The sequence below is a fragment of the Stutzerimonas sp. genome, from assembly GCF_982611455.1.
Genome location: NZ_CEXBBO010000007.1, coordinates 56263 through 113933, shown reverse-complemented (window position 1 = coordinate 113933; position 57671 = coordinate 56263). Strand labels below are relative to the sequence as shown.

The window sequence follows — 57671 nt, the reverse complement described above, 5'->3', positions numbered from 1 at the left end:
GCCCCAGGCGATCAGCTTGCCGAGCATCGGATCGTAGAAGGGTGAAACCGTATCGCCTTCGGCCACACCGCTGTCGACACGACGGCCCGGGCCGGGGGCGGATTCGCGGTACAGATCAAGGGTGCCGGTGGCGGGCAGGAAGTCATTATCCGGGTCTTCGGCATACAGCCGCACCTCGATGGCGTGGCCGTTGAGCGGAACCTGATCCTGAGTGATCGGCAGCGGTTCGCCACGGGCGACACGGATCTGCCAGGCCACCAGATCGAGGCCGGTGATGGCCTCGGTCACCGGATGCTCGACCTGCAACCGCGTGTTCATCTCCATAAAGAAGAACTCGCCACGCGCATCGAGCAGGAATTCGACCGTGCCTGCACCGACGTAACCGATAGCCTGCGCGGCCTTGACCGCCGCTTCGCCCATCGCCCGGCGCAGCTCGGGCGACAGTCCCGGTGCGGGCGCCTCCTCGACGACCTTCTGATGGCGGCGCTGGATCGAGCAATCGCGTTCATTGAGATACAGGCAGTTGCCGTGCTGGTCGGCGAATACCTGGATCTCCACATGGCGCGGCTTGAGCACGTACTTCTCGACCAGCATCCGCGAGTCGCCGAACGAGGATTGCGCCTCGCGCTGGGCCGATTGCAGCGCTTCGGCCAGATCCGCCTCGCGCTCGACCACCTTCATGCCTTTACCGCCGCCGCCGGCAGTGGCTTTGAGCAGCACCGGAAAACCGATCTTTTCCGCGGCCGTGCGGAAGGTCTCTACGTCCTGCGCCTCGCCGTGATAGCCGGGCACCAGCGGCACGCCGGCTCTTTCCATCAACGCCTTGGCGGCGGACTTGCTGCCCATGGCGTCAATGGCCGAGGCGGGTGGGCCAAGGAAAATCAGCCCGGCCTCTTCGATGGCGCGGGCGAAGCCAGCGTTTTCGGAGAGAAAGCCGTAACCGGGGTGAATCGCCTGGGCGCCGCTGGCCTTGGCGGCAGCGATCAGTTTGTCGATCAGCAGGTAGCTTTCGGCCGGCTTGGCGCCGCCGAGGTCGATGCGGATGTCGGCCTCGCGGGTATGCCGTGCGTCACGGTCGATGGCGCTGTGCACGGCCACGGTAGTCAGGCCCATAGCCTTGGCGGTGCGCATCACACGGCAGGCGATTTCGCCGCGGTTGGCGACCAGGAGGGTAGTGATATGTTGTTTGCTCATGAATGCTGTTCCTGCCAGGCCGGCTGGCGTTTTTCGAGGAAAGCGCGCAGGCCTTCTTGGCCTTCCGGGCTGGTTCGCACGCTAGCGATGACACCTTCGGTATAGGTACGCAACGAGGGTTTGAGCGCGCCGCTGCCGACCTGATGAAGCAGGCCCTTGGTGGCCCGCATGGCCTGCGGACTGTTAAGCAGCAAATTGCCAAGCAGCTTCTCTACCTTTTCATCGAGCTGCTCGCTCGAACAGCTTTCTGCAAAGAGCCCCAGCTCGCGGGCACATTCACCGCTGAAGCGCTCGGCAGTGAGGGCGTAGCGTCGGGTGGCGCGTTCGCCAATCGCCTGGACGACGAAGGGGCTGATCACGGCTGGTGCCAGGCCAATGCGCACCTCGGACAGCGACAGCTGGGCATCAGCCGTTCCGATGGCCATGTCGCAGCAGGCAATGAGACCAACCGCGCCACCAAAAGCCGCACCCTGAACAACGGCCAGCGTGGGTATTTTCAGGTGGTAGAGCTTGTGCATCAGCTCGCCCAACTCATGGGCGTCGCGCACGTTGGCGTTGTAATCGAGGCGAGCGGAATCTTGCATCCACGCCAGATCCGCACCCGCCGAGAAATGCTTGCCGCGACCGCGCAGCAGCAGGAAACGCAGCGACTTATCGCTCTGCACTTCATTGAGCACCAAGATCAGTTCACGAATCATCTCGGCATTGAAGGCGTTGTTCTTTTCCGGACGGTTGAGCCATAGCGTGGCGAAACCCTTGGCGGAATACTCAAGTTCGATAGTTTGAAAGTTGGACGTGCTCATAAATTGTTCCTGCAAACGAAGGCCTACGGCCCTTGGCTTAAGGCTGAAAGCTGGACGTCGAGCCTCCAGCCTCCAGCGCCGTTGTCGGCTTTTCTTTACATCCGGAACACGCCAAAGCGGGTCGGCTCGATGGGCGCATTGAGGGATGCCGATAGCGCCAGGCCTAACACATCACGGGTTTGCGCGGGATCAATCACGCCGTCATCCCACAGCCGCGCGCTGGAATAATACGGATGGCCCTGATGCTCGTACTGCTCAAGAATCGGTTGTTTGAGCTGGGCTTCCTCTTCGGCCGAAAACGTCTGCCCGCTACGCTCAGCCTGTTCGCGCTTGACCTGAGCCAGCACGCCGGCGGCCTGTTGCGCTCCCATCACGCCAATCCGCGCGTTGGGCCACATCCACAAGAAACGCGGGTCATAGGCGCGGCCGCACATGCCGTAGTTGCCCGCACCAAAGCTGCCCCCGATGATCACCGTAAACTTGGGCACCTTGGCGCAGGCCACCGCGGTCACCAGCTTGGCGCCATGCTTGGCGATGCCGCCGGCCTCGTATTTCTGCCCGACCATGAAGCCTGTGATGTTCTGCAGGAACAGCAGCGGGATGCCGCGCTGACAGGCCAGCTCGATGAAGTGCGCGCCCTTCTGCGCGGACTCAGCGAACAGGATGCCGTTGTTGGCCAGAATCGCGATGGGATAGCCCTGTATATGCGCGAAGCCGCAGACCAGCGTGCTGCCGTACAGCGCCTTGAATTCGTCGAGCACCGAACCGTCGACGAGGCGAGCAATTACCTCGCGTACGTCGAACGGCTGCTTGGCATCGGCGGGGATGACGCCATACAACTCCTCGCCATCGAACAACGGCGCAATCGGTGCGCGACTGTTCACTTCACCACGCTTGCGCCAGTTGAGGTTGGCGATGCTGCGGCGAGCCAGCGAAAGGGCGTGCTCATCATTTTCGGCGTAGTGGTCGGCCACGCCGGAGGTCTTGCAATGCACATCGGCACCGCCCAGGTCTTCGGCCGTCACCACTTCACCGGTGGCGGCTTTGACCAATGGAGGGCCGGCGAGAAAAATGGTCGCTTGATTGCGCACCATGATGGCTTCGTCCGCCATCGCCGGCACGTAGGCGCCGCCCGCGGTGCAGGAACCCATCACCACGGCAATCTGCGGAATGCCCATGGCGCTCATGTTGGCCTGGTTGAAGAAAATGCGGCCGAAGTGCTCGCGGTCGGGGAATACCTCGTCCTGACGCGGCAGGTTGGCGCCGCCGGAATCCACCAGATAGATGCATGGCAGGCGATTCTGCTGCGCGATGGTCTGCGCGCGCAGATGCTTTTTCACGGTGAGCGGATAGTAGCTGCCGCCTTTTACCGTCGCGTCGTTGGCGATGATCATGCACTCGACGCCTTCGACCCGGCCGATGCCGGCGACCAACCCGGCCGCTGGGACCTCTTCGCCGTAAACCTCATGGGCAGCCAGTTGGCTGACCTCGAGAAACGGCGAGCCAGCATCGAGCAAGCGGTTGATGCGTTCGCGCGGCAGGAGCTTGCCGCGCGAGGTGTGGCGCAGCTGCGCCTTCTCGCCACCGCCTTCATGGACACGACCGAGCAGGGCGCGAAGGTCCTCGACTTGGGCGAGCATTGCTCCACGGTTCGCGGCGAACTCAGGCGAGCGGGTGTTGATTTGGGTATGCAGGATAGCCATAAAAACCTCGAAAAAGCGCTATAGGCTGGAGGCTGGACGAGGAACGAGGCGGCTTCTCATCGTAGGGTGGACCCGCTTTAGCCCTACCACACTGCATTCCGCGGGCGGTGGGCTGAAGCCCACCCTACAGACTGGACGGCAAACGAGTCCGCTTCGTCCAGCCTTCGGCCTCAAGCCTCCAGCCGCTTTTTTATTTCGTTTCGTTGAACAGCTCGCGGCCAATCAGCATCCGACGAATCTCGCTGGTACCGGCGCCGATCTCGTAGAGCTTGGCGTCGCGCCACAGGCGCCCGACTGGGAATTCGTTGATGTAGCCGTTGCCGCCCAGGATCTGGATCGCTTCACCGGCAAGCCAGGTCGCCTTTTCAGCCGCGTAAAGGATGACGCCGGCACAGTCCTTGCGAACCTGGCGAACATGACCGCTGCCCTGCGCATCGAGGTGCTTGCCCACGGCGTACAGATAGGCGCGGCATGCCTGTTGAGTGGTGTACATGTCCGCAACCTTGCCCTGGATCAGCTGGAACTCGCCGATGCTTTGGCCGAACTGCTTGCGGTCGTGGATGTAGGGGATGACCACATCCATTGCCGCCTGCATCAGGCCCAGCGGTCCGCCGCTGAGTACTGCGCGCTCGTAGTCGAGGCCGCTCATCAGCACCTTGACGCCTTCGCCGACACCGCCCAGTACGTTCTCTTCCGGCACCTCAACATCCTGAAACACCAGTTCGCCAGTGTGCGAGCCGCGCATGCCGAGCTTGTCGAGCTTCTGCGCAACCGAGAAACCGGGGGCGCCTTTCTCGAGGATGAAAGCGGTCATGCCCTTGGGGCCGGCAGCCAGATCGGTTTTGGCGTAGACCACCAGCACATCGCAATCGGGGCCGTTGGTGATCCACATCTTGGTGCCGTTGAGCACGTAGCGGTCGCCTTTCTTATCGGCGCGCAGCTTCATCGAAACCACATCGGAACCGGCGTTGGGTTCGCTCATGGCCAATGCGCCGATGTGCTCCCCTGAAATCAGCTTGGGTAAAAACTTGCGCTTTTGCGCCTCGCTGCCGTTGCGGTTGATCTGATTGACACAGAGGTTGGAGTGGGCGCCGTAGGACAAGCCGATGCCGCCAGCGGCGCGGGATATTTCTTCCATGGCGATCATGTGCGCCAGGTAACCCATGCCGGAGCCGCCGTATTCTTCTGAAACGGTCAGGCCAAGCAGACCCATGTCGCCAAACTTGCGCCAAAGGTCCATCGGAAATTGATCGGTACGGTCCGCTTCCTCGGCACGCGGGGCAATTTCCTTTGCAGCGAAACCGGCAACGGAATCGCGCAACATGTCGATTTCCTCACCGAGGAAAAAATTCAATCCGGGCAAGCCACTCATGGTCCAGCTCTCCTGTTGTCATTGTTGGTTTCTTTGGAAACGCCGCTGGCTCGCTCCAGTGCCAACCGGCAGCGTTGTTCCGCAAGGTCTAGTTCCGCCTGCATCTTTTGAATGTCCAGCACCTGCCGATCGAGCTGCTGACGCCTGTTTGAAATCGTTTCCAGCAAACGGCTCAGCTGCATGCTGTTGCCGCCGGCTGGGTCGTACATGCTGATCAATTCCTTGCATTCGGCCAGCGACAGTCCGATGCGCTTGCCACGCATGATCAGCTCGAGCGTTACCCGATCGCGTTGCGAGTAGAGGCGCTTCTGACCGCGTCGCTCGGGCAGCAGCAAGCCCTGTTCCTCGTAGAAGCGAATGGCACGCGTGGTCACCTTCATCTCGCGAGCAAGTTCGGAAATGCTGTAGATGTTGGGCATGTCCACTCGTGACACCTCTCCTTCACGTTAACGTCCGACTGGGCCCGTCGAAAAAAGCTTTTTCAGGCCCGTCAGGTTTGTGTCACTAGCTGTTGTATCACCCGGCCTTCATTGAAGGCCGGGCACTGCATCAGAGTTGAACGGCGTCGATGCGTTTCGATGTTCCGGTCTGGCTCGCGTCGTAGAAACTGGAGCCCGAGCGCAGCTGCTCTAGTAGCTGCGCTTTTTTGCTCTCGGCATGCGAGAGATAGCGTTCCTTCACCGGGCCGTAACCGCGTACCGCATCTGGCAGCTCGGCCAGTTTCACAGCCAGACCGAGGTTGTCCGCCGTTACCGCAGTCAGGAGTTCGTCAAGCAGCTCTTCGTAACTTTGCAGCCAGTGCCGCTCGACCTTGCGCTCCTGGGTGTAGCCGAAAGGATCGAGCCAGGTGTTGCGCATGAATTTCAGCTTGGCCAGCAGCTTGAAACCCTTGAGCATCCAGGGGCCGAAGCTCTTCTTGGTCGGCTCAGCGCCGGGCTCGGCCTTGTTGAGCACAGGCGGTGCGAGGTGAAAGCGTAGGCTGTAATCGCCTTCGAACGTCGCCTCGATCTTTTTCAGGAAGTCGCCATTTGTGAACAGTCGCGCCACTTCATACTCGTCCTTGATCGCCAGGACCTTGAAGTAGTAGTGGGCCACCGCTGCTGTCAGCGCGCCAGGCTGGCCGACGAGCGCCGTTTCCTTGGTGCTGAATTGCTCGACGCGATCCAGATAACGCTTGGCCAGTGCCGCGTTCTGGTAGTCGGTGAGATAGCTGCTACGCCGTTCAATGGTCTCGTCCAGCGTCTGCGATAGTTGCCGATCACGGCTCTGGACCTTGCCCGACTCCAGCTTTTGTTGCACGCGGACCAGGTCGACCGCTGCACGACGGCCCCAGACAAAGGCGTTGCGGTTGAATTCCACGGCTGTGCCGTTCAGCTCGATTGCCTGCATAAGGGCCGCTTCGCCGACCGGCAGCCAGCCTTTCTGGTAGGCGTAACCCAGCATGAACGTGTTGGTCGCGATCGAGTCGCCCATCAGCGCAGTGGCGAGCTTGCTGGCGTCTACGAATGTCGCCTGGCCGTCGCCTACGGCTTCGCGAATTTGTGCTGCCATATCGCCGGTCTGGAAGCGCGGGTCCGGGTGCGCTTCGAGGTCGCCGCTTTCCGCCTGCAAGGCAAAGGTGCGGACAAAGGCGCTGGTGATGCTTTCTTCACTGTTAACCACCGCGTGGGTCACGCCCTGGCGCATCTTCGACAGCGTTTCGGTATTGGCGCTGACCACCAGATCGCAACCTAGCAGCAAGCTGGCTTCGCCTTCGGCAATGCGCGGGGCGAAGAGCTGATCCTGCTGGGCGGCAATGCGGATATGCGACCACACCGCGCCACCTTTCTGAGCCATGCCGGCCATGTCGAGGTTTAGCGCACCCTTGCCTTCGATGAACGCCGCCATGCCGAGCAGGGCGCCGATAGTGACGACGCCTGTTCCACCGACGCCAGTGACCAGGATGCTGTAGGGCTCATCCAGCGTCAGCGGGGCGGGCTGTGGCAGTTCCCAGCGGTCCTCAGGTTTTTCCGCCAGAGCCTTGGGCTTGCGCAACTTGCCGCCTTCGATCGTGACGAAGCTCGGGCAGAAGCCAGAAAGGCAGGTGAAGTCCTTGTTGCAGGATGACTGGTCGATTTCACGCTTGCGCCCGAATTCGGTTTCCACTGCGACGACGGACATGCAGTTGGATTTGCTGCTGCAGTCGCCGCAGCCTTCGCAGACCGCCTCGTTGATCATCACACGGCGTGCCGGGTCCGGGAACGTGCCGCGCTTGCGACGCCGCCGTTTTTCGGCAGCGCAGGTCTGGTCGTAAATGATGGCCGAGACGCCGTTGAATTCGCGCATCTCGTTCTGCACGTCGTCCATGCGGTCTCGGCGATACACCGGAACGCCAGCGGCGAGGTCTTTTACATGCTCGTATTTGTCCGTGTCGTCGCTGACCACCACAATTTTGGTCACGCCTTCTGCGGCCAACTGACGCGAAATCTGCGACACGCTGAGCGTACCGTCGACAGGCTGCCCACCGGTCATCGCTACCGCGTCGTTGTAAAGAATCTTATAGGTGATCGATACCTTGGCAGCCACAGCCGCGCGGATCGCCAGCAACCCGGAGTGGAAGTAGGTGCCGTCGCCGAGATTGGCGAACACATGCTTGGTCGCGGTGAAAGGCGCCTGGCCGACCCAGGCTACGCCTTCGCCACCCATCTGGCTGAATGTCTGGGTTTGCGGGTAAATCCAGGCCGCCATGTAGTGGCAGCCGATCCCCGCCAGCGCTCGGCTGCCTTCGGGAACCTTGGTCGAGGTGTTGTGCGGGCAGCCGGAGCAGTAATGCGGCACGCGATCCATCAGGTTGACCAGATGACCCTTGCTGCACAGTTGCGCTTCCAGAACAGCCAGGCGGACCTGCAATTCACCGCCCTGATAGACCCGCAGAATCCGCCGCGCCAGCGCACGGGCGATTTGTGCGGGCGTCAGCTCTCCGATGGCCGGCAGCAACCAGTCAGTATGCGGCCTGGCCCATTCGCCCTTGTCGTCGAACTTGCCGACGATGGCGGGGCGCACATCCTCACGCCAGTTGTAGAGTTCTTCCTTGAGCTGGTACTCGATCATGTGGCGCTTTTCTTCGACCACCACGATTTCTTCCAAACCCTCGGCGAACTGCCGCACGCCTTCGGCCTCGAGCGGCCAGATCATTCCTACCTTGTAGACGCGCAGCCCAATTTGCTGAGCGAGCGCGTCGTCGATGCCGAGAATCTTCAGTGCCTGGCATACGTCGAGATAAGATTTGCCAGAAGTGATGATGCCCAGACGCGCCTTGGGCGAATCGACAACGATACGGTCGATGCGATTGGCGCGGGCGTAGGCCAGCGCGGCGTAAACCTTATGCTCGAACAGCCGCTTTTCCTGATCCAGCGGCGGGTCCGGCCAGCGGATGTTCATGCCGCCTTCCGGCATAGGCACGTCGGGGATGATCGGCTGCACGCGATGAGCGTCGACGTCGACGATGGCGGCGCTTTCTACGGTGTCGGCCACCGCCTTGAGCGCAACCCAGCAACCGGAAAAGCGCGACATGGCCCAGCCATGCATGCCGTAGTCCAGGTATTCCTGCACGCCAGAAGGTGCCAGCACCGGCATCATGACGGCTTTGAAGATGTGTTCGGTCTGGTGCGGCAGGGATGAAGACTTGGCTCCGTGGTCGTCACCGGCAATCGCCAGCACACCGCCAAAACGTGAGGTGCCTGCGGCATTGGCGTGGCGGAACACATCGCCACAGCGGTCCACACCCGGACCCTTGCCGTACCACATGCCGAACACGCCGTCGTACTTGGCGCCCTCGAAGATGTTGACCTGTTGGGTGCCCCATAACGAGGTGGCCGCTAGGTCTTCGTTGACGCCTGGCTGGAAGTGAACGTGATATTCCTTCAGGTGGTCACGAGCCTTCCATAGCGCCTGGTCGAACCCGCCGAGGGGCGAGCCGCGATAGCCAGAGATGAAGCCTGCAGTATCGAGCCCATTCTCGAGGTCGCGCTGGCGCTGCATCAACGGCAGACGCACAAGCGCCTGGATACCCGTCATCAGTACTTTGCCGGTCTGTTGGACGTACTTGTCGTCCAACGATGGGGTTTTGCTCATGGCCAACCTCCGATTGTTCTTGTCTGCGCGGCACATGGCGGCGAAGAATATTTGAACAAATTATCGGTTTACGTGTAAATATCGTAAAACGATAAAATCGGCTACCAGGTATCAGATAAACAGATACCTAGTGGGTAGAGAATGACGAAATCACCCGGGGTGCAGCGTTTTGCTCGGCGGACCCGCTTGGAGAACAAATGACCGCCATTGGCGATCACTCGATTCGCTACTACTTCGCCAGTTCGGCTTCTAGCGTCTGTTGCAGACGCGGGTCATCCGGGCCGACATCCGGCGCGAAACGCGCCACCACTTGGCCGTTGCGGCCGACGACGAACTTTTCAAAGTTCCAGAGCACCTCCGGGGCTGCGTTGGTCTCGATGCCATAACCGGCGAGACGCTCGCGCATGGGGCCTTCACCCGTAGCGTCTGGCTGGGCGCCGGTCAGTTCCGCATAAAGTGGATGACGATCCTCGCCAGTAACTGAAATCTTGGCGAAAAGCGGGAACTGCACGTTATAGGTCAGGGTGCAGAATTCCTTGATGTCCTGATCGGTGCCCGGCTCCTGTTCCTTGAAGTTGTTGGCTGGGAATGCCAACACCTCCAAGCCTTGTTCGCGCTTGTCTTCGTAGAGCTTTTCCAGTCCTTCGTACTGCGGCGTCAGCCCGCATTTGGACGCCACATTGACAACCAGCAATACCTTACCTTTATAGCGCTCCAGCGTAAGCGATTGGCCATCATTGGACTGCACCGGGATATCGAAGATTGAAGCCATGGATGTCCTCCTTCTGCTATGAAATGTCCAGCCTAGACGAAATTTACCGAAGTGAAGCAGCTTAACGATACAAATATGTGAAAAGTGATCATTTTATACAGCTGGCATTGTTTTACCCTCTGTTTGCCGGTTAGCCATCGAATTGCGCGCAGCCACAGGCAAAGGGTTTCGCTATGGATTATCTCTGGACAAAATACGTGAAAATGTTCAACTAATGGCCGGTTTCACCCCGACAACAAGACAGACAAGAAGGAGATTCGCATGCGTGCAGCCATCATTTCCGAGCGTAATGCCCTACCGATAGTCGGTGAGTTTCGCGAGCCCGAGCCGCAGCAGGGCGCCGTCATGATCGACGTCGACACCGCCGGCCTGGGCGGCTGGGACGTGCTCGGCGCTTATCGGCTCGGTGTCGAGTACCCCTGTGTGATTCGTGGCGAAGGTGTCGGTCGTGCCGAAGATGGCCGTCGAGTGTATTTCGGTGAGCGTTCGGTTCTGCCGTTCGGTGCCTGGGCCGAGCGCACACTGGTACCTGCCGCGGAAGTCTGGAACGTTCCTGACGATGTCGATGACAAGACCGCGATCAGCATGGGTATCGCTGGCACTGGCGCCCTCGTGCCGCTGGAAACGGCGCACATCCAGAAAGGCGAAAAAGTGCTCGTGCTCGGCGCTACCGGAACGCTTGGCCAAATCGCGCTGCAATTGGCCCGTGGGATGGGTGCCGGAAAGGTGGTGGGCGCGGCGCGTTCTGCCGAAGCACTGACGCGCTTGAAGTCGCGCGGCATCGCCGATGACGTGGTCACGCTGGGCAGTGCCGATGATGTAGCCGCGCTGAAGGAAGCAGCCGATGGCGGTTTCGATGTGGTGCTGGATCTGGTGTGCGGTCAACCCATGCTGAACGCCTTGAAGGCGACCAACTGGGGTGCACGGATCGTGACGGTGGGAACCGGGGCGGGACGCAAGCTTGATCTCGATATCGCCGATCTACTGTTCCGCTCGCTGTCGTGCATCGGCACGGGCCAGCGTCCGCCTGCCGACCGCGAGCAAATCTGGCTGCGTCTGCTGAAAATCGCGAAAGAGCAGCAGCTTCAGATCGACTACGCGGACTACACACTTGATCAGGCCGCCGAGGCCTGGGCTGCGCAGGTGTCTGGCCCTCACGCGAAAATCACGGCGAGCGTTCGCCGCTGAGCCAATGTACAGGCCGGCGCGCCTCGCGCTAGCCGGCCGAGCATCGTGGTTTGTGGATCGGCTTGATGGGTACGGCTATGACGGGGCGCCCAGCTCCACGGACTATGGCGGCGGCACTTGTGTACCAATCCGGCCCAATCCTGACCAGGCGGGCGCTGCCTGGCGGTCAGCTCGAAGCGGTGGAAAACTTAGGGAGCGACAATGGATATCCGCAGGATGAATAGAGCGGCAATACTCATGTTGTTTTTGATTATTGCCGTGCCGGCTCAAGCCGGGCGCATACAAGAAGAGCTGCAGACGACCCAGGAACTACGATCCCTGGCCTTTCTGACCTGCGCAAATGCGTTGGTGTATTTCAATCAGAACGGAAGCCCCTACGAGTTGCGTAACAAACAGGGCTATCAGCAACGGATGCTTCGCTTGCGAAGCCTGGCCAAAAGTCTGGGCGTTGCGGACGTTATAGATGAAGTGCAGCGCCTGCAAACACGCCTCGATGATACTGACGAGTTACCCCAAACCAGCGCGGCGCTACGCTCTACCGAACCCTCTTATTCACGTAGGCTGTTGCCTGTTATCGAGTCGCACGCACATCTGCAAGCCTTCCTGAATGCCCATTACGCCCAGCTGCAGGGTGACGAGCCTCTGGGTGAGCTTGGAAAACTACACGCCATCAGCCGCGCTATGGGCGAATTGCTGGTGAACTATCAGATCGCGTCGTTCAATCGTCTTGGCGCCGAAACATGGATACTGAGAGACGAGAAAACCGATCAACTCGATCACGAAGTGGTCGGTGCGTTCGAGCGTTTGTCGGCCGGCCATCCGGCATTTGCCGAGGCGCTTGAGCATGCGGCACGCGAGTACTCGTTCGTCCGCGGCGTGATCCTCAAACAGGACGGCAATTGGGCGCCCAACGGGGCTGAACGCTATATGCGGTCGACGATTACCGAAGTCGACCAAATCGCCAGAGGATTGCTCCAGTAACATTGCCTGCCGCTTCTGGTGTGTGATGCCCGGCGGCAAGCGGTTTCGCGTCTTTGTGCTTTTTGTCCGGCGTGGCGATCATCACTGCGGGGCATCGCGTGATTGCGAGCTGCGATGCCTTGGCCCGGCAGGTCAGTCGGCGGCAGGCCAGGTGCCGTTGTTCATCAGGCTATCGAATGCTTCTGTCATTTCGTTGGCCGAACTAGGGTAGTCATGACGCACCCACCAAAGCCATGTGCCAATCAGCGCGCCCACGAAGCTGCGCACCGCCACCTCTCCGCGCAATCCGCTGCACTCGTAGATGCCATGTTTGCGGTAGTGCTCGCGCACCAGAATCAGTAGCAAATTTTCCAGGTGAGCAAGAACGATCGCTTGTGAAGGACTGTTGAAGAATGAGGTGGTCAGGGCTGCATGCCGCTCGGTGGCGTTGAACAGCCATGCTGAAACATCGAGCACGATCCGTTTTTCCCCGGCGACATCGCAAACGCGGGTTTGCGGCAGGCCGATGGACTCATAACCGGCCACCAGCAAGTCTTCCTTGTCACGAAAGTGTGCATAAAACGTCGAGCGTGCTACCCCGGTATGGCTGAGCAGTTCCTGCACCGAGATGTCCCGAAAATCCTTTTCCAACGCCAATCGATACATCCCGTCCAGAAGCAGCTCTCGGGTTCGCTGTGTGCGTAACGCGTGGCGCTTGCTGGCCATGTCGGGCTTGGTCGGTCGTTCCGGCACAGCAGAGATGTGCTGCTTCATCCTTTACCTCTGCGAAGTGTGTTTGTCGGTCGTGGCGCCAGTACCTGTAAGCGTAGCTGGCATAAGCATGGAGACTGGCACGTGCGCTTCACCGCGGACAAGGCTTGTTCGATTGAGCGAGCGCAACAGTCGTCCCTGTGCGGCGAAATCGAACAGATCGGGAATTCTGTCCGTTGTGGATTCTTCAGTCGAAACCTACCTTTCTCTCATCCCCAAGCACCGGGGACTTGCAGATGGGCGTCGATCAAGCCGCTTCGGTTAGTTGTTGAGCGTTACCTGTTGAGCGGCTGAGGGCAGGGGTGCGGCCGGCTAATCGGCCAGCGAAGTGCTTGCATCGGCAACGCCCCAATCCGTGAAATAGAACGCATCAAGCAGATCGCGACATGCAATCCATTCAAACGACAGAAGAATAACAATGAGCCAATCCTACGATTACATCATTGTCGGTGCCGGTTCTGCCGGCTGCGTGATGGCCAACCGGCTATCCGCCGACCCGAGCGTTTCGGTACTGCTCATCGAAAGCGGCCCCGACCATACCAGTCCCTTGATCGCCATGCCGCGCGGGATCGGCAAATTGCTGATGGCCGGCAACCCGCATGTATGGGATTACCAGGCCTCGCGCGGTGAAGGCATGGCCACTGAATTGTGGCTCAAGGGTAAAGCCATCGGCGGCTCCAGTTCGGTCAACGGCATGGTCTACGTGCGCGGCGCGCCGGCAGATTACGATGGCTGGGAAGCGCAAGGTTGCTACGGCTGGGGTTGGGCGGACATTGGCCGACAGTTCGTCGCGCTGGAGGACCATCAGCTTGGCGCATCCCAGTGGCGTGGCGCTGGCGGGCCGCTCAAGGTCACCGTGCATCCATCGGGCGATCCGCTATGCGAGGCCATCATTAACGCCGCCGGCTCGATAGGCACTGCGCGGGTTGCCGACACCAATCATGTGGATTCAGTCAGCAACGGTGGCTTCGGTTACCAGCCGCAGACCACCTGGAACGGGCAACGCTTCAGCGCGGCCAAGGCATTTCTCGATCCGGTGCGGGATCGTCCGAACCTGACCGTGAGGACTGGCACTTGCGTGCAGCGCATCGAGTTCAGCCAGCGCCGCGCGGTTGCCGTGCATATAGCAGGGAAGGGCGGCGAACAGTCGTTTGGCGTGCGCCGGGAAGTGGTGTTGTGCGCGGGCGCCATCGAGTCGCCAAAGCTGTTGCAACTGTCTGGCATCGGGCCGACTGAATTGCTGAAGCAGCATGGCATTGCGCTCGTGCAGTACTCACCGGACGTAGGTCGCAACCTGCGTGAGCACGTGTATATGGCGGTGCAGTATCGGGTTACCAGCGGCAGCCTGAATCATTGTTTCGCAGGCTTCGGCCTGCTGCGTTCGGTGGCGCAATATTTCTTCAGCAAGAAAGGCCCAATGACCCACGCCGCCCACGAAGCGGGCGGTTTCGTGAAGACCCGGCCGGGTCTGGACCGCCCGGACGCGCAAATCGGCGTTAGCCTCTATTCCATGGATGGCGACGGCAAGACGGTGATGATCGACAAGCAACCCGGCCTGACCATTGGCGGCTATTTCATGCATCCCCAGAGCCAGGGCGAAATCACCATTCAGTCGGCCGATCCAGCCGTGCCGCCGAAAATCGTCGCCAACTACCTAACCGCCGAGGCCGATCGGGTCGCCGCCATCTCGCTACTGCGCTGGATTCGCCGTCTGGCTGCCGAGCCGGTGCTTAAACCCTTCATCGTTCAGGAGCTGACGCCGGGACCGCAGGTGCAAAGCGATGAGGAAATCCTTGCCGCGTTCCGCCGGTTCGGCCAGACCGCTTTTCATGTTTCCGGCACCTGTCGGATGGGCGCGGACAGCGATTCGGTGCTCGATCCCGAGCTGAGGGTGCGCGGGGTCGAGGGTGTCCGCGTCGTCGATACCTCGATCATGCCGAGCCTTGTCTCGGGCAACACCAATGCACCGGCGATGGTCATCGCCATGCGCGCCGCCGAAATCATCACTGGCGCCGCCGTCACTGGCATAACCAAAGGAGCTGTAGCGGCATGAGCATTCCATTTACGCAGCTGAACAAACTCTATATCGACGGCGCCTGGGTTTCGGCAAACGGTCCGACCGAAGCCGTGCTCAACCCCGCCACCGAGGAGGTGATCGGCCAAGCGCCGGTGGGCGATACCGCCAGTGCCGACGCCGCTATTGACGCCGCGCGACGTGGGTTTGACAGCGGCCCATGGCCGTGGCTGAGCATGGCCGAACGTGCCGGTTATATGCGCCGCATGCACAGTGCGCTGGTGGCGCGCCGGGTGGAAATCGCCGCGCTGATCATCGCCGAGGTCGGTTGCGCGCAAGGTGTTACCTATGCGATGCAGGTCGATATGCCGCTGGCTCATGTGCTCACAGCCATCGACCAGTCGCTGCACGACGCGACGCAGCAGATTCCCGTGGAAGCAACGCCCAATCCGTTCAACCCGGGCGGGCCGATGATCCTTGGCAGCGGCAGCATCGAGCGCGAACCGATCGGCGTGGTTTCAGGCATCACCGGCTATAACTTCCCGTTTCTGCTCAATCTGGCGAAGATCTTCCCGGCGCTGCTGGCGGGCAATACGCTGGTGCTCAAACCGTCGCCGTTCACGCCTTATTCGGCACTGCTGTTCGGTGAAATTGCCGAGCAGGCCGGTTTACCCAAGGGTGTGCTGAATATTGTCACGGGTGGTGTCGAGGTCGGCAGCCTGCTAAGCAGCGATCCGCGGGTGGATATGGTGTCGTTCACCGGCTCCGAAGCGGTGGGCGTGAGCATCATGTCCCAGGCTGCGCCGACGCTTAAGCGTGTGCACCTTGAACTGGGCGGTAAATCCGCCTTGATCGTGCGGCCCGATGCCGACCTCCAAGGCACCGCCCTGGGCGCCATAGCCGGTCTGACGGTCAATGCCGGGCAAGGCTGTGCCTTGCTTACGCGCTTTCTGGTGCACAACTCCATCCGGGAGCAGTTTGTGCAAATGGCCAAGGCGGTGGCCAGCCAGATGAAGATTGGCAACCCGGCCGACCCGAGCGTGGTGATGGGTCCGCTGATTCGTGAATCGCAGCGGGCCAAGGTCGAGCATTTCGTTGCCAGTGGCCGCGATTCGGGTGCCACGCTGGTATGCGGAGGCGGTCGCCCGCAGGGCTTGGACAAAGGCTTCTTCAGCGACATCACCCTGTTCGATGATGTGCGCAACGACATGACCATCGCCCAAGAGGAAATCTTCGGGCCGGTGGGCGTGGTCATCGGTTTCGATAACGATGAAGAGGCCATCGCCATCGCCAACGATTCGCGCTATGGCCTCAATGGCGCGGTCGCCACGGCCGACGCCGCGGTTGCCTACCAGATGGCTCGGCGCATCCGCGCGGGTAGCGTTTATATCAACGGGGGCGGCGGCAAGATGCCCTATGCGCCAATCGGCGGCTTCAAGCGGTCGGGCATCGGCCGCGAGTTCGGTCCGGACTGGCTGAAAGAGTTCACTCAGGAAAAATCCATCATTTATCCCATCGGGCGCTAAGCCGTTCGGCAACACATGGCGCCGTTCATGGCGCCATCCCGATCGGTTTTCGATAGCTCATTAACGGCCCCTTGTGGGCCGTTTTTTTTGCCCAGCAAACGGCTTTGCCCTCGCTGATCGTCCGTAGCGCTTGCAGGTAGGCGTGATGCGTTTCAGCGATATCGCTTTGCATTTGAGCGATAGCCGGTTTCGTTGTGCCGCCGCGAATCGTCCCGTCTACTGAAGCGGCTGCCCCTGGCTAGAGGGGCGCGCAGGTCAGCTGACAATAAAAACAATGGGCGCGACGGAGAATGTGATGTTCAAGACCACGTTAATTGCCAATTCGGCGCTGAGCCTGGCGGCGGTTCTCGTCTGGGTCAGTCAGGCGCAGGCGGCTCAATACGATCTCGGCAACCCCGACCTCTCGATGCGTTGGGACAACACCTTGCGCTACAACCTGGGTATTCGTGCCGAAAGTCGTGATGACGCATTGGCCAACAACGCCACTTATGACGAATCCGACTCCAAGTTCGACCGCGGCGATGTGGTGACCAATCGCGTCGACCTGATGAGCGAATTCGAGTTGGCCTACAAGCGCTACCACGGTTTTCGCATCAGCGGCGCAGCCTGGTATGACCAGGCGTATTCCGATACCGATGTCGAAACCGGTTCGGGCGCGGTGTACTACCCAGGCGCGTTTCCCGGTGCGAGCGTTCCGAGCTATCGCGGTGGGGAATATTCGAGCCATACCAAGCGTTATCACCATGGCCCCAGCGGCGAACTGCTGGATGCCTTCGCGTTTACCCGCTTCTACGTAGGTGACGCCCCCGTCAGCGTGCGGGCCGGTCGGCATACGGTGTACTGGGGCAACGGACTCCTAATCGCGGGACATGCGTTGTCGTATTCCCAGGCACCGCTGGATGGCCGCAAGGCGCTCGCCAATCCGGGCACCGAAACACGGGAAATCTTCCTGCCGCTGGCTCAGGTTTCGGCCCAGGCACAGGTCACCGACCGACTATCCGTCGCTGGCCAATATTTCTTCGAGTGGGACAGTACCCGGGCGCCGGAAGGCGGGACCTATCTGGCCTCGGCCGATGTCGCCCTCGAAGGCCCGAATCAATTGCCGGTTGCACCGGGTTTCGCGCGTCCCATCGTCGATCCGCTGGAACCCGACGACAGCGGCAACTGGGGCGTAATGGCCAGTTACGGGCTGGACTTCATGCATTCCGAGGTCAGCGCCTACTACCGTGAATTCGATGACTACACGCCGTGGGGCCTACAGGTCGGGCCGGATTTCGCCCGCTATGTGTACGCCGAAAACACCAAGCTTTACGGTCTGGGCTGGTCGATGGGGCCGGTGCTGGGCGGCGCTTCGGTAGGTATCGATCTTTCCTACCGCAAGGATGCACCCTTGATATCCAGTGGCATCAGCTTGGCGGACAACCAGGGCGCGCGTGGCGACACCCTGCATATGGTGGTTAACGGGTTGTGGTTGTTGCCGCGCACGGACTATTTCGACACCGGCACGTTGATCGCCGAAATGGCTTACAGCCATCTGGACAAGGTCACCCATAACGAGAGTCTGTTCCGCGGCGAAGGCTACGGCGGCTGCGCAACGGGGCAGGACAAGGAATGGGGTTGCGCCACGCGCAACTATGTCGGCGCGGCGCTCAGCTTCACGCCGCAGTGGCTGGGTGTGTTCCCCGGCTGGAACCTGTCTATGCCCATGAGCGTGGATTACGGCATCTCCGGCAACGCCGCGACAGGTGGCGGCAACGAAGGCCGCTACACCTACAAGGTCGGCGTGAAGGCGCTGTTCGACGAGCGCTACGACTTCACCCTGGCTTACATCGGCTATGGCAGCCAGCGCAACTACGACGATATCGCCGGCGTCGGCAAGACCGTCGTCGGCGGCAGCGGCGACATCGGCCTGTCCGACCGTAACTGGCTATCGCTCACATTCAGCACGGCATTCTGAGTAGATCACCACGCGTCGGCCTGCATGCAGGCCCGCCGCGAATCTGCGCGCTTTTCCGGCATTGCCGAGACTTTGCTCGACGAGCAGGCGCGCTTTCCAGGCGATGACAAAAACAACGATGACTGGAGGTATACATGTTCTTCAACCGATCTGTGACCGGGTTGCTGGCCGCCATGAGCGCAGCGTCAGCATTCGCAGCGCCTTATACGCCCGCTGACCTTGGCAATGAGCTGACCCGATTCGGTGCGATAGCCGCAGGCAACGAAGCGGGCACCATCCCGCCCTATGACGGCGGCCTAAAAGTACCGGCGGGCCTGAAGCCCGGCGACGGTCAATGGCCGAATCCGTTCGAAGGCGAGACGCCGCGGGTGCGTATAACGGCGGCCAACGCCGATGAATACGCCGAGCAGCTTTCATCGGGGCAGATGAAACTGCTCAAGCAGTACCCCGACACCTATTACATGGATATCTACCCGACGCATCGCACCGCGGCATTTCCAGAGGCGTTTCTGGCGGCCACCGAGCGCAATGCCAAAAGTTCGGAGTGCAAGACCATCAACGATGGCCTTTCGATCACCGAAGACTGTCGGGGTGGCTTGCCTTTTCCGCTGCCCGAAAGCGGTGAGCAGGTGATGTGGAACTACATCCTCAACTATCAGGGGGTCAACGGTTGGGATTGGAACCACAGCGCCTATGTCGTCAACCAGGGCCACGCCACGCTGACTAACACCAATCAATCCACCGGTGAAAAACCGTATTACCAGATTGGCGTGGACGGTCGTGACCCGGCGATGGCGCAGCGCATATGGTCGCGCGTCGTTGCGCCAGCCCGTACCGCCGGGCAGGCATCGGGGTACTGGGATTACCTCGATCCGGTGAAAAGTTCGCGCTACGCCTGGAGCTACACCACCGGCCAGCGCCGAGTCCGTCAGGCGCCCGAATTCAATTACGACACGCCCAACTCGGCCTTTGGCGGCGTGGCGTTCTATGACGAGATTTTCCTGTTCTCGGGAAAGATGGATCGCTTCGACTGGAAGCTGGTCGGCAAGAAGGAAATGTTCATTCCCTACAGCAATTACAAGTTGAAGTGGGGCTGCGACATGGATACCAAACTAATGCCCAACCACATCAATCCTGACTGCGAGCGCTGGGAGCTGCACCGCGTCTGGGTGGTCGAGGCAACCCGCAAGGAGGGCGTTCGCCACGCGCAGAGCAAACGCCGCTACTACATCGACGAGGACACCTTTGGCGCAGCGGTTTACGACGCCTGGGACGACAGCGGCGAAATGTTCCGGGCCGGCGCCCAATACAACATCCAGGCCTACGGCATTCCCAACAATCCTCAGCAGGACGCCTATTCGCTGTACGACTTCACCCGGAGCCAATACGGCATGTTCGGCAACGGCCCGACGCGCTATCGCGACAAACCGATCGCCGAGCGCGAAGCCAATCCACAAACCATAGCCGGCGGCCAGACGCGCTGAGCACAGCGCGGGGCGAGTGCCGTGGCCGTCGCTGAAAGCGGGGCAGGCGATCGCTGCCGCCGCTGGCGTCACGGGTGGCCTAGATGAATAAAGAAGAGGGACGTTGGTGATGAGCAATCGACTGGAAAACAAAGTGGCGCTGATTACCGGCGCAGGCAGCGGCATCGGCCGCGCATGCGCTCAGATGTTCGCGAAGCAGGGCGCTCAGGTCGTGGTGACCGACCTCTACGCCGACGCGGCCGAGCGCGTCGCCGAAGACATCTCCCAGGCGGGGGGCAAGGCGATAGGGATGAAGGTCGATGTGGGCCGCGAGGAGGATCTGGCCCAGATGGTCGAGGCGGCGATGAAAACCTTCGGCCGTCTCGACGTGCTGTTCAATAACGCCGTGAACAAGAACCCCGACACCGCAAGAGACGTGGACTTCCTCAATTTCAACGAGGATCTGTTCCACGACAACATGCGCGTCAACGTATTGGGCGGCGTGCTCGCCTGCAAACACGCGCTGCCGCATATGCTCGAGCAGGGGCAGGGCTCGATCATCTTCACCTCGTCCACCAGCTCGATTGCCGGTGAAGTTGCCCAGTTCAGCTATGGCGCTTCGAAAGCCGCAGTGAACTGGTACGTGCAAACGCTGGCGGCAACCTTCGGTAAGCGCGGCGTGCGCTGCAACGCAATCCTGCCGGGCGTGATTCGCACCGCCGCCCTCGATGGCTGGGCCAACGACAAGATGGTGCAGGGCTTTGTGGATATCCAGAACGTGCCTCGCCTCGGCCTGCCCGAAGACATCGGCGCGATGGCCGTTTACCTCGCCTCGGACGAATCGAGCTACGTCAACGGCGCGCTCATGCGAGTCGATGGCGGCATGAGCTGTACCACGCCGATGGTGCCGGTGGTACGCGCCTATCTCTGAGCGTCACCCGTCCTCCGGCGGGAGACGTCATCACCTTTCCTGGGAAGCAAACATGGGCATACGACAAGAAACGTTTATCCGCGAATTCCTCGACGCCTGGGGCGACGGCACGGCCGAATCGCGCCCGCAGCTCGACAGGATCATTTCGATGATGGCCGAGGACGCCGTCTGGCAACTGTGGGTGCCGGGCGGGCCCGTCATTCGAGGGCGCGAGGCGCTCAGGCACGAGATTGAGCGGCAGATGAGCTACGTCACCCACAACAAATGCACGATCCGCCAGATCGTGTCTTCGGATGACGTGGTCATGACCGAGCGCGACGACTATGCCGTGTCCAGCGGCAAACCGATGCCGCATTCGATGGTGGCCGTCTATGAACTCGACGAGCAGGGCCTGATCAAGGCCTGGCGCGAATATCTCGATACTGCGGATCTGGCCAAGAAGCTCGGTGTATCGGTCGCCGACGTCGGCGGGCCGAGCCTTCAAGCGGCTGAGCGCTGAGCCCCATTGTTTAGGAGTTTGGAATGGATACGGCAGTAAAAGAACAACAAAGCGCCACTGCAACCGACGAAGGCAAATTGATGGCATTCGTCGAGCAGCTCACGGGTGGGCGGGTCACGAACATGCAGCGGCTGGTTCGCTGGCGTCCGGCGTGGAATCTCGAAGTCGATATCAATGGCCAGACGCAGCGCCTGCACCTGCGAGGCGAACGCGGCGGCGACGTCAGCCCCTTTCCCGACCTGCGCCGCGAAGCCGAGATACTCATGTTGCTTGGCCAGCAGGGCATTCCCGTGCCACGGATTCACGGGTTCTGCGAAGACCCTCCGGCCATCGTCATGGAGCTGGTGCGCGGGACGCGCGATCTTTCCGCTGCTCGCAGCGACGAAGAACGGCGCGATCTGGCTCGCCAGTACGTGCGGGCCATGGCCGCCATGCATCAGTTGCCTGTCGAGCCCTTCGTGGCGCAGGGCATCGACCGGCCCGAGGGCGCCGAGGCGATCTCGCTGGCGGGGTTGGAGGCGTACTACCCGCTCTACGAACGCAACAAGACCCGACCGCAACCCTTGGTTGAATTCGCTCTCCGCTGGCTGCGCCGCAACGTACCCATGCACCGCACCGAGGCGCGGTTCGTGCAATACGACTCGGGCCAGTACCTGTTCGAGAACGGACAGTTGAACGCGCTCTATGACTTCGAGTTCGCGATGATCGGTGACCCGTTGGCCGACCTCGCCTCGGCGCGTATGCGCGACAACTATGAGCCGCTGGGCGACACCTTCAGCGACCTCTACGCCTATTACCAGGAAGTCATTGGCGAGCAGCCGGACCCGGACGTGGTGCGCTTTCATACCGCGCTGTTTTCCACGGTCAGTGCCATGCAGTTTTCCTGCACCGTGGCCACGCCGCAGCCAGGCGATCCACACGATACCTACACCGAGTTCGACATCGCCTTGCGTCGTGTAGTGGTGCATGCGCTGGCCGAGGCGATGGGCGTTCCCCTGGAAACGCCGGCACTGGACATCGCCACGCAAGGGCCGAACACGGCATTGCTGATGATGCTCGAGGATGCCGTCGCGCAGGTGAAGGTGAGTGATGAGTTTCAGCAATCCAAGCTCAAGTCGGTGAGCAAGCTGGTCGAGTATCTCGTCAAGGGAGACGCCATGACGTTGCGATTACAGGCATTGGAACAGGCGGACGCCGAAGCGCTACTGGGCCGCACATTCGGCCATTACAGCGAGATCGACGCGGCATTGGAGGACTTCGTGCGCAGCGCCGGCCCGGAATATGACGAGCCCTTGTTGAAACTGTTCATGAAACAGATCGAGCGGCGCGTGCTGGTGTTCGGCGGCACCGCGATTGGTGGCTCGGCGAGCCATATCGATCTGCCGCCGATCGAGCCCCGCTGAACCGGCCAATCATTGCCGTAGCCAAGCCACCCGTTCAGTTAGAAAGGAAGTTGTTCCATGTCCGAGCAAGACACTCACGCCTTCACGAAAAAATATGGCCCTTGGGCCGTCATCGCAGGTGCTTCCCACGGCGTTGGTGCCGCGCTAGCCGACCAGGTGGCTGCAAAGGGCCTGCACTGCGTGCTGGTTGCCCGGCGCGAAGATGCCCTGGTCGATTTGAAGAAACAGCTTGTCGACCGTTATGGCGTCGAGGTACTGGTCGTCACACTTGACCTGACGTTGGACGATGCCGCCGACCGGCTGGTGGCAGCGGTAACGGACCGGGAAGTAGGGCTGCTGATCTATAACGCCGGGGGCGATCCATACATCACCCGCTTCCTCGACACGCCGGTTGAAGACTGGTGCAAATTGCTGCACCTCAATACCCGGACGATCATGCACTGCTGCCATGCGTTCGGTGGCCGAATGGTTGCGCGTGGCGCCGGTGGGGTCTTGCTGGTTGGCTCCCAGGCTGCGCTGGGTGGCGTGCGCAAGCTGGCTATGTACGCGGCCACCAAGTCTTTTGCCATGACGCTGGGCGAAGGACTCTGGGCTGAATGGAAGGGGCAGGGCGTCGATGTGCTGAGCCTGCTGATCGGCACGGTCGATACGCCAACCCTGCGCGACGCGATGGTCAGGCAAGGAATCGCCGGCGCCCTGACCATGCAACTGGCCAAGGCCGAGGACATCGCTGCGATCGCGCTACGCGAGTTACCCAACGGGCCGACGCTTATTCATCCTGACGATCTGGCCGAGTCCCCCGCCGGGTCGCATTCGGGGCAGGCGCGGCGTGAACACGTACAGCGGATCAGCGCAGAGTCTGCGCTCTTTATCGGTGATTGAAACCGTGGAGCGAGGGCGGCCAGTCGAGTATGCAGCGATGGGTTAGCACCCATCAGATATGGGGCGGCGCAGTGCCGAGCTCGGCGGTAAATGCAGTGGGTTTTTCCATACACCAGGCAGAGTCCGAAACATGAACGATTTCAATAATACGGAGTTCAAACGAGGCTGGCGGATTCTCATCCTTGCAATCGTCGGGGTAGCCACCAGCTCGAGTTCGCTGCTGCTGTACAGCTTCAGCTCGATGGTGATTCCGCTCGAAGAGGCGATGGGCTGGCCGCGCGCCGACCTCCAGGCTTCGATCACCGCGCTTTCGCTGGGGACCATCATTGCCGCGCAATTGGCCGGCTGGCTGAACCTGCGTTACGGTTTGCGGCTGGTCACGCTGATCTCCCTGGTGACGCTGGCGCTCAGTATGTTCGCCTTGTCGCGTGCTTCGGGATCGATCTGGATGCTCTATCTGGGGTTTTTCCTGGTTCCGCTGGCCGGTTTGGGGACCCTGCAGGTGACCTGGTCGCATCTGGTCAATCTCTGGTTCGAGGAGAACCGAGGCTTTGCCCTGGCGATCATCCTGAGCGGCTCCGGGCTGGCGGCGATCATGCTGCCGCTCATCACGACCTGGGCGATCTCGCGCTGGGACTGGCGGGCGGGTTTCATTGCGCTGGGTGCGTTGCCGGTGCTGCTGGCGTTGCCGCTGGCGCTGCGCTGGTTGTTGCCGGTGGCCAAGGGCTACGCGTCACACTCGATGCAGAGCAGCGCCGAGCGAAGCCATCCGGGAATGCTGCTGCGTGATGCGCTGCGTTCGTGGCGCTTCTGGATCTGCAATCTTTCGATGACGCTGGTGGTGTCCTGCGTGGTTGGCATGGTGACCAACATCATTCCTCTTTTGCGGGACAAGGGGATCGCGGCGGAGCAGGCAAGCCATATCTTCAGCACCTTCGGGATATCGCTGATCCTCGGTCGCCTGGTGGTGGGTTACCTGATCGATCGATTGTGGGCACCGGGCACCGGGCGTCGCGGCTGTGGCCTTGCTGATGCCCGCCTTGGCCTGCCTGGTGTTTCTCTATGCCGATGCCAGCATCTGGTTGTTCGTTCTTGCAACCTTGCTTGTGGGCATTGGCGCGGGTGCCGAATTCGATATCGCCGCGTTCCTGATCGCACGCTATTTCGGTATGCGCGACTACGGCCGCCTGTTCGGCGTACATCTGGGACTGATCACTGCTGGGGCCGCTGCCGCGCCTTTGCTGTTCGGCGCCCTGTATAGCGCTAGCGGCAGCTATACCGGCCTGCTGGCGTTCTGCTTCATCTGTTTTACCCTGGGTCCATTGTTGCTGCTTGGATTAGGCGGTTACCCGGTGTTCGAACGCGAGGCTGCGACTGCGCCGGTTTAGCTGACCTCACGTTCATCGGGCCAAGCCTTGCGATGGACTGGTGAGCGCTGTCGACGAAACTCCTCGGGCGTCCAGCCGACGGCTTTCCGGAATGCTGCGGAAAAGGCGGCGGCGCTATGGAAACCGGTCATGTAGGCGATCTGCTTGATCAACAGGGAAGGGTCGCCGAGCAGCCTCATTGCCCGGTTGACCCGCGCTTCGGCCGAGTACTGGCGCAGGGTTTTGCCAGTGGTATTCTTGAAATAAACTGACAGTTTTCTTTCCGGCAAGGCACACAGATCGGCTAGCTTGCGCAGCGAAATATCGTTCACATCGGCCTCCAGGGCTTCCCTCAAGTGCAGCAGTTGTTGGCGACTCAGCTTGCCTGGCTCGTCGTCATCGCGCTGTTCGCCAAGAAATTCTCTTCGCAGTTCCAGCGCGATTCCGGTCATCAGGCATTCAATATGAAGTTCGCTGGCAAACCCTGGCGCTGCAACCTCTTCGCCAAGCCTGCGCAGCGAGGCCTGCAGATAGTTGCTTTGGAGGTTCAACATGGCGTCCGTGATGCAGTGTTCCCAGTCCCAGCGGTAAGCCGCGAGCGGCGCGATGGCAGCGGGGTCGAACAGGCAGATCACCGCTTTTTGCTGACAAGCCCTATGCTTGAAATGAAAGTCGCTTCCCGGCGGGATGAAGATGGCCTGGCCAAGCGGCCGGCAGCTTCCCTGCATGCCCGAGAGGGTGCCACGATTTGACAGCGGCGCATGTTCGGGGGATTCGGCCAGCAGTAGCCTGATCAGACAGTGATCACTCAAGTGTATCAGTGCGGCTCCCGAGCTGGACCAATGTGCGTGCTCGACGCGGACTTCGAAACCTGTGTTGGACAGGCCGGCTTCGGTTGAAAAATTGCCTGCATGGGGGGACTCGTATTCGCGATATTCGATGACATTCATGTCGCTTCCTTCAGCCGTTCTTATTGTTGGTGCTGAGCTTTCCTGCCGCTGACTGGCACGTCGTGCAGGTTTACGAAATGAGGACCGTTTTCGAGTGTAGTTTTCAGGTCAAGCTTGGTGATTCATATCGTTCAGATCCGGATTTGGATTTCCAATGACCAAGGCGCGAGCAAATTGCTGCGCCAGCTGCGCTGGCGGCAACTGCTGGCCAGCTTCTCAGACGGCGGGGCTTTTACACAGATCAATATCGAGTTCTCGTTTGTCCCGCAGTCAAAGCTGACCGATGGACAAGGGTGCAGGCTCGGCCTACTTTTCCATACCGCAATGGCTGAAGCCTGCCCCGACCCGATTTTTAGCTGGTAACAGACAACGGAGAGAACCGTGCCCAACACGATTGAGAACAACAAGGCGCTGGTGCGTCGATATGTACAGGCAGTTATCGACGGCGACATGGATACCTTCGAGGCTTTGCAGCATCCAGACGTCAAATGGTGGACGTTGACCCGAGGGGACATGAGCCGCGAAGCGTTCAATACCGCGGTACGGAGCGGCCTGCTAAGTGCCGATAAGCGCTCCGTCGTAATTACCGGATTGACCGCTGAAGGTGATCGCGTCGCCTATGAAGCGCAGGGTGAAATGGTGTTTGCCGACCGTGTCTATCGCAACAGCTACCACAACCTGCTGGTGATCCGCGACGGCCTGATCGTCGAAGGCCGCGAATACATGGATACCAGAGCCTCCACCGAGGCGCGCCTTGCATAGCAGGCCATTCTTACAACTATGAATCGAAGGCAGCTGAATGGCGATCTGCCTTGCAATGCCTCGCCCGGCCTGGCGCCATTTGGCGCAGTAATGCGGTTTGCGACGCAAAGGCAACAGACCCTAGCTCACCGCGCGAACGCCAGTTTCGAAAGTGCGGCCCTCCTTAGTCATCCCATTAGTTGCCGGCTCGGTTAATGCGCCATCTGCAACAGTGGATACCGCCACTTCGCTAGGTGTCGTGGGAAGAGTGGGGTAACGCCCCAACGTCAAAAGCAGCAGCGCACCGATACCAAAACTGACCATGCAGAACATCAGCATCGCGTGGTAGGAGCCGGTTGCCTCGAACAGCGCGCCGAAGAACGCCGGAGCCATGGTGCTGCCGATCGCACCAAAGCTCATCTGGAAGGCGAAAATCCGGCTGTAGTCGCGCAGCCCGAAATAGCGCGCGATCAGATACGACGCAATATCCATCTCGGCGCCGGCGCCCAGCCCGGCGAAGACACAGGCGAGCACCAACAGGGGAACATGCGCGCCAACCGTGCTGAACAACAGGCAGCCGACGCCGGGAAGCAGCAAGACGAAAAAGGCCACCCCAGGCGCCCACACCCGGTCGATCAGATAGCCGATGAACAGCCGTCCGAAAATCAGCGATACGCCGAACGCACCGAACACCTTGGCCGCCTCGGTTGCTGAAAGGCCGCTGTCCTGCATCATCGGCACAGCGTTGATGATCATGCCCATGATCGCGAGGAACAACGCGCAGTTGATGACCCAGAAGCGCCGCGAGTGCAACGCCTGGCGAAGCGAGAAGCCCGTTAGTCCGACGTCCGGCTGCGCAGGGAGAGATGATCGTTGTGTCGCCTGTTCCACGGCCCCTCGGGTGCTCAACCAGCGCAACGAAAGCGGCAAGGTCACCAGCAATGGCAACAGCGCCAAGCCCCAGAACCAGGCGCGCCAATCCCAGCGGATGATTGCCCAGCTCAGCAACGAGGGCAGCACCAGGGCGGCCAGGCCCGTGCCACACAGGATGATCGCCAGCGCCAGGCCGCGGTTCTTGTCGAACCAGAGGCAGGTCAGCTGCGTCCAGGTCACGTGTAGCGTGCCCACCCCGGCAAACGCCAGCAGACCAAAGCCCAGATTCAATTGCCACAAGTGGCCGGTGTTGAGGGCCATGGCGAAGTACGCGAGCGGCAGCGCGATCAGCGAGCAAAGGGTCACGCGACGCGGCCCGTAGCGTTTGTTCAGCCAGCCGGCAACCTGAAAGGCGATGATGGAACTGCCGTACTGAAAGGCCGCCGCCGTCTGGATTTCGCCTCGCGACCAACCAAAGGCCTCCTGCAACGGCAGCACCAGCGTGCCGAACGCATAGATGGGCGCGACGGCGACCGAAGTGGCGATGCCCAGCAGCGCCAGAAGCAGCACCCGCCATCCCTGGCGGAACTCTGTCCAGTCGATAGCCAGAGAGGTGTGGGGCTTAGCGGCGGAAACGGCCATGTGGCGTCCTCTTATTGTTGTCATGGCGATACCCTCAGCCCGGCTTTCAAGCGCCCGGCGGGTCATGTCACAGGGTCAATTCAGCTGCTCAGCGCCTATCTGCGCGGCAGGCTCGATAGCCGGTTGCGGGACATCGTCCTGAGCCAGGGCCAGCCCGGCGAGATAGCCAAAGGTCAGGCTGAGCGTATTGTTCGCGCCGTTGCCCGGCGCGCGGCCCCGCCATAGCGAGTTCATGTCCAGACCCACCGCGTGCAGACCGGGAATCGGCTGGTCGTTCCTGTCCAGCACGCGCGCCTTGCCGTCTATGCGCAGGCCGACCGTGGTGGTGGAGTCGCCGGGAAATATCTGCACGGCATAGAACGGCCCTTGCTGAATCGGCCCGAGGCAGGGATTGGGTTTGTGGTTGGGATCGCCCAGAGGCATATCGGCCTTGTCCCGTCCACGCCCGAAGTCATTATCCACACCCCGGGCGGCTTGCTGGTTGAAGCGCGCGACAGTGTCGGCGAGGTTGCCGGGATTGACGCCGATACGCGCGGCAAGCGCATCGAGGGTCGGCTCGGTGAGGATATAGCCGGCGGCAATCAGCCCTTTCAGCCCAAAGCCGCCCGGGCGCACCAGGCCCAGGCCGTATTTCTTGATGAACGGGTGGTCGCAGACAAGGTGCGCCGGCACCGAGCCGGTGCGGTGCATGGGCTCCACCAGGTTGGTCGCCGCCTCGTTACCGAAACGCCTACCGTCCCGGTTGACCGCAATGCAGCCTGGCTTGCCGCGATCCATATAAAGGTGCGGAAATTTGCGTATTGCGCCGTCGGGCCTCCTCAGCAGCGAGACCACCACCCAGCCGGCATTGCTCAGGTTTTCGCCATCGAAGCGGCCGCCAGCGTCGCGGGCTTGCTGCAAACCGTCGCCGGTGTTGCCCTCCGGCACCAGCGACACATGGTGTTCGGCAAACGGAATGTATTGTTTGCGCATGTCCGGATTGGCGGAAAAACCGCCGGTGGCCAGCACGACGCCACGGCGCGTGCGAATTTCTACCGGTTTGCCGTCGCGCTCGACAACCACGCCTTTGATCGCCCCATGCTCGTGGATCAGGCTGCGCATGGGCGTGTCTTTCCACAGCTCCACCCCGGCATCGATCGCCGAGCGCAGCAGCCGGGCAGCCATGGCGTTGCCCATGGTCAGACGCGTACCGCGCGAATAGCTCAGCTGATCCACGCCAAAGCGCACCGCCAATTTAGCGATGTGTTTGAACGAGGTGAACGACTTGGTGACCTTGGCGATGTGCGGCATGTCGCCAATGCCGAACATCATGCCGCCCGGCGCGTTGAATTCAGTCAGCGGGGGCCGTAATTGGTCGAAGTATTCGCCCAGCTCACGACCGTCATATTCCACCGGGCAAAGCAAACGGCCATCGGCGGAAAAGCCCTTGGCCTGCGGATGCCAGTCGGCAAAACCGCGCTGCACGGCGAAACGTACCGAGGTACGCGCGTGCAGGTAATCGACCATGCGCGGCGCGGCATCAAGAAAAGCCCGCAGCAGATCGGTACGCAGTGTCGGCCCCACCACTTCCTGAACGTAAGCGAAGGCCTGCTCTGGATCATCTTTCAACCCGGCCTCGGCCGCCTGGGTATTGCACGGCACCCAGATGCCGCCGCCGGAAAGCGCGGTGGTGCCGCCGAACAGCCCGGTCTTTTCTACCAGCAAAACGTCGAGGCCCTGGGTTGCGGCGACAATCGCGGCCGTCATGCCGCTGCCGCCAGAGCCGACGACGACTACGTCTTTTTCTATCACCGGATTGGCATTCATTCTGTAGGTTCCGTTGTTTCTGAAACTGATCGAGATGAGGGTGCTGCCCCGTACGCCGGTTCAGTCCGATGTCTGCTGGGTCTGTTGATACAGCTCGGCAAAATGCGGCTGACAGCTGTTCTTGCCACCGTTGATCTCGATGCATTCGCCTGTGATGTAGCCGGACTCGTCGGACGCGAGAAAAGCGGTCAGCGCCGCTATGTCTTCAGGCGTGCCGAGGCGTTTGGTCAGGACGTACTTGCTCGCAAAGGCAAGGATCTGCGGAGCCGTCGCCTCCATTGCAGGCGTCACGATGACCCCCGGTGCGATGGCGTTGCAGCGCACGCCTTGGCGGCCATATTGCGTCGCGATGTGGCGCGTCATATTGATGATCGCGGCCTTGCTGGTGCCGTAAGCGATTCGCACCAGGTCGCCCTTGGTGCCGGAGCCGGAGGCGGTGTTGATGATCGACCCGCCGCCCGCTTCGATCATGTGGGGAATGGCGAACCGACAGGCCAGCATGTAGCCGGTCAGGTTCACGTCCAGGGTTTTGCGCCATACCTCCATGGGTATTTCCAGCAGACTGAGGTCCTGGCCGTGAGTCTGCGGGTCGGTGATCGCGGTGTTGTTGTGTAGAATGTCCAGCCGACCGAATCGCTCAACCGTCTGGCTCACCATTGCCTCGATGCTGTCGGCATCGGCGGCATCGAACCGCATGGCCAAGCCGTTGCCCTCCAGCGCATCGGCAGCACGTTGTGCCGTTTCCAGATTGATATCGGCGCACACGACTTTCGCGCCTTCACGCGCCAGGCGCAACGCGGTCGCCGAGCCGATACCACCGCCGCCGCCGGTTACGATTGCCACTTTGCCTGCCAGACGTTGCATCCGTTTTATCTCCTGTCATTGTTGTTTTCGGGTGTGGCATGAAGCGCCTCGCGGAACGCCATGGCCGCGCCTTGTATCGACGAGGCCATGACTATGCGCGCCAGACAGCCCGGCCATACCAGCGCGATCAGCGCTGCGTGTACTTGGATACGATGGCTTCCGGATTCTGCGTGCTGTTGGACGGTGCCTCCTCCGCAAACTCCAGTCGTCCGGTCAGGAAGTCGTTGAGCACGCCATACATGTTTTTGTTGAAATCGAAGATCGCCAGCTTGGTCGCGTAGGGAATGTTCTTGTCATAGATCTGCACCCCGGCCATGTACACGGTCCGGTACAGATTGCCTTCCTGGTCCCAGGCGTCGTACAGGCCCGCGCCGAAGGTGTCCTCGTCATGTAATAGCGCCGCTTGCTGTACACATGGCGTTGGCCAGGCTTGAGCGTCGCCTCCACCACATAGACGCGGTGCAATTCCCAGCGCTCCACCGCCGGGTTAACGTGATTCTTCATGAACTGCTCGGGCGCTTCGATTCCGAAGTACCACTTGTAGGCGTTGTAGGGGATGTACATCTCCTGGCGTCCTATCAGCTTGAAATCGAAGCGATCCTGCTTGCCGGCAAACATTTGCAGCTCGTCGAACAGGGAAATGCCGCCCTGGCTCGCTACCGGCGTGTCATAGGCGAACTCCGGCGCCAACTTGACGCGGCGCTGACCTGGCGAATAGCTCCAGGCGCGACGCGGTTTCTCGGTCGGGTCCAGAAAATCGGAAATACCGGTCATCTCCCCCGCCCGGCGCGCCGGCTCGTTGTTGATCGACCCGGCACGACCGTATACCTGTGGATCACGGTCCTCCAGATGCGTCTGATAGAAAGGAAATTCCTCATAAGCTCGCTGTTGCGCCGTCTTAGTGATGTTGCCGTTGGAGTCGACAACCCAACTCGTGTGCTCGTCCAGGACGCCAGTCGGTCCGTTTTTGTAGCGCAACAGCTGGTTCCACATCATCTCGTTACCAGTCTTGGCGATGGGAAACGGCAGGCCGCCCCGGCAATCGGTTTCAAGCGATAAGCCTCCGTTGAAGGTTTCACATCCGGTGGCGTTGCGAACCGTTGCCTTCAGCACGTTATCCGGATAGGCAGCGGTGCGATGGCTCGGGTACACATCCATGTACCAGGTGTCCGGATATTTTTTCAGCAGGGCTTGCTGCCCCGCGCTCAATTTGTCTGCGTACTGATCCACGTTTTGTGCGGTGATCCGGTACAGCGGTTTTTCATCCCGGAAAGGATCGGCCCAGGCTTTGCCGGGTTCGAAGTCCGCTGGAGCGGTCCGCAAACCGCCTTGGTAGGGCGGAATAGTGCCTTCGGCGTTTCCGGCTTTTATCGCCCCGAACAGGGTGAGCGTATTACCCAGTTTCTGCGCCTCTTCTGGCGAAACCGCAGCGCAGGCAAATGTGGAAATGCCGGTCAAGACAATGCTTAACGCGAATCGGGAAATCATGAGCAGTCTCCGCTTATTGGATTTATATGGAGCCGTAAGAAGACGTGATGCATCGCTCCTCTAACTTAGCCAATACGCGTTTACATGCCGTTCATACCGTTTCACCAACGGTAAAACGAAAGCGGATATTTAGTGGTGTTAAAACCGGCAGTTGGTCCTAACCTGAAGCCCGTCAGCCGAAACCACGAAGCGCCTGATGATTTGAAGCCGACGTTACGTTGAATTTAATAAGAGCAAACGCTAAAGCCATGCCCATGTTTCCATTTTTCCCTTATTGCAAGCTGGTTCTTCAGGCGTCTGTATCTAAATTCGAACGGGTCAGGCCTCTGCGTAACCCTCCGTTCAACGACTCAATAACAAGAGATAAAAGATGAAGACTTTTTCCAAGATCCCCGAGCGAGGCGATTTCGCCTATCAAACCCTGGTCGCGCCCTATAAGGTGACCGGCGAGTCGATGCATGGTGGCCGTGGCTTTTTCGGCTTGCAGTTGAGCAAGAGCATGCCGTTCGGCTCGGTTCGTGACGAAGAAGGACATATCTATTCGTTCACCCGTTCGGTCATGGCGCCAACCGGCACGCCGAACCCGACCAAATTCTTCTATCTGTCCACCCGCATCGATGGCAAGAACATCCGCATGGACCAGGCACGCATGGCGGAACGCGGCGTGACGCCGGTTCCGGCCTTGTCGCTGCAAGGCGATACCGTTCGCTGGACCAACCAGCCTGATGACACCGGGCATCCATGGGAATTGACCGCCAACAGCGAAACCTTCACCTGGAAAGAAGACAACCTGTTCCAGCTCGAAGGCCGCCTGCTCGGCAACGGTATGCAGTGGTACTTGCCGGGCGTCGAGTGGGGCACCTTTTACGTTTCCCAGATCTGGGATGTCAGCGGCGTCTGCGAAGGGCGTCCGGTCAAGGGCGCGATCCTGCTCGACCAGGTGTACATGGCCGAGGGCGGCGCGATTCACTTCAAGAAAGACCTGGTGGTGAACAACAAGATGCACGTGCTGTGGTGGTCCTTTGCCACGGTCTACAAGGACGGCACCTACGATGTCGGCTCGTTCATGGTTGGCCATGACCACCTCGGCTACGCGATTTTCCAGAATGAAAAGGGCGAAGTGCGTACCACCACCGACATCGAATGCGTAACCAAGCACAAGGACGGAAGCTACTTTCTGGAGGCCGCCAAAATCACGCTGGACGGCAGTGAAGAATGGGAATTCTTGCCCGATCCGCGCGGCGAAATGATCGACTTCGTTGGCGGCTTTCCCGTCACTGCACAGCAGGAAGGCCGCTGGCGGCGAGTGGGTGATACTCGCGAGCCGGATCACTGGGTGGCCTGGGGGGAGTCGGACCGGCGCAATGGCGCGGCACGCAATGTCCCTGGCAGCGATATCAACTAATCGCGCAGCGGGCGGAGCGGCCTGCTGCGATGGCTGATGAAGCGGTACGAGTCAGCGGCTCGACTTGCCCGAAGTAGTGAGCGAGCCCAATGAACCAGGAGCGACTGGTGTTTCGCTGCTCAACCCCTTGGAGGCGAGCAGCTTTTTTTTGCAGCAGTGCCCTGCTTACACACCACACCGACGCCATGTGGCGAAACGCTCCAGGGGCGAATTCGCAAGCAATCGCCCCGAACGCCATCGGGGGGAATGTGCTTAAGAGGGAAGGATCTGCTACGAACGGCCAGCCGGGCATCAGTCAGCGGTGAGATAACGGTCCCTGAGACTATTCAGGCCCGACGCATCCAGGCCGACACACGTCTCGATATAGGCGTCCATCGATCCATAGTGCTTGTCCACGCAGTCGTAGGCCGTTTGCAGGTACTCGGGGCGGGCATTCATGATCGCGTCGACCGCTTCGTCAGGACAGGGCTTGCCGATCATGTTGCTGACCAGCGTACTCATCAGCTCTCGCCGGACGTCGCTGGCGTCGACCATTCGGCGGGCCGACAGCTGATAGTCAGCGACAATGACTTCCCGTGCTACGCCGAGCGCGTGAAGAATAACCGCGACGGCAAAACCGGTGCGGTCCTTGCCCGCTGCGCAATGAACCAGCACGGGCACCTTACCCGTCTCGAACAACCCGAACAGTTTCGGCAGATGCGGCGCCAGCATGCCCGGCAGACGCCGGTATACCTCGAACATCATGGCCTCGGCGCCGGCAAGATCCGGGCTTTCAGTCAACAGGCTCGACACGCTTTTGTCGGCGCGCATGTCGCCGGTGACCTCAAGTGCCAGTTGCTCAAGTTCAACAGGCAGATTGTTGGGCGTCCGCTGGCGCTCACCCTCGCTGCGCAGGTCACATATGGTCTTTACGCCAAGGGTCCTGAGGGTTTCCCAGCCCTCGGCGGCAAGCATGTGCAGCTGGTCGGACCGTAGCAACGTATGCCCGGCGATGCGCCGGCCGTCATGGGCCGGCAAGCCTTTGAGACTACGAAAATTACCGGTGCCTGCTAACTGCAGATTCATCGGGGCTCTCATATCTGAATGCTCGAACGTTCGCCTAATGTGATCAAGCGGAGGCGAATCCCCGAAATTGCGTGAGATCCAGGTTGTCGGTCACCGGCGGTTTAAGGAAATAGCACACCTGAAGTTTGCCTGGTGAGAAACGGTAGGTTTCGATGCTTTCAATGGCCAGCTCGGTACCATTCAGGCAATTGCGATGATGAGCCGCAACGTCGTTGCCGTTGTAGATGGTCTCCACCACTTCCAGAGAGATGTCCGCATTGTGCTTGTCGAACATCTCTTCGAGGATAAACCAGCCATCACGCGTGTCAGTGCGACCAGCATATTCGATGACCAGCGACTCAGGCGCAATTTGGTGATAGCAGTCAAGAAAGGCCTCGCGATCGTGGGCGTTCCATGCCGAGACCTGACCCTTCATAAAACGTTGGATACTTTCAGCATTCAGTTGCGTCGTCATTTCGATTGCACTCCGTTTATTGTTTTTGTTCGTTGCACCATGATCCAAGCCATCAATCATCCAGCAAATGCCGGAACTGCGGGAGAACCTGGCGCGCGCCCTCGCCCAGCTTCACGTGGCGGCGTGGCGCTTTGCCGGCGGTCAGCGTTTTCACGGTTTCGAAATCCTCCGCGGCGGCGAAGAATCGCTCCACCATGATGCGCCCGTCCTGGCCCCACTCATCGACATTGGCCAGCCATGCCTGCATGCCATACATGGGCCAGCGGCGAAATTGTTCCCAGGCGGCGTCCTGTCCAAGGACACCTTCGGCGCCCAGGCTGATCAGCTTCTCGCGGTAGACCTTGACCAGATCCCAGGCCGAAGCCCGCCGCTCCTCGATTGTCAGCGCCCCGAGCATGAAATAGGCAATATCGCGCCATGGCCGCCCCTTGCGCACAAGCTGCCAATCAAGCCAGACCCGCTCGCCGCTGTCGCGCAGAAAGCTGTTGCCCTGGTGAGAATCGCCATGGACCAGGCAGATGGGGGTCTCCTGCTCAAGTTCATAAGCGCGCAACTCGTCAAAGGCATGCCCAAACAGCTCCGGTGTTTCATACATCCACTTCGGCAGGATGGCCTTGTACTCAGGCTTGCGCAGGTTCAGCCGAATGTAGTCGTACATGCGTAAAAACTGATCGTAGTCGACCGGGTGATCCATGGAAGTGGGCAGCCAGCTCTGTGCCTTGAGTTCAGAACTTCCCCACAGTGCCGCATGCAACATCGCCAGCGACTCCAGCCCCTGGGCCACGCCATCGACGCCGAGGTGATGGGTGCTGTGACCGAACTGGCCTGGCGCCATTCCGAGGTCTTCCATCACGACGACGCCCCGACCGCCACCATCGCCATCCCAGTCGGAAAAATAGCTGTCCGGCACCGGCGTGTGCAGACGCTCGCGCATGAAGTGGTAGAAGCGCGCCTCCAACTCGCAGATCTCGCCGCTTTCAAACCCTTCCGACCAGTTGGACTTGAGGCAAACGTTGCGCGGAATGCCAGCGGCCTGGCCAACCTCATTGAGGTCCAGCGCGAGCCGTAGCTTGGTGGTGTGCCCGTTACGCACCTCTACCTGCTCGAAATCATTCACCGCGATCCCGGGGTAGCGGTTCTGAAGCAGGCTCGTCAACCAATGGGGCGTAACGTCTTGCAGGTGACGCGGGAGCCTGCCCTGACGTGCAGGATAAGGGCGCGCCGTGCGCAACTCTTCGATACTGGTCATTGTTGTTTTTATCTCTGAAGGCGAAATATAAGCGGCTTCCTGTAGAAACCGTACGACAGCGGAAACGCACTTACTCACGTATTCGGCGTAAACCCGAGTGTTGACCAGGCGCGCTGCGTCAACAAGGCAAACACGCTCTCGATACGCTTGAGTTGTTTGACCGGCGGTAAAATGCGTGTTTGTTTTGGAGTCTCGAAATGCTCATCGGAAAATAGCCGTGGTGGATACTTGAGGGCGTTGGTCAATCGGACCTGCTCGAAGGCGCCGGGGCTATATCAAGTTTTACCAAACCGGAAACACTGGCGGTTGACTATTGGTAAAACAAAAAGACGGCTCGCGCATAGCCAACATGGCAACGTGTTGCATATATATAAACCGCCTGATGTCGTGGCAAAGGAGCGTTGAAGATGCAAACACAGACCCGCTCGAAGTCCGATAAACGTCAGACAATGAGCCGAATGCTTGCCGCCGCGCATCAGGAGTTTTGCAACAAGGGACTGGCCGGCGGGCGTATTGACGAAATAGCCCGCAATGCTGGCGTTACCAAACAGCTGATCTTCCACTATTACGGATCGAAGGAAGGCCTGTTTGTCGCGGTGCTTGACGAAACCTCTGACAGACTCATGACCGGGTGGGTCGATTTCGATGTCGAGCAGCTGACCCCGACGCAAGCGCTTCGAGCCTTGCTCAACCACATCTTCGATCAATATCGCAACGATCCCTTGCTCGCCAGGTTGGCGCAGGAGGGCGTTCGCTATCACGATTACAATCAAACGCCGCGCAACCGCTTCCTGGAACTGGCACCGGCCCTGGTCGATAAGGTTGGCAGGATCGTCCAGCGAGGCATTGAATGCCGTAGTTTCAAGCCGGACACCCAGCCTCGGCTGCTGCTTGCCACCGCGGCTCTCATCGCTACCGGCTGGTTTACCAACGCTTACTCCACCTCAGCGCTGGTCGGCCTCGATACTGCTTCCGAGGAAGGTATGGAAACCTGGCGCAAACACTGTGCCGATTTCATTCTGGCCAGCATCGTCGCGACGCATGGAGAAGAACCGCGCAGCCCTCGCGCCGATTGATCATCGCGTTCTGCCGGGTCTCGCGCAGGTCTCGTTAGGGGCGCTCGATTCATTGGAGCGCTCATGGTCATCTCACCGTTACGTCATAGAGCGTAACGTGGGCTGCGCTTATAACGCCTGCTCGACACCGTGACCGAATCTTGCGTTCGCTGTATGGTGCGCGACTAGCCTGAAGTGGTCGCACTGAGTTGGTGAAGGGTAACGGGATGGCGAAGGGCAAAGACATATCGATGCGCCAGCTGCGCTACTTCATGGCCGCGGCTGAGGCAGGGCAGCTTTCCCAGGCAGCGGTGAAGGTGCATGTATCGCAATCGGCCATTACCGCCGCCGTTCTGCAACTTGAACAGACATTGGGCGTTCGGTTGTTCGACCGGCTGCCTTACGGCGTCACCCTGACCGCAGAGGGGCATAAGTTCGCCCAGCATGCGGGCCATATTCTCGACACGCTGCAGGACGCGCTCAGCGAGCCGCTTTTTCTGAGCCATTCGATCCAAGGGGTGATTCGCGTCGGGGCTTCTTACACGGTGCTCGGCTATTTTCTGCCGTCGCTGCTGGCGCGGTTCAAGCGGAGCTATCCGCAGGTGGAAATCGATCTGGTCGATATGGATCGGCCTGTCATCGAAGACGCCATTGCTGCGGGACGGTTGGATATGGGGCTTTCCATCGTCTCCAATACCGAGAACCTGCAGCGTTTCGAGCATCAGGTGCTGATTCGCTCGCGACGCCAATTGTGGCTCGCCAGCGAACACCCGCTGATGCAAGCCTCGGTTATTACACTCGAAGACGTGGCGCGTCATCCTTACATTCTGCCCACCGTGGATGAAGGGGAGAGCTCCACGTATCGCTACTGGAGTTCTCGCAGCCTGGAGCCGAATGTGGCGTTCCGAACGTCTTCGATGGAAGGTCTGCGGGGGCTGGTCGCCCATGGATTCGGCGTTACGATTCTCTCCGACATGCTTTATCGGGCCTGGTCGCTGGAAGGCAAGAAAATCGAGGCGCGGCCGTTGGTGGACGCTATCCCGCCCATGGAACTGGGCTTGATCTGGCGCCGCGAGACGGAGTTGCCGCAAACCGCTGAAGCGTTTCGCCAGTTCCTCATCATGGCGTGCGCATCCTGAGTGATCCGCATGTCGGCTCAACGCCAATATTGCTCGAATGCGGTCGCGATCAGATGGCCTTGCGCTCTGCCGGCCTGCGCAGCGATGGCGCGCCGCGCCGGATTCAGCGGGTTGCTGCCCATCGCCGCTGCCGCTGCCCTGTCAGGGCCGATAACCTGAACGCGCGTCCCGGACTGCTCGAGTTTCACTATTTGCCAGGCCAGCGTGCGACCAGGAATTCCCTGGCGCACACCAAGGGGCGATAGGATGATCACTCCTGATGAACGCTCGGCCAGATCGGCATTGCTCGAGCTTCGGATCCCGCCATCCATGTATTGCCTTCCGCCGATGTTAACGGGCGGCCAGATACCGGGCACGGCGCAGCTGGCGACGACCGCATCGGCCAGTGCCACGCCGGAATCTTGGTCGAACATTCTGGTTTCGCCAGTCAGTGCATCGACAGCGACGACGGCCAGAGGTTTGGCTGGCCAGTCCTGTCGAGGATGCAGCCGGGCAGCAATGACGGACTGCCTGGCTTGTGCATTCCCAGCCTCGGCTCGTAGCGCCAGCTGACCGATTCGCTTGATGCGCTCGGTGGGAGCATTCAGCTTTGGCAATACGGAAATTGCCAAAGGCAGTAATCGCAGCAGTCGTATTTGAGGCGCGAGCTCCTGAACCTGTTTCGATGCGTCAACCTGACGCTCGTACAGTTCCCAGAGATCACTGTCTTCGCGGACCTGCGCCGCAACCGTAGCGCCGGCGGAGGTACCCAGCATCTTGCCGCACTCACGCAGGTCGAAACCCTTTTCGCTCAAACCAAGCAGCAGGCCGGTCATCCAGGCGATGCCGGTGATTCCGCCACCGCCTAAAACCAGGGAATGGTCCGTAAACATGACTGTTGTCCTTGGCTCACAAGTAGGTGGGCATTACCAGAGCATCATCAGAACATGCCGGAACGCGGAGTGATGTTCGGGTGGCAGTGCGGATGTTCTGGCTCTGGTATCTATTCTTATGAACATATAATGAGTATATGTCTATATTCTGCTGATGCGCATGTTCTAGTGCAGGCGTAATCAGAACCGAGAAATCCCTAAGGGGACCATCAAACAAGAAAAGGATTGGAATGCCATGCTGATCGATGTCCACGCTCATTTGTTGACCGAAGGAATGTTCAACCGCCATGAATTCTGGGGGCCATTCATGAAGGTCCAGGGGCTTACGGTGGGGCACTTTGCGCTCGGTACCAAGCAGCCCGCCAAAGCGTCTTCGGATGAGGAAGCTCAGGCCAACCTCCTTGCCCGAATGACCCATGAAAGCCGACGCAAGCTGATGGCTGAGCGGGGCGTCGACAAACTCGTCATGTCCACTCCGTCCCACTGCTTCATGTACTGGGCCGGCGATTTTGCAAACGAATATGCACGCGTCTGTAACGACGAACTGTCTGCGTTCTGCCGCAAGGATCCTGATCATTTCGATTTCTGGTGTCACGCGAACCTGGCGGACCCTGAGGCGGCAGCGAAGGAAATCGATCGCGCCGTGCGCCAGCTGGGCGCGCGGGGCGTCTGCGTAGGCGGGGCCAATTTCAATGGTCTGCAAGCGCATGACGAGCAGCTATTCCCGGTTTGGGAAAAGCTCTCTCAGCTTGACGTGCCGATCATGGTCCATGGCTTCAACCAGTCGATCTACTGGGGCGAAAAGCATACCGATGACAAGTTCGAAACCACCTCGATCATTGGCGATTGCGTCGATGAGACATTGTTCTTCTGGTACCTGATCTGCGGCGGCGCGCTGGACGTATTTCCCAACCTAAAAACCTACATCACCCACGCCGGCGGCATGGCGGTGTTTCAGCTCGGCCGGCTGAGTGAGCTCAATCGCGCCATGGCGCCGGACAGCCGAAACAAGCGGCCGTTGATGGAATACATGCCCAATTTCTATTTCGATCTGGACGTGCACGCCCCGGGCCTGCGGCGCGGAGTAGTGGAAGTGGTCGGCGCGGATCGCCTGTTATACGGCACCAATTTCGGCGGCGCCTATGATCATGGTGACCTGACCCATGGCCTGGGTTTGTCCGAGGATGAACGCGAACGCATCCGCAGCGGCAACGCCATCGAGCTACTCAAGCTGGACGTCTCCGTGCCGGTCGCTTAAGGCACCGATGAGTCAGCGACGCGTCGCTGGCTCATCTGTCCCAGGGCAATACCGAACAGGATCAGCCCGCCTCCCACCGCGTGGTAGAGGTGCAGCGTCTCGCCGAGTAGCGTGATTGCCAGCATGGCGGTGAACAGCGGCACCAGATTCATCAGCGCGGCGGTTTTTTCCGCACCCAGCGAGATGAGTCCGCGCATCCATAACCCGGGCGCCATGGCGGAGGCGAACAAGCCGGCGAAGAGCACCAATGGCAGATTATCGTTGGTCAACGCAGCCGAAGGCGCCAGTAGAAAAGGCGGCACCAGAACCAACGTACCGCACAGTATTTGCACATACAGCGACACCCACGTGGGCAATGGAATCTGCCATCGCTTGACCAGCACGCAATAAAGCGCATAAGACAACGACGCCATCAGCATCATGAACTCGCCTTTGCCCATGCCTTGGCGAAAGAGCGCAGCCAGGTCGCCGGTGCTGATCAACCAGGCCAATCCCAGAAAGGATATGAGCGCGCCTGCAAGCGTCCCCGCCGTGGGCCTGGCGCGTAACAGCGCAATGGCCAGCAGGACCGTCAGCATGGGCATGGTTGCCAGAATTAGACCCATAGACGTAGCGGTTACGCTGTAAGCAGCGAAATAGGCCAGCGACTGGTACAGCGACATGCCAAGGCAACCTAGAGCGAACAATTTTGCAAGATGTGTCCGAATAGTTCGCCGAACGTTCCAGGCCTTCGTCAACACGAAGGGTGTTATCACAACGGCTGCAACGAGCCAGCGGTAAAACGAAATGGCTGCAGGGTCTATCAGACCTACGGCCATTCGATTCACCACGGTGCTGGCAGCCCATATCAGCGTGGCAAGAACCGGCAACAGCAGGTTCATCAAACCCGGCATGGAGCGTCCTGAGTATGTCGGCGCCAGCGATGCCAGCGAGTGCTCGTGATACTTCGCCAGATAACGAGACATTGACCGTCATGAGATCGGCGAGGGGCAATGGGCCGCTCTATCACTTGGCGGCGTTTCGTTTCTGGATGGCGGCGGCGAAGTCGCGTTTGAGCGTAGGGAAGTATGCAATCTGCCCGCCCATGCCGCCGGCGATATCGATCGATGCGGCGCTGATGAAACTCGCATATTCGCTGGACAGGAACAGCACCATACCGGATACGTCCTCGGGTTTACCGTAACGGCCAACCGGCACTACTTTCATGACCATTTCGTCGAATTCCTCGCGGCTCACGCCGGGGCCCATTTCCTTGTAGTGGCGGTCCCACTGGCCGGTATCGATCCAGCCCATGTTCAGGCTGTTCACCAGGATGTTTTCCTTCGCCAACGACATGCCCAGCGACTTGGACAGGGCAACGCAGGACGCACGGTTAATCACTGATGGAATGCCGTCGGGCGTCGGAATGGTTCCGGCCAGCGCATTGATCTCGACGATGCGCCCCCAGTTCTGCTTGCGCATATGAGGCACCACGGCCTGAACGAAACGAAAATGACCCATCTGTAAGACATTGGCGTGTTCGAGAATCGATTCAGGGGTGAGGGTATCGATATTTCCGCTACGGCCCTGACCGGCGTTGTTCACCAGTACATCTACGCCGCCCCAGGTCTCGGCCACTTCGTCGACGAAGCGGCGCACGCCGTCCGTGTCGGTTACGTCGACTGCGCGTGCGATCACGCTAGCGGCCTTTTCGGCAAGCTCCTGGCCGGCTGCTTCTACTGCTTCCAGGGATCTCGCGCAGATCGCGACGCGCGCACCTTCAGCGGCAAAGGCGCGCGCGATAGCCAAGCCGATACCTCGAGAGCCGCCAGTGACAATGACGCGTTTGTTACTCAGATCGATGTTCATTTGGATACCTGTCTGTGTATGTCCGCCTGATAGGCCGGCCGAAGCCGCACTGGACTTGCCATTCTGGTTCGTGAAAAAAACCTCTCTCAGGAAGAAAAATGAACGAATTTATGATAAATGTCTATATTCATGGTCGTAAGCCTCGCTGCTGATTGTGGATTTGGTAGTAAGGCTGACGATAAATTCTAGATAAAGAATCTAAATCTCTATGTGGAATTAGAGAGAGATATCCGCTAGGGTTGCTCATGAGCATCGGGATTCAGTTACCCATGCTGTTTATACGCGTAGCGTTCGCAACGGATTCGCCAGGCGTAGGAAGGCTTCTCAGGTTGAACACATTTCGGTGTAATGCACTGAAAATAAAAATAAAAGGATCAAATCAATGAAAGAATCCCGCCGCTTTAGAACTCAGCCCTCGCAGCTAACCCGCATCGCCCTGGCGGTCGCTGTACTCGGTGGCGCAGGAAGCGCTTGCGCAATGGAAATTGATCTGGGTAACTCTGATTACCGCCTGCGCTTCGATAACACCATCCGCTACAACCTTGGCGTTCGGGTGGAGGATCAGGACGATCGCATCATGAACACGCCGAACTATGACGAGTCGGACGGCAAGTTCGATCAGGGTGACATCGTTACCAACCGTGTGGACCTGCTGACAGAGGTCGATTTCGCCTACAAGTATCTGTTTGGCGCTCGCCTAAGCGCGGCGGCCTGGTACGACGACGCCTACAAAGACGATGACGTTGACAGCAACGTGCCTGGCTACTCGACCAGCTACTACGGTGGTAACTACAGCTCGGAAGTCGATCGCTATGTGAACGGCCCGTCCGGAGAGATTCTCGACGCGTTTGTCTGGACCAATTTCGAGGTGGGCCCGGTACCTGTCAACCTCAAGATCGGTCGCCACACCAACTACTGGGGCGAGGGGCTGCTGTTCGGTGCGCACGCCATCTCCTACTCCCAGGCACCGACTGATGCTGTAAAAGCGGTGACCAGTCCCGGTATTGAAACCAAGGAAGTATTCTTGCCGGTGGGCCAGGTCTCCGTAAAAGCACAGCTGACCGAGAACCTGTCCGTTGCTGCGCAGAAGTACTTCGAGTGGGAGCCCACCCGTTTTCCTTATGGCGGTACCTATTTCGGTCCGGTGGACTTCCTGTTCGAAGGTCCGGATCGTGCTCCCTTGGCGCCTGGTTTCAATGTGGATAAGCGAGACAGCGTTGAAGGGCGCGATTCGGCCAACTGGGGCGTGATGGCCAAGCTCAACATCGAGCAGATCGAATCTACTGTCGGAGCGTATTACCGCGAGTTCGATGACTATCAGGCCTGGGTCGGTCCGCAGATAGATATGGCTAGTACTTCCTATCGGTTGGTCTACCCCCGCGAAGTCAAGCTGGCAGGTCTGAGCTTCTCTCGCGTATTCAACTCCGTCTCCGTGGGCATGGACCTGTCGTATCGCATGGACGGCGCGTTGAACACGGACTCTGTAAGCCTGGAGGATGACGAGGGGCCGCGCGGGGATACCATTCACTTCGTCGCCAACGCAGTCTACGGCGTGCCGCGTAACTTCATTGCCGACAACGCCGTTCTCGTAGGAGAGTTCGTCTATAGCCGCCTCGATAAGGTGACCTCTCACGAGGAGCTCTACAAGGGCGAGGGCTATGCAAACTGCGATGATCGTGGGATAGACAAGAGTGATGGTTGCTCTACGGATGATTACTACGCGGTTGCGGTGAACTACACCCCTCAATATCTTTCCGTGCTGCCATCCTGGGACATGGAAATTCCGCTCACCGTTAACTACGGCCTGGAAGGTAACGCGCCGTCTGGCGGTGCTGGTTCCGAGGGTGCGTTGGCGTGGTCTGCTGGCGTCAAGATGACGTATATCCAGCGTCACGAGTTCAGTCTGCGTTACGCGGATACTTCAGCGCAGGACAAAACTCTCGCAGGCAACCGTATAGGTGGTAACAGCGTGTCGACATCCGACCGCGGTTGGCTTTCGTTCACCTATAAAACTTCCTTCTAAAACATATAAATAAAGGGGAACTCAATGAAACTCCAAGTCGCTCTTGGTCTGATGCTCAGCGGTATTTCCTCCCTATCGATGGCTGCGGTCTCTACCGAGGAAGCTGCAAAACTGGGCGATACGCTCACTCGCGTTGGTGCCATCGCAGCCGGTAACGAAGCAGGCACCATCCCTGCCTATGACGGTGGGCTGCGCACTGCGCCGCCGGGTTTCAAGCCCGACAGCGGTGTGTGGGTCGATCCGTTTGCCGACGAAAAACCGCTGTTTCGTATTACTGCCGCAAATATGGCGGAATACGCCGACAAGCTAAGTGATGGTCAGAAAGAGGTGCTCAAGCGCAACCCTGACTATTACATGGACATTTACCCGACCCATCGCACAGCTGCATACCCGGAAGAGGTGCTGCAGGCCACTGTGCGTAATGCGACCGAATGCGAAACCAAGAAGGACGGTTTGGCCGTAGAGACCGACTGCCGGGGTGGTATTCCATTTCCGATCCCCCAGACCGGCAATGAGGTGATGTGGAACCAATTGCTTCGCTATAACGACGGCAAATTCGGAACCACGACGTCTTCCTCCAACACCTGGGTTGTGGACAGTAACGGCGGCGTAACCAAAACCGCCACGCAATCGACGTTTGTCGAGCGTCCTTATTACCAGACCGATGTTGAAGGCCGCGATCCAGAGATGGCGTATCGGGTTTATTCGCTGACCAAGGCACCTGCCCGGAAGGCCGGTGAGCTGACTGGGCTCAACGACTACCTCGACCCAACCGTCAAACCCCGTCGGGCATGGAGCTATACCCCAGGGCAGCGCCGCGTGAAGCTGGCTCCCGAGTTTGCCTATGACACCCCGGTCGCGAGCATGGGTGGTCTTGAACTGTTCGATGAGCTGTTCATGTTCTCAGGTGTTCAGGATCGCTTCGATTTCAAGCTGGTGGGCAAAAAGGAGATGTATATCCCTTACAACACCTACAAGTTCTACTTCAACTGCGAAGATCAACTTCAAGACTCGCATCCGAACCCTGCGTGTGAGCGTTGGGAATTGCACCGGGTATGGGAAGTTGAGGCTACTTTGAAGCCCGGCATGCGCCACGTTTACAGCAAGCGCACCTACTATCTCGACGAAGATACTTATGGCGCGGGTCTGTACGACGCATGGGACCAAAGCGGTCAGCTCTATCGCGCAATGATGCTTGGTGGTGTTCAATTCTACGACCACGACATTCCTTATATCGTCAAACACTCCATCTATGACTTCAACAAAGGCATGTATGGCGTAATCAACGATGGCTTGGATGGTGGTTATCGCGTCTTGACCGAACCGCGTTCCGAGCGTGCGTTGAATCCGGAAGCGATTGTAACGAGGGAAACCCAGCGCTGATCAGCTAACGCGACCTGCATGCTTGTTTTGTGTGCAGGCTCGCCGATCAGGTTTTCACCCTTGGTTTGCAGGTGATGTTTGCTCTGTTTTGACAGGCATCGCGCGCATGCTGATTACGCTGGTTGAGGATAAAAACAATGATATTCCCAGTCCCGCTTGCTTTACGAAACACGCCTCCGGCGCCCATGACTCGCTACGTCGGGAAATGGCTGAGTGTGATGCTGCTGGTTCTGCTGATGCCATTGGGCGTTGCAGCGTCCATTGCAGCCGAGGGTGCCGATCCCTTGCGCGAGCCATCGAAGCCGATCGACGCGCCGGCGCCTCTTCTCGGTATGCACCGCGCGGGTGATGTGCTTGTTGGCGTCGGGCTGCATGGCATGATCAAGCGATCCACCGATGGCGGGACGACTTGGCAGCAAGTGCAGAGTCCCGTGTCCACTGATCTGGTTCAGGTGCGCTTTCGCGATGCCATGAACGGGTGGATCGTAGGCCATGACTCGGTACTGCTGCACACAACCGATGGTGGCTTGACCTGGTCGGTGCAGCTCGATGGCCGTACGGTGCTCGCGCGTCTCAAGGGCTTCTACGGCGAGCGCGCAGAGCGTGGTGACGAGGGTGCAGCCGACATGCTTCAGGAAGTGGATTTCGCCATGAACACGTCGGCTACGCCCGACGTGCTGGCTGCACCGTTTCTCGACGTCATGTTCAACGACGACAAGATCGGCTACGTCATTGGCGCGTTCGGGATGATCCTGAGAAGCACCGATGACGGTGCGACCTGGGACCCTTGGATCGAGCAAACCGACAATACCCGCCGCATGCATCTGTATGGCCTGGACGAACGCGATGGCGTTTTCTATATCGCCGGCGAGCAGGGCTTGCTCATGCGCCTGAATCCCCAGACTCAACAGTTCACGACGATCGAAACGCCCTATAACGGCACCTACTTCGGAGTGCGTGCGCTTCCCGACCTGCTTCTAGCCTACGGCCTGCGCGGCAATCTGTATGCGAGCAGAGACGACGGAGGCCAATGGCAGCAGATAGACACTGGCCTCAATGCCAGTCTTGTAAGCGCGGTGGATGCGGGGCAGCAGCTGATCATGGTCAGCCAGAGCGGCGCAATGATCGCGCTAGACAAGCAAAGCTTGAGCGTTACACCCCTGCAGGCCGCACGTGTAGGTGAAGTGTTCGCAGCCAGTGATACGCGGCGAGATGGCGAGATGGTCGTGACTTTTTTCTCGGGTGCAAAGCTCGTCGAGATAGCCAAGGCGAACTAATAACGCGGCATGTTTAGTGAGAATAAGAAAATGGTAGATCAAAAGTACAACAGTGGAATGCCCGTAATTCCGGATGTTCGCGATTTCGATAAATCGTCCGGCGGGTTTTTCGAGCGGGTTATTTTCAATAACCGCGTACTTGTACTCGTGGTCTGCCTGCTGGCCACTGTTGTACTGGGTTACTTCGCCGCTCGAATAGATGTAAACGCCAGCTTTGAAAGAATGATTCCGAGCAGTAGTCCTTATATCAAGAACTACTTAGCCTACAAGGATCAGCTTCCGGGCTTAGGCAACAGCATCCGTATCGTTGTTGAAAACAAACAGGGCGATATTTACGACCCGGAATACCTGAAGGTCCTGCAGGAAGTAAACGATACGCTGTACCTCATTCCGGGTGTCGACCGTTCCTGGATGAAATCCTTGTGGATGCCGATTGTTCGTTGGAAGGAAGTCACCGAGGATGGAATCAGTGGCGGCGCGGTAATGCCGTCTGATTACGATGGCAGCGATGAGTCCATCATGAAACTGCGTCGGAACATCTCCCGTGCAGGAATCGTTGGCAATCTTGTCGCCAATGATGGTCAGTCGAGCATGATCGTTGCGCCGTTGCTCGACCTGCATCCTCAAACCGGCGATCCGCTCGATTACGGTGAATTCTCTGACCAGCTGGAAGAGAAGATCCGTACCTTTGAAAGCGACAAGATCTCGATTCATATCGTCGGCTTCAGCAAGCTGGTGGGGGACCTGATCGATGGCCTTTATAGCGTCATGCTGTTCTTCGGCATATCCGTTCTGATCGCTGGGATTTTCGTTTATCTCTACATGCGCTGTTTGCGCAGTACATTGCTATTGATCGGTGTAGCAGTGGCCGGTGTGGTGTGGCTACTCGGTCTTATGCAGCTGCTCGGTTATGACCTGGATCCCTATTCGATCCTCGTCCCTTTCCTCATCTTCGCCATCGGCCTGTCCCACGGCACGCAAAAGATGAATGGCATCCTGCAGGACATCGGTCGAGGAACGCATAAATACGTCGCGGCACGTTATACCTTCCGCCGGCTGTTCCTTACCGGCCTTACCGCGCTACTGACGAACATTGTCGGCTTTGCGGTCCTGGCGATCATCGACATTCCGGTTATTCGCGATCTGGCGATAACCACCAGTATTGGCGTTGCCGTACTCATCTTCACCAAGCTGCTGCTGATCCCTGTCGCGCTGTCATACATCGGCGTCAGCAAAAAAGCTGCACTGATTGCACTAGAGAAGGACCAGGCTGGCGCCGAGAACCGCAACTGGCTGGGCCACATCTGGCACGGGCTGGATCGCTTTACCGAGCGGCGCTGGGCAATCGCGGTGATTTCCATATCGGTTGTCGTCACCGTCGTCTGCAGCATCGTCATGCTCGATCTCAAGGTCGGTGACCTGGATCCGGGCGCGCCGGAGCTGCGCGCAGACTCGCGGTACAACCAGGACAACGCTTACATCACCAACCACTACGGTCTGTCCAGCGATCAGTTCGTCGTGATTATGAAAACCGATCCCGACAGTTGCCGGTTGTACCAGACGCTGCAAACGATGGACCGGCTTGCATGGCAACTGCGCCAGACACCGGGCGTGCAGACCACCAGTTCGCTTGCCGAGTCGACTCGTTTCGTTACTGCAGGGATGGCCGAAGGCAGCGGCAAGTGGCTGACCATCAGCCGCGACCAGGCCATCACCAACGCATCGGTCGACGCCGCGATGATTTCTTCGCCCGGCATCACCAACCAGCAATGCTCGGTAACCCCACTGATCGCCTATCTGACCGATCACAAGGCCGACACGCTGCGTCGGGTGATGGGCGTGGTTGAGACCTTTGCCGCCGAATACAACACTACGGCCGATTCAGAGCGCCCGGTCGAATTTCTTTTGGCCGCAGGCAACGCAGGCATCGAAGCGGCAACCAACATCGAGGTCGAGAAAGGCATCATCACTATGTACCTAGCGGTATATGGCGCAACCGCTTTGCTCTGCCTGCTGACCTTCCGCAGCATTCGCGCCACCATCGTCGCGCTCATTCCTCTGATCATGACCACGATCATCTGCAAGGCTTTGATGGTCTGGCTCGGTATCGGTCTCAAGGTCGCAACCCTGCCGGTCATCGCGGTTGGTGTGGGAGTAGGGGTGGATTACGCGCTCTATCTGCTCAGTGTGCAGATTGCCGTGCAGGAACGGGGTGGCTCGCTCGCGGTTGCATATCGCCGGTCTCTGGACTTTACCGGGCGCGTGGTGGCACTGGTCGGACTGACGATGGCGGCAGGCGTGATCACCTGGGCCTGGTCGCCAATCAAGTTCCAGGCCGACATGGGCATTCTGCTGACCTTCATGTTCCTGTGGAACATGCTCGGTGCACTAGTGCTGGTCCCGGCCCTGTCGCATTTCATGCTGAACCCGAAGACCCCTGCGGCGGCACCGGAGTCACCCGCCATGCTTGATACGCCGGTTGAACAGGCTATCCAGAAAAAAAAACTAACTGACGCGGCTGCCGCTCATTGATCGGAGGCGCCCGGTTGGCGCTTCCACTGACTGTAAAGCCAAGCTCAGAGCTATGGCGCGCTATTGAAGGGAGAGGGTTATGTTCGAGTTGTTGATGAGTGCCGACATGATGGTTCCGGATCCGGACGCGATGACGGAAAAGCTGGTGGATAAGCTCGGCATCTTCAAGCATGAGCGCTGGCGCCAGGCGTTCGATAACCATCCGTACATCGCGCATTTTCTGCGGGTGCACAAGTCTTTGGCGGTGTCGCCCACCCGTATCGAGCCGCAGTGGCATCTGGATCGACCAAATCCAGGCGATCCGCTGTTCCACGATTTTCTGGAAAGCCTCAAGGACTACCAGGGTCACCATCGGCCCATGATCACTCACTCGATTGTGCTCGCGCTGCATGGCGACAAGTTCGATGCGCTGGTCAGCAAGTTGATGCGCCGTCGCTTGCCATTCCGCATGGCCCAGCGCACGCCGGAAATGCCGTTTGATCGCCTATGGTTGGGCGCGACGCCGGAGAAGCCCTATTACGAGCCATCCGTCGACGGCGGCCTGTGCATCGAAATCATGCCCACCGAGCCATTGCAAATGCCGCCGGAAACCTACGCAACGCCGCCGGCGCAGCCGCGTGAGCAAAAGCCGGGCGACATGGTGCGTGTTACGGCGCGTGGATTCCTGGTGCGCGATCTCGATGAGACGCTGCGCAAGCTTTCCACCAATCTTGATTGGGAGCCGTCCTGCCCGGTGGAGAATGTCGCCAGTGAAGGTTATCGCCGTGCGCGCATGGGCTTTACCGTCGCCAATAGCGCCACGCTGGACGTGCTCGAGGCAACGTACTGGAACACCGACGCCGGCCATTATGTAAACAACTGGGGGCCGGGCCCGTACTACATCCGCATCGGCGTCAACGATCTTGCCGCCAAGGCTGAAGATTTGCGCGCTCGCGGTACGGCCTTCGAGTGGATCGAGTCGTCCGAGGCCGTAGGTGGCAAGCCTCTGATCAAGATCGATCCGAAAGAGTTGGATGGCCAGGTGTTCGAGTTCGAGGAGTGCTCCGCATGAGCGCCGAAGAAAATCAGCAGGCACCGCTGGTTATCAACGAGTCAGTTAGGGTAGAGCGCGGCGTCTCGGTCGGCTGGGTGGTATTGACCCGCCCAGGCCAGATCAACGCGATCAATGACAGCATTCGTCAGGGTGTTCCCCAGGCGCTTCAATTGCTCGACAACGACCCACAGGTGCGGGTCATTGTCATCCGCGGTGAAGGCGAGCGCGGATTCTGCGCCGGCGCCGACATCAAGGAACGTCGCGGTGAAGAAACATCCCTGCAGGTGCGTCAGCGCATGGAGCGTTCGCGCTGGATCGAATCGCTCGACGGAATTGCCAAACCGGTCATCGCTGCAATCCAGGGTTACTGCATGGGTGGCGGGCTGGAGTTTGCGTTGGCTTGCGATATTCGATTCGCCGCTCCCAACGCGATTTTCGCGCTTCCGGAAACCGGTCTGGGCTTGATTCCCGGCGGTGGCGGCACTCAGCGGCTTTCGCGGGTCGTGGCGCCGGGACGCGCCCTCGATATGCTTCTGACGGGCGACCGCATGAATGCTGACCAAGCGTTGCAGATCGGGTTGGTCAGCCGCCTGGCTTCCGATAACTCGACTCTGGTCGAGGAGGTCAGGGTTTTTGCCGAGCGCATCGCCAGCAAGCCACCGGCTGCGTCGGCGTTCGTCAAGCAGGCCGCCCGGGCTGCGCTGGAACTGGACCTGAAAAGCGGACTCAATCTCGAACTCGACCTGTTTGCCCTTCTAGCGCCGACAAAGGATGTGCGCGAAGCCGCGCAAGCCTTTAGTGAGCGACGCGAGCCGCGCTTCACGGGCGAGTAGGATTGACATTGCTAACAACAAAATAAGGAATAACAGATGAGCATGGGCAAGCTGGCAGGGCGGGTTGCGATCGTCACCGGTGGTGGCAACGGGCTGGGCGCCGAGTGCGCTCGGGTGCTGGCCGAGCACGGCGCTTCTGTGGCGGTAGTCGATGTCGACGGCGACGCCGCCAACCGGGTGGCAGAATCGATATCGGCGCAAGGCATGCCAGCTCAGGGCTTTCGTGCCGATGTATCTTCCGAGGAAGACGTCAAGGCGATGATCGCCCAGGTAAAGGAGGCATTTGGTCGGGTCGACGTGCTGCACAACAATGCGGCCGTGCTGAACACCGACCAACGTCAGCGGGACCGTGATCTGGCCAACCTGGATATGGAAGCCTTCGACCGCGCCATAGCGGTAAACCTGCGTGGCGCCGTGCTGTGCACCAAATATGTCATTCCGGTGATGCTGGAGCAGGGCAAAGGCTCAATCATTTTTGCCACCTCTGGATTGGGGATGCAGGGCGACATGTCGCTGACTGGCTATGCGACGTCTAAAGCTGCGCTGATGATGCTTCCGCGCCTGGTCGCGTCCCAGTACGGGAAGAAAGGGATTCGTGGCAATGCAGTGCAGATCGGCCTCGCACCGCAGCACGAAATGCCCGCGCCACTGCTGGAAATCATGCGCGACAACCATTGCACGGCCGAACTGGGTACGCCGAGACAGATTGCCGATGTGGTCGCGTTCCTGGCTTCGGATGAATCTGCCTTCGTGACCGGCACTACGCTGGTGGCAGATGGAGGATTCAGCAGCCACACGCCATCGCTTGTGGCCATGCGTGCCCTGTTTGAAAAAATGGGTCGCACAGGCATGTAAGTAATGCCGGTCGGCCCGGCCCGCGAAAGCGGAGCCGGACGCCCTCTGTAGTTGCCAACCTCATACCTGGTTCGCACGCAAGCTTCGCTCCTACAGGTATGCGCGGCACATTGCGGCAGGTACGCACACTGCCGCTTTGGTAGGAGCGAGCTTGCTCGCGAAACGGGGGCAGGCGCGCCTTCGGCTTTTTATAGGACGTTCGGTTCGCCCTTACGCTCTACTGAAAACGCGCCCCGCATTACTGCTCCGCCCGGACCATGCAAGTGTTTTACCGTCGGTAAAACAGATGCCGGGCTGCCCGGTGGCGTTTATTGCTAGGGTGCTGCTCAGCGCCAAGACAGGGGCAACAGACAAAACCCTTAACCGTCTCCTGCAAAGCGATTTCTCTGGCTTTTGCCGGATCGGTTAATTGCGCTCGCGTTACCTGGTGTTGCGGCTCTGAACCGAACTCTTGCAAGCGGATTGCAGCGGCTTTTGCGTTGGGCAAATGTTGTTGAAGTCCGATAGGACCAACAAAGAATGAATAATAAAAATACAGATTTCGACGTAATCATTGTCGGCGGCGGCACGAACGGCTTGTCAGCGGGCTGCTATCTGGGGCTGGAAGGCAAGAAGGTGCTGGTGCTTGAAGCCCTGGACAAAATCGGCGGCATGGCTTCCTCGGGTTACCTGATCCCCGAAGCACCCCAGCATCTCGTCCATCCCTGTGCGCTGGACATGATGTCGATGCGGGTTCACGCCCATGTTCCGAAGGAACTTGATCTCGAGCGGCACGGTTTCAAGTCGATAGAGCTGGCGCCGGGTTATGTCTACCTGCATCCGGATGGCACGTCTCTGATCTTCTGGCGAGACCGTAACAAGACCGCTGCGGAAATCAGACGTTACAGCGAGGCCGACGCAGCGGCTTTTCTCAAGTTCATGGATGTCATCGACATGTTCCTGGACATCGCGCTGCCGATGATGCGCGCGGATCCAGCCGAACTGAATCTGGGGGCCAAGTTCAAGGTCATTGGCTCAGCGCTGAAGAACCGCAAGCTCAAACCAGAGCTGATGGCACTGATGACCGGCTCGGCTCATCAAGCAGCTCGTGAACGCTTTGAGCATCCCGTGACGATATCGGCCATGTGCGCGTTGACCGGACTCGCGGGCGATATTAGTGCAGATGGCGGCGGCATCTATTACGCGTTGCTGGGCTTCCTTCATCGCTTTGGCGTCGGACGAGTACTGGGCGGCATGCAGCAGCTGAGCAACGCCATGCAGTCACGGCTCGAAGAGCTCGGTGGGCAAGTACTAATCAGCGCGTCGGTTGCCGAGATCGTCTCTGTTAGTGGGCAGATAAAGGGCGTGCGTTTGACGGACGGACGCGAATTCACCGCGCACGCAGTGATTGCCGGCTGTCATCCCAAGGTGGCGCTGGAAATGGTCAGTACCGGTGAGATCCCGTCCTACCTGTTGACACGTATCGCAATGGCCCCGGCCAACGCCAAAGGCTCGGGTCCGTTGAAAGTGGACGTCGCCTTGAGCGGGCAAATATCGGTGCCCAGGTTTGAAGCGGCCAGAGGCGACGGTGTCGACCTGCGCAACACCTGCCTGCTGATCGGCACCGAGGAGGCGGTACTGGAGAACTTCGCAGCGTGCATACGGGGTGAGGTACCGAAACTTCCCTACATCACCATGGCGGCTCCCAGCGCGGCGGATCCGTCCCAGGCACCCGCTGGCCAGGACGTTCTATATATCTATCCGCCAGTGATGCCGGTCGACCCCGTGGAAGGATGGGAAGCGATCAGAGAGCGTGTGGCCGATCAGGTCATCGATCAGACTTCGGAATATGTAGAAGGGATCAAGGGCCAGATCATCGGCCGTCGAATCGAAGCTGCCCCTGATTTCACTGCGCGTTTGAATACGGTGAATGGCTGCGTCGTACATATCGATACCACCACAATGCGCTCCAGTACCATGCGCCCAGCCCATGGGCTCGGTGGCAACACCTTGCCAGTGGCGGGACTGTACCTGGGCAGCGCCGGTATCCACCCGGGCGGGGGTGTAAACGGCATGGCCGGGCGCCTGGCTGCCAAACGCGTCGCCAAATATCTGGCCAAGGTAGGTAAATAGCGAAGCTGTCTCTTCGAAAAAGGCTGCGCGTCTTAACTCGCATGCCGGTTTCCCTGAATCGCTATCGGGGCGCCTGGTCTTCACGGCCAGACGCAACCGAGATACCCGCCAGGATGAAATCCGCAGAATGTTGCCGCCAGATCGCCATGCCCTCGGGTGAGGCGGTATCCAGTCCGGTCAGGGTAGACATCGAATAACGATTGGTGAACCAGCCGGTGGTGACTAGCGCCGCTGTGGCAAGAAGCAATCTTGGATTGATTCCGTTCTTGAAATCTCCCGTGGCGGCGCCGCGTTGGAGGATGGTATCGAGTTTGGCAATCAGCCCCGGCGCCATTTCAAGGAATCGGTTGCGCGGTGTTTCGTGGGCATCGTGGTAACGGATGCCCTCCAGTGCCAGTGCGCCGAGTAGCGGGTCGTGGCAGTACTGGTCGAAGAACCGGTTAAGCATCGCTCGCAACGCAGCGGGTGGCGTCAGCTGCTCGATTTCCAACGCTACCAGCTCGGACATGATGCTTTCAGACGATTCATCGAGCACCGCGACGAACAGGTTCTCCTTAGAGCCGTAGTAGTGATAGACCAGCTGCTTGGTGACCCCCGCTTCCTGCGCGATGGTTTCCACCCTCGCACCGCCAAGCCCTTTGCTGCCGAACTCGTTGCGCGCGGCAGCCAACAGTTTGTTCATCGTGTTGCGCTTGCCTGACTCGGCCGGCTCCGAACTCTTCACGTTCTTATTCTCCTTATAGTGTCTGCCAGAGGCTGGGCGTTCGTTTGACTATGGGTCAAACGAATCGAAGGACGTATCGCGGCGAAGGCGCCTACCATCGATTGCAGTGCTCGTCCGGTGGTTCGGCTTGAAGCTGACCTGGGTGAGCAACTAGCCGCCTGGCTTCCGAATCGGACAGTTTTGGTGCGGTGAACAATAAAAACAAGAGACGCGTCATGCCATTCGACCCCCATCCGCCCAGTGATGACCGGAGCCTTCGCAATTCCAGGCGCATTGGGGACAGCAAAACCAGCTCAGTATGGTTTGCATGCTCGCGATCAGCTTGGCGATCTGCGCTGAACGTGCGCATCGCTGGCAGGAATGCCGGTGGATTGGAACGTATCGCACCGACTCGCTTCCCTACTGATTCGATGTAATTGGAGAGTTTTGATGAGCACCGAAAATACCGCGATGGATCTGGAAACCGCCTACTCGGCAGTATCCGAAATGTACCGCGGCGCGGATCTGGACATCCACGCCCTCAGCCGGGAGATGCGTCATAGCGCTCCCGTATACGAGGGTGATTTCGTGGCTCAGTTTGGCGTGCCGACGAACGCCGGAATGCAGCAGGGCACGCGCCCTACGTTCGCCCTGTTCAAGTACAACGATGTGATGGCCGTACTGCGGGACGGGACCAGCTTCACCAGCGGATTCATCGCTGAAGGACTGGGCGCGTTCTTCGACGGCCTGATCATTCTCGCCATGGACGGCGAGCAACATCGGCGGGTACGCGCCCTGTTGCAGCCGGCCTTCATGCCGCAGACCGTGAACAAATGGCGCGACAAGATTGATTATGTGATTCGCCACCATTTTCTTGAGCCCATGGTGGAACACAAGCGCGCCGACTTGATGGACTTCGGACTCAACTTTCCGATCCGTGAAATGTACGCCTTGATGGGCTTCCCTGATGGCGATCCGGAGAAGTATCGGCAGTACGCGGCTTGGGCATTGGCCATGGTCGGTGGCAACCAGATCGATCCGGCAAAGGCGCCTGAGGCTCGTCGTCAGGCGGGCATTGCCGTAAAGGCCCTTTATGACGCAATCATGGAAGTGGTTGTCCAGCGCCGTGCCGCCGGTAGCGAAGGCGATGACCTGATCGGTCAGTTGCTGCGCGCCGAGCACGAGGGTCGAATGCTGGACGACCACGAGGTCACCACCTTTGTCCGTTCATTGCTGCCGGCTGCGGGCGAGACCACGACGCGCACCTTCAGCTCGGTGATTACTCTGATGATGACCACTCCGGGGCTCATCGATCGCATCCGTGCGGACCGCAATCTGATACCCAAGCTGATCGATGAAACCGTGCGCTATGAACCGGTCGCCACGTTCAAGGTTCGCGAGACATCCAAGGATGTCGAAATCGGTGGCGTGCAGATACCCAAGGGCTCGTTCGTTCAATGCATGGTCGTTTCGGCCAACCGTGACGAAGAGGCTTTCGAAAACCCTGATGTATTCGATATCGACCGTAAAACCAAACCATCTTTTGGCTTTGGGTTCGGCCCGCACATGTGCATCGGGCAGTTCGTAGCCAAGCTCGAATTAACCTGTGCGATCAACGCGATTCTCGACCTTTTTCCCAATATCCGACTCGATCCAAGCAAGCCTGTACCCGTGATCAGCGGTGCGCAGCTGCGTGGCGTTTCTTCGATACAGGTGATCTGGGACTGACCTCTCGGCTATGCGTGTACTTCAGCTACAACAATAAAAAGAGGACCACATGAGAACCTTCAAGACCATTCCAGAGCGCGGCGATTTCGGCTTTCAGCAGTTGGTGGGTCCGCAGAAGGTGACGGGTGCCGCGATGGCCGGTACTCGCGGTTTTTTCGGACTACAACTGAGCAAAAGTTCCCCATTCGGCTCCGTCCGTGACGAAGAGGGCAATATCTATTCCTTCGTCCGCTCGCTGATGGCGCCAAACGGTACGCCGAACCCGACCAAGTTCTTCTACCTGAACACCCATGTGGACGGTAAGAACCTGCGTATGGATTTCGACAAGATGGCGCTGCAGGCCCTGACGCCGATGCCGCTCCAGACCCTGGAAGGCGACACCGTGCGCTGGATGAACCAACCCGCAGAGCAGGGCAATCACTGGGAAATCACCGCCAGCAGCGAACGACTGACGTGGAAGGAAGACGGGCTGTTTCAGCTCGAAGGTCGTTTGCTTACCGGACTGCAGTGGTATCTGCCGGGCGTGGAGTGGGGCACGTTCTATGTTTCACAGCTGTGGGATGTG

46 protein-coding genes and 2 pseudogenes (2 of these 48 only partly in view) are annotated in these 57671 nt (G+C 59.5%); 27 read left to right on the top strand and 21 right to left on the bottom strand.

Features of this window, described 5'->3' with window-relative positions:
* The 7 genes from AC2LD7_RS06675 to AC2LD7_RS06645 form a co-directional block, all read right to left on the bottom strand.
* Positions 1-1194, bottom strand: partial view of an acetyl/propionyl/methylcrotonyl-CoA carboxylase subunit alpha gene (locus AC2LD7_RS06675; protein WP_484596992.1) — the 5' portion only. 720 nt of this gene lie to the left of the window's left edge; only the first 1194 of its 1914 coding nucleotides appear in the window; the start codon lies at positions 1192-1194; the stop codon falls past the left edge of the window.
* The gene (locus AC2LD7_RS06670; RefSeq protein WP_484596991.1) at positions 1191-1997 is read right to left on the bottom strand and encodes a gamma-carboxygeranoyl-CoA hydratase; all 807 of its coding nucleotides are present in this window, start codon (positions 1995-1997) and stop codon (positions 1191-1193) included. The genes AC2LD7_RS06675 and AC2LD7_RS06670 overlap by 4 nt, the downstream gene beginning before the upstream one ends.
* Before the next feature lie 95 nt (positions 1998-2092).
* Positions 2093-3700, bottom strand: a complete 1608-nt coding sequence (locus AC2LD7_RS06665; RefSeq protein WP_484596990.1) for a carboxyl transferase domain-containing protein — start codon at positions 3698-3700, stop codon at positions 2093-2095.
* 190 nt (positions 3701-3890) lie between these two features.
* Positions 3891-5072 (bottom strand): isovaleryl-CoA dehydrogenase, encoded by a 1182-nt coding sequence (locus AC2LD7_RS06660; protein ID WP_021208030.1) that lies wholly within the window; start codon positions 5070-5072, stop codon positions 3891-3893.
* Positions 5069-5491: a MerR family transcriptional regulator gene (locus AC2LD7_RS06655; RefSeq protein ID WP_021208029.1), complete on the bottom strand. Its 423-nt coding sequence runs from the start codon at positions 5489-5491 to the stop codon at positions 5069-5071. Before AC2LD7_RS06655 ends, AC2LD7_RS06660 begins: the two co-directional genes overlap by 4 nt.
* Positions 5492-5621: 130 nt before the next feature.
* Positions 5622-9185, bottom strand: coding sequence for an indolepyruvate ferredoxin oxidoreductase family protein (locus tag AC2LD7_RS06650; protein WP_484596989.1), 3564 nt, complete (start codon positions 9183-9185; stop codon positions 5622-5624).
* A gap of 229 nt (positions 9186-9414) precedes the next feature.
* A complete protein-coding gene (locus tag AC2LD7_RS06645; protein ID WP_417780086.1) occupies positions 9415-9957 on the bottom strand; it encodes a glutathione peroxidase in 543 nt (180 codons plus the stop codon).
* Between the two features lie 261 nt (positions 9958-10218).
* On the opposite strand from AC2LD7_RS06645, the gene AC2LD7_RS06640 reads away from it, so the two are divergent.
* Both AC2LD7_RS06640 and AC2LD7_RS06635 read left to right on the top strand, forming a co-directional pair.
* Positions 10219-11145, top strand: coding sequence for a quinone oxidoreductase family protein (locus tag AC2LD7_RS06640; protein ID WP_021208026.1), 927 nt, complete (start codon positions 10219-10221; stop codon positions 11143-11145).
* Positions 11146-11382: 237 nt separating this feature from the next.
* Entirely contained in the window at positions 11383-12126 is a 744-nt protein-coding gene (locus AC2LD7_RS06635) for a hypothetical protein (RefSeq protein WP_417780087.1), read from the top strand.
* Between the two features lie 132 nt (positions 12127-12258).
* Here the strand turns inward: AC2LD7_RS06635 and AC2LD7_RS06630 are convergent, their stop codons facing one another.
* Entirely contained in the window at positions 12259-12879 is a 621-nt protein-coding gene (locus tag AC2LD7_RS06630) for a TetR/AcrR family transcriptional regulator (protein WP_313304818.1), read from the bottom strand.
* A gap of 415 nt (positions 12880-13294) precedes the next feature.
* Here AC2LD7_RS06630 and AC2LD7_RS06625 point away from each other — a divergent pair, with 415 nt between their 5' ends.
* From AC2LD7_RS06625 to AC2LD7_RS06585, 9 genes and pseudogenes are all read left to right on the top strand, one after another.
* On the top strand, positions 13295-14929 hold the full coding sequence (locus AC2LD7_RS06625; protein WP_484596988.1) for a GMC family oxidoreductase: 1635 nt from the start codon (positions 13295-13297) through the stop codon (positions 14927-14929).
* A complete protein-coding gene (locus AC2LD7_RS06620) occupies positions 14926-16416 on the top strand; it encodes an aldehyde dehydrogenase family protein (protein WP_417780089.1) in 1491 nt (496 codons plus the stop codon). Before AC2LD7_RS06625 ends, AC2LD7_RS06620 begins: the two co-directional genes overlap by 4 nt.
* Positions 16417-16711: 295 nt before the next feature.
* Positions 16712-18373, top strand: coding sequence for a DUF1302 domain-containing protein (locus tag AC2LD7_RS06615; RefSeq protein ID WP_313304812.1), 1662 nt, complete (start codon positions 16712-16714; stop codon positions 18371-18373).
* A gap of 134 nt (positions 18374-18507) precedes the next feature.
* Positions 18508-19857 carry a DUF1329 domain-containing protein gene (locus tag AC2LD7_RS06610; RefSeq protein ID WP_417780090.1) on the top strand — a complete coding sequence of 450 codons (1350 nt, stop codon included), beginning with the start codon at positions 18508-18510 and terminating at the stop codon, positions 19855-19857.
* 109 nt (positions 19858-19966) lie between these two features.
* On the top strand, positions 19967-20767 hold the full coding sequence (locus AC2LD7_RS06605; RefSeq protein WP_417780091.1) for an SDR family NAD(P)-dependent oxidoreductase: 801 nt from the start codon (positions 19967-19969) through the stop codon (positions 20765-20767).
* A 52-nt stretch (positions 20768-20819) separates the two neighbouring features.
* On the top strand, positions 20820-21266 hold the full coding sequence (locus tag AC2LD7_RS06600; RefSeq protein WP_417780092.1) for a nuclear transport factor 2 family protein: 447 nt from the start codon (positions 20820-20822) through the stop codon (positions 21264-21266).
* 23 nt (positions 21267-21289) lie between these two features.
* Positions 21290-22669: a phosphotransferase family protein gene (locus AC2LD7_RS06595; RefSeq protein WP_417780093.1), complete on the top strand. Its 1380-nt coding sequence runs from the start codon at positions 21290-21292 to the stop codon at positions 22667-22669.
* Between the two features lie 57 nt (positions 22670-22726).
* On the top strand, positions 22727-23551 hold the full coding sequence (locus tag AC2LD7_RS06590; protein ID WP_417780094.1) for an SDR family NAD(P)-dependent oxidoreductase: 825 nt from the start codon (positions 22727-22729) through the stop codon (positions 23549-23551).
* A 130-nt stretch (positions 23552-23681) separates the two neighbouring features.
* Positions 23682-24939 (top strand): annotated as a pseudogene (locus AC2LD7_RS06585) (MFS transporter).
* On the opposite strand, the gene AC2LD7_RS06580 reads toward AC2LD7_RS06585, so the two are convergent.
* Positions 24936-25868, bottom strand: coding sequence for a helix-turn-helix domain-containing protein (locus AC2LD7_RS06580; RefSeq protein WP_417780096.1), 933 nt, complete (start codon positions 25866-25868; stop codon positions 24936-24938). The pseudogene AC2LD7_RS06585 and the gene AC2LD7_RS06580 sit on opposite strands and share 4 nt — an antisense overlap.
* A gap of 117 nt (positions 25869-25985) precedes the next feature.
* Here AC2LD7_RS06580 and AC2LD7_RS06575 point away from each other — a divergent pair, with 117 nt between their 5' ends.
* Positions 25986-26231 (top strand): hypothetical protein, encoded by a 246-nt coding sequence (locus AC2LD7_RS06575; RefSeq protein ID WP_255962080.1) that lies wholly within the window; start codon positions 25986-25988, stop codon positions 26229-26231.
* Between the two features lie 18 nt (positions 26232-26249).
* The gene (locus AC2LD7_RS06570) at positions 26250-26630 is read left to right on the top strand and encodes a nuclear transport factor 2 family protein (RefSeq protein ID WP_417780097.1); all 381 of its coding nucleotides are present in this window, start codon (positions 26250-26252) and stop codon (positions 26628-26630) included.
* A gap of 120 nt (positions 26631-26750) precedes the next feature.
* Here AC2LD7_RS06570 and AC2LD7_RS06565 read toward each other — a convergent pair whose 3' ends face one another.
* The 4 genes and pseudogenes from AC2LD7_RS06565 to AC2LD7_RS06550 all read right to left on the bottom strand — a co-directional run bounded on the left by AC2LD7_RS06565 (position 26751) and on the right by AC2LD7_RS06550 (position 32282).
* Positions 26751-28124 (bottom strand): MFS transporter, encoded by a 1374-nt coding sequence (locus tag AC2LD7_RS06565; protein WP_484596987.1) that lies wholly within the window; start codon positions 28122-28124, stop codon positions 26751-26753.
* Between the two features lie 75 nt (positions 28125-28199).
* Positions 28200-29930, bottom strand: a complete 1731-nt coding sequence (locus AC2LD7_RS06560; protein WP_484596986.1) for an FAD-dependent oxidoreductase — start codon at positions 29928-29930, stop codon at positions 28200-28202.
* 60 nt (positions 29931-29990) lie between these two features.
* Positions 29991-30794, bottom strand: a complete 804-nt coding sequence (locus tag AC2LD7_RS06555) for an SDR family NAD(P)-dependent oxidoreductase (RefSeq protein ID WP_264590173.1) — start codon at positions 30792-30794, stop codon at positions 29991-29993.
* 127 nt (positions 30795-30921) lie between these two features.
* A pseudogene (locus AC2LD7_RS06550) lies at positions 30922-32282 on the bottom strand (DUF1329 domain-containing protein).
* A gap of 370 nt (positions 32283-32652) precedes the next feature.
* Between AC2LD7_RS06550 and AC2LD7_RS06545 the strand changes: the two are divergent.
* The gene (locus tag AC2LD7_RS06545) at positions 32653-33687 is read left to right on the top strand and encodes a hypothetical protein (RefSeq protein WP_021208008.1); all 1035 of its coding nucleotides are present in this window, start codon (positions 32653-32655) and stop codon (positions 33685-33687) included.
* A gap of 291 nt (positions 33688-33978) precedes the next feature.
* Here the strand turns inward: AC2LD7_RS06545 and AC2LD7_RS06540 are convergent, their stop codons facing one another.
* From AC2LD7_RS06540 to AC2LD7_RS06525, 4 genes are all read right to left on the bottom strand, one after another.
* Positions 33979-34752 carry a tyrosine-protein phosphatase gene (locus AC2LD7_RS06540; RefSeq protein WP_484596985.1) on the bottom strand — a complete coding sequence of 258 codons (774 nt, stop codon included), beginning with the start codon at positions 34750-34752 and terminating at the stop codon, positions 33979-33981.
* A 43-nt stretch (positions 34753-34795) separates the two neighbouring features.
* On the bottom strand, positions 34796-35206 hold the full coding sequence (locus AC2LD7_RS06535) for a nuclear transport factor 2 family protein (RefSeq protein WP_484596984.1): 411 nt from the start codon (positions 35204-35206) through the stop codon (positions 34796-34798).
* Positions 35207-35258: 52 nt separating this feature from the next.
* Entirely contained in the window at positions 35259-36455 is a 1197-nt protein-coding gene (locus AC2LD7_RS06530; protein ID WP_102847604.1) for a phosphotransferase, read from the bottom strand.
* Between the two features lie 74 nt (positions 36456-36529).
* Complete coding sequence (locus tag AC2LD7_RS06525; RefSeq protein ID WP_180984078.1) at positions 36530-36700, bottom strand: hypothetical protein; 171 nt, start codon at positions 36698-36700, stop codon at positions 36530-36532.
* 162 nt (positions 36701-36862) lie between these two features.
* Here AC2LD7_RS06525 and AC2LD7_RS06520 point away from each other — a divergent pair, with 162 nt between their 5' ends.
* Positions 36863-37531, top strand: a complete 669-nt coding sequence (locus AC2LD7_RS06520; protein WP_102847603.1) for a TetR/AcrR family transcriptional regulator — start codon at positions 36863-36865, stop codon at positions 37529-37531.
* A gap of 206 nt (positions 37532-37737) precedes the next feature.
* Positions 37738-38649, top strand: coding sequence for a LysR family transcriptional regulator (locus AC2LD7_RS06515; RefSeq protein WP_484596983.1), 912 nt, complete (start codon positions 37738-37740; stop codon positions 38647-38649).
* Positions 38650-38666: 17 nt separating this feature from the next.
* On the opposite strand, the gene AC2LD7_RS06510 is transcribed toward AC2LD7_RS06515, so the two are convergent.
* Entirely contained in the window at positions 38667-39521 is an 855-nt protein-coding gene (locus AC2LD7_RS06510) for a patatin-like phospholipase family protein (RefSeq protein ID WP_484596982.1), read from the bottom strand.
* A 235-nt stretch (positions 39522-39756) separates the two neighbouring features.
* On the opposite strand from AC2LD7_RS06510, the gene AC2LD7_RS06505 reads away from it, so the two are divergent.
* Complete coding sequence (locus AC2LD7_RS06505) at positions 39757-40779, top strand: amidohydrolase family protein (protein ID WP_484596981.1); 1023 nt, start codon at positions 39757-39759, stop codon at positions 40777-40779.
* On the opposite strand, the gene AC2LD7_RS06500 is transcribed toward AC2LD7_RS06505, so the two are convergent.
* Together AC2LD7_RS06500 and AC2LD7_RS06495 are read right to left on the bottom strand one after the other, a co-directional pair.
* Positions 40776-41660, bottom strand: coding sequence for a DMT family transporter (locus AC2LD7_RS06500; RefSeq protein ID WP_484597018.1), 885 nt, complete (start codon positions 41658-41660; stop codon positions 40776-40778). The genes AC2LD7_RS06505 and AC2LD7_RS06500 overlap by 4 nt on opposite strands.
* 124 nt (positions 41661-41784) lie before the next feature.
* Positions 41785-42627, bottom strand: a complete 843-nt coding sequence (locus AC2LD7_RS06495; RefSeq protein ID WP_484596980.1) for an SDR family oxidoreductase — start codon at positions 42625-42627, stop codon at positions 41785-41787.
* A 382-nt stretch (positions 42628-43009) separates the two neighbouring features.
* On the opposite strand from AC2LD7_RS06495, the gene AC2LD7_RS06490 reads away from it, so the two are divergent.
* The 8 genes from AC2LD7_RS06490 to AC2LD7_RS06455 all read left to right on the top strand — a co-directional run bounded on the left by AC2LD7_RS06490 (position 43010) and on the right by AC2LD7_RS06455 (position 54675).
* Positions 43010-44650, top strand: a complete 1641-nt coding sequence (locus AC2LD7_RS06490; protein ID WP_484596979.1) for a DUF1302 domain-containing protein — start codon at positions 43010-43012, stop codon at positions 44648-44650.
* A 24-nt stretch (positions 44651-44674) separates the two neighbouring features.
* The gene (locus AC2LD7_RS06485) at positions 44675-46033 is read left to right on the top strand and encodes a DUF1329 domain-containing protein (protein ID WP_484596978.1); all 1359 of its coding nucleotides are present in this window, start codon (positions 44675-44677) and stop codon (positions 46031-46033) included.
* Positions 46034-46218: 185 nt separating this feature from the next.
* Positions 46219-47310, top strand: coding sequence for a WD40/YVTN/BNR-like repeat-containing protein (locus AC2LD7_RS06480; protein ID WP_484596977.1), 1092 nt, complete (start codon positions 46219-46221; stop codon positions 47308-47310).
* 30 nt (positions 47311-47340) lie between these two features.
* Positions 47341-49842 (top strand): efflux RND transporter permease subunit, encoded by a 2502-nt coding sequence (locus AC2LD7_RS06475; RefSeq protein WP_484596976.1) that lies wholly within the window; start codon positions 47341-47343, stop codon positions 49840-49842.
* A gap of 79 nt (positions 49843-49921) precedes the next feature.
* Positions 49922-50893: a VOC family protein gene (locus AC2LD7_RS06470; protein ID WP_484596975.1), complete on the top strand. Its 972-nt coding sequence runs from the start codon at positions 49922-49924 to the stop codon at positions 50891-50893.
* Entirely contained in the window at positions 50890-51708 is an 819-nt protein-coding gene (locus AC2LD7_RS06465; protein ID WP_484596974.1) for an enoyl-CoA hydratase/isomerase family protein, read from the top strand. Before AC2LD7_RS06470 ends, AC2LD7_RS06465 begins: the two co-directional genes overlap by 4 nt.
* A 36-nt stretch (positions 51709-51744) precedes the next feature.
* Positions 51745-52563, top strand: coding sequence for an SDR family NAD(P)-dependent oxidoreductase (locus AC2LD7_RS06460; protein WP_484596973.1), 819 nt, complete (start codon positions 51745-51747; stop codon positions 52561-52563).
* Positions 52564-53082: 519 nt separating this feature from the next.
* Positions 53083-54675: a phytoene desaturase family protein gene (locus AC2LD7_RS06455; RefSeq protein WP_484596972.1), complete on the top strand. Its 1593-nt coding sequence runs from the start codon at positions 53083-53085 to the stop codon at positions 54673-54675.
* Between the two features lie 61 nt (positions 54676-54736).
* Here AC2LD7_RS06455 and AC2LD7_RS06450 read toward each other — a convergent pair whose 3' ends face one another.
* Positions 54737-55399, bottom strand: a complete 663-nt coding sequence (locus AC2LD7_RS06450) for a TetR/AcrR family transcriptional regulator (RefSeq protein WP_392633763.1) — start codon at positions 55397-55399, stop codon at positions 54737-54739.
* 429 nt (positions 55400-55828) lie between these two features.
* Between AC2LD7_RS06450 and AC2LD7_RS06445 the strand changes: the two genes are divergently transcribed.
* Positions 55829-57106: a cytochrome P450 gene (locus AC2LD7_RS06445; protein WP_392569947.1), complete on the top strand. Its 1278-nt coding sequence runs from the start codon at positions 55829-55831 to the stop codon at positions 57104-57106.
* 49 nt (positions 57107-57155) lie between these two features.
* Positions 57156-57671, top strand: the 5' portion of a protein-coding gene (locus AC2LD7_RS06440) for a hypothetical protein (RefSeq protein ID WP_021207989.1). It continues 513 nt past the right edge of the window; 516 of the gene's 1029 nt are visible here — the first part of the coding sequence; it begins with the start codon at positions 57156-57158; its stop codon lies beyond the right edge, outside the window.

What these genes read in the sequence shown, in the direction of transcription:
- AC2LD7_RS06670 (WP_484596991.1), bottom strand. Translation starts at nt 1,997, where the DNA reads ATGAGCACGTCCAACTTTCAAACTATCGAACTTGAGTATTCCGCCAAG.
- AC2LD7_RS06665 (WP_484596990.1), bottom strand. Translation starts at nt 3,700, where the DNA reads ATGGCTATCCTGCATACCCAAATCAACACCCGCTCGCCTGAGTTCGCC.
- AC2LD7_RS06660 (WP_021208030.1), bottom strand. Translation starts at nt 5,072, where the DNA reads ATGAGTGGCTTGCCCGGATTGAATTTTTTCCTCGGTGAGGAAATCGAC.
- AC2LD7_RS06655 (WP_021208029.1), bottom strand. Translation starts at nt 5,491, where the DNA reads ATGCCCAACATCTACAGCATTTCCGAACTTGCTCGCGAGATGAAGGTG.
- AC2LD7_RS06650 (WP_484596989.1), bottom strand. Translation starts at nt 9,185, where the DNA reads ATGAGCAAAACCCCATCGTTGGACGACAAGTACGTCCAACAGACCGGC.
- AC2LD7_RS06645 (WP_417780086.1), bottom strand. Translation starts at nt 9,957, where the DNA reads ATGGCTTCAATCTTCGATATCCCGGTGCAGTCCAATGATGGCCAATCG.
- AC2LD7_RS06640 (WP_021208026.1), top strand. Translation starts at nt 10,219, where the DNA reads ATGCGTGCAGCCATCATTTCCGAGCGTAATGCCCTACCGATAGTCGGT.
- AC2LD7_RS06635 (WP_417780087.1), top strand. Translation starts at nt 11,383, where the DNA reads ATGTTGTTTTTGATTATTGCCGTGCCGGCTCAAGCCGGGCGCATACAA.
- AC2LD7_RS06630 (WP_313304818.1), bottom strand. Translation starts at nt 12,879, where the DNA reads ATGAAGCAGCACATCTCTGCTGTGCCGGAACGACCGACCAAGCCCGAC.
- AC2LD7_RS06625 (WP_484596988.1), top strand. Translation starts at nt 13,295, where the DNA reads ATGAGCCAATCCTACGATTACATCATTGTCGGTGCCGGTTCTGCCGGC.
- AC2LD7_RS06620 (WP_417780089.1), top strand. Translation starts at nt 14,926, where the DNA reads ATGAGCATTCCATTTACGCAGCTGAACAAACTCTATATCGACGGCGCC.
- AC2LD7_RS06615 (WP_313304812.1), top strand. Translation starts at nt 16,712, where the DNA reads ATGTTCAAGACCACGTTAATTGCCAATTCGGCGCTGAGCCTGGCGGCG.
- AC2LD7_RS06610 (WP_417780090.1), top strand. Translation starts at nt 18,508, where the DNA reads ATGTTCTTCAACCGATCTGTGACCGGGTTGCTGGCCGCCATGAGCGCA.
- AC2LD7_RS06605 (WP_417780091.1), top strand. Translation starts at nt 19,967, where the DNA reads ATGAGCAATCGACTGGAAAACAAAGTGGCGCTGATTACCGGCGCAGGC.
- AC2LD7_RS06600 (WP_417780092.1), top strand. Translation starts at nt 20,820, where the DNA reads ATGGGCATACGACAAGAAACGTTTATCCGCGAATTCCTCGACGCCTGG.
- AC2LD7_RS06595 (WP_417780093.1), top strand. Translation starts at nt 21,290, where the DNA reads ATGGATACGGCAGTAAAAGAACAACAAAGCGCCACTGCAACCGACGAA.
- AC2LD7_RS06590 (WP_417780094.1), top strand. Translation starts at nt 22,727, where the DNA reads ATGTCCGAGCAAGACACTCACGCCTTCACGAAAAAATATGGCCCTTGG.
- AC2LD7_RS06580 (WP_417780096.1), bottom strand. Translation starts at nt 25,868, where the DNA reads ATGAATGTCATCGAATATCGCGAATACGAGTCCCCCCATGCAGGCAAT.
- AC2LD7_RS06565 (WP_484596987.1), bottom strand. Translation starts at nt 28,124, where the DNA reads ATGGCCGTTTCCGCCGCTAAGCCCCACACCTCTCTGGCTATCGACTGG.
- AC2LD7_RS06560 (WP_484596986.1), bottom strand. Translation starts at nt 29,930, where the DNA reads ATGAATGCCAATCCGGTGATAGAAAAAGACGTAGTCGTCGTCGGCTCT.
- AC2LD7_RS06555 (WP_264590173.1), bottom strand. Translation starts at nt 30,794, where the DNA reads ATGCAACGTCTGGCAGGCAAAGTGGCAATCGTAACCGGCGGCGGCGGT.
- AC2LD7_RS06545 (WP_021208008.1), top strand. Translation starts at nt 32,653, where the DNA reads ATGAAGACTTTTTCCAAGATCCCCGAGCGAGGCGATTTCGCCTATCAA.
- AC2LD7_RS06540 (WP_484596985.1), bottom strand. Translation starts at nt 34,752, where the DNA reads ATGAATCTGCAGTTAGCAGGCACCGGTAATTTTCGTAGTCTCAAAGGC.
- AC2LD7_RS06535 (WP_484596984.1), bottom strand. Translation starts at nt 35,206, where the DNA reads ATGACGACGCAACTGAATGCTGAAAGTATCCAACGTTTTATGAAGGGT.
- AC2LD7_RS06530 (WP_102847604.1), bottom strand. Translation starts at nt 36,455, where the DNA reads ATGACCAGTATCGAAGAGTTGCGCACGGCGCGCCCTTATCCTGCACGT.
- AC2LD7_RS06520 (WP_102847603.1), top strand. Translation starts at nt 36,863, where the DNA reads ATGCAAACACAGACCCGCTCGAAGTCCGATAAACGTCAGACAATGAGC.
- AC2LD7_RS06515 (WP_484596983.1), top strand. Translation starts at nt 37,738, where the DNA reads ATGGCGAAGGGCAAAGACATATCGATGCGCCAGCTGCGCTACTTCATG.
- AC2LD7_RS06510 (WP_484596982.1), bottom strand. Translation starts at nt 39,521, where the DNA reads ATGTTTACGGACCATTCCCTGGTTTTAGGCGGTGGCGGAATCACCGGC.
- AC2LD7_RS06505 (WP_484596981.1), top strand. Translation starts at nt 39,757, where the DNA reads ATGCTGATCGATGTCCACGCTCATTTGTTGACCGAAGGAATGTTCAAC.
- AC2LD7_RS06500 (WP_484597018.1), bottom strand. Translation starts at nt 41,660, where the DNA reads ATGAACCTGCTGTTGCCGGTTCTTGCCACGCTGATATGGGCTGCCAGC.
- AC2LD7_RS06495 (WP_484596980.1), bottom strand. Translation starts at nt 42,627, where the DNA reads ATGAACATCGATCTGAGTAACAAACGCGTCATTGTCACTGGCGGCTCT.
- AC2LD7_RS06490 (WP_484596979.1), top strand. Translation starts at nt 43,010, where the DNA reads ATGAAAGAATCCCGCCGCTTTAGAACTCAGCCCTCGCAGCTAACCCGC.
- AC2LD7_RS06485 (WP_484596978.1), top strand. Translation starts at nt 44,675, where the DNA reads ATGAAACTCCAAGTCGCTCTTGGTCTGATGCTCAGCGGTATTTCCTCC.
- AC2LD7_RS06480 (WP_484596977.1), top strand. Translation starts at nt 46,219, where the DNA reads ATGACTCGCTACGTCGGGAAATGGCTGAGTGTGATGCTGCTGGTTCTG.
- AC2LD7_RS06475 (WP_484596976.1), top strand. Translation starts at nt 47,341, where the DNA reads ATGGTAGATCAAAAGTACAACAGTGGAATGCCCGTAATTCCGGATGTT.
- AC2LD7_RS06470 (WP_484596975.1), top strand. Translation starts at nt 49,922, where the DNA reads ATGTTCGAGTTGTTGATGAGTGCCGACATGATGGTTCCGGATCCGGAC.
- AC2LD7_RS06465 (WP_484596974.1), top strand. Translation starts at nt 50,890, where the DNA reads ATGAGCGCCGAAGAAAATCAGCAGGCACCGCTGGTTATCAACGAGTCA.
- AC2LD7_RS06460 (WP_484596973.1), top strand. Translation starts at nt 51,745, where the DNA reads ATGAGCATGGGCAAGCTGGCAGGGCGGGTTGCGATCGTCACCGGTGGT.
- AC2LD7_RS06455 (WP_484596972.1), top strand. Translation starts at nt 53,083, where the DNA reads ATGAATAATAAAAATACAGATTTCGACGTAATCATTGTCGGCGGCGGC.
- AC2LD7_RS06445 (WP_392569947.1), top strand. Translation starts at nt 55,829, where the DNA reads ATGAGCACCGAAAATACCGCGATGGATCTGGAAACCGCCTACTCGGCA.